At 62.0% G+C, this 54,892-nt stretch carries 59 protein-coding genes and 1 pseudogene (2 of these 60 running past the window's edge); 30 read left to right on the top strand and 30 right to left on the bottom strand.

Going from position 1 to position 54,892, the window contains the following annotated elements:
- The 9 genes and pseudogenes from FFM81_RS22380 to FFM81_RS22340 all read left to right on the top strand — a co-directional run.
- A protein-coding gene (locus FFM81_RS22380) for an SDR family oxidoreductase (protein WP_138384568.1) crosses the window boundary here: on the top strand, nt 1-432 show its 3' portion. The gene continues 333 nt to the left of window position 1, outside the view; 432 of the gene's 765 nt are visible here — the last part of the coding sequence; its start codon lies beyond the left edge, outside the window; its stop codon occupies nt 430-432.
- Nucleotides 433-445: 13 nt separating this feature from the next.
- The gene (locus FFM81_RS22375) at nt 446-1,000 is read left to right on the top strand and encodes a gluconokinase (protein ID WP_138384569.1); all 555 of its coding nucleotides are present in this window, start codon (nt 446-448) and stop codon (nt 998-1,000) included.
- A complete protein-coding gene (locus tag FFM81_RS22370; RefSeq protein ID WP_128397900.1) occupies nt 990-1,883 on the top strand; it encodes an NAD(P)-dependent oxidoreductase in 894 nt (297 codons plus the stop codon). Before FFM81_RS22375 ends, FFM81_RS22370 begins: the two co-directional genes overlap by 11 nt.
- A gap of 107 nt (nt 1,884-1,990) precedes the next feature.
- Complete coding sequence (locus FFM81_RS22365; protein ID WP_138384570.1) at nt 1,991-3,487, top strand: sugar ABC transporter ATP-binding protein; 1,497 nt, start codon at nt 1,991-1,993, stop codon at nt 3,485-3,487.
- 18 nt (nt 3,488-3,505) lie between these two features.
- Nucleotides 3,506-4,546, top strand: a complete 1,041-nt coding sequence (locus tag FFM81_RS22360; RefSeq protein ID WP_003572263.1) for an ABC transporter permease — start codon at nt 3,506-3,508, stop codon at nt 4,544-4,546.
- Nucleotides 4,547-4,597: 51 nt separating this feature from the next.
- Nucleotides 4,598-5,695, top strand: coding sequence for an ABC transporter substrate-binding protein (locus tag FFM81_RS22355; protein ID WP_003572262.1), 1,098 nt, complete (start codon nt 4,598-4,600; stop codon nt 5,693-5,695).
- A 95-nt stretch (nt 5,696-5,790) separates the two neighbouring features.
- Nucleotides 5,791-6,129 carry a hypothetical protein gene (locus tag FFM81_RS22350; protein ID WP_138384571.1) on the top strand — a complete coding sequence of 113 codons (339 nt, stop codon included), beginning with the start codon at nt 5,791-5,793 and terminating at the stop codon, nt 6,127-6,129.
- Between the two features lie 45 nt (nt 6,130-6,174).
- Nucleotides 6,175-6,520, top strand: a pseudogene (locus FFM81_RS22345) (hypothetical protein); the annotation flags it as partial.
- A 448-nt stretch (nt 6,521-6,968) separates the two neighbouring features.
- Entirely contained in the window at nt 6,969-8,933 is a 1,965-nt protein-coding gene (locus FFM81_RS22340; RefSeq protein WP_138384572.1) for a HAMP domain-containing methyl-accepting chemotaxis protein, read from the top strand.
- A 77-nt stretch (nt 8,934-9,010) separates the two neighbouring features.
- Here FFM81_RS22340 and mctP read toward each other — a convergent pair whose 3' ends face one another.
- The 6 genes from mctP to FFM81_RS22315 form a co-directional block, all read right to left on the bottom strand.
- A complete protein-coding gene (gene mctP, locus FFM81_RS22335; protein WP_025417886.1) occupies nt 9,011-10,486 on the bottom strand; it encodes a monocarboxylate uptake permease MctP in 1,476 nt (491 codons plus the stop codon).
- Entirely contained in the window at nt 10,476-10,673 is a 198-nt protein-coding gene (locus FFM81_RS22330) for a DUF3311 domain-containing protein (RefSeq protein WP_003572258.1), read from the bottom strand. Before FFM81_RS22330 ends, mctP begins: the two co-directional genes overlap by 11 nt.
- Nucleotides 10,674-10,686: 13 nt before the next feature.
- Nucleotides 10,687-10,818: a hypothetical protein gene (locus tag FFM81_RS33150; protein WP_280790762.1), complete on the bottom strand. Its 132-nt coding sequence runs from the start codon at nt 10,816-10,818 to the stop codon at nt 10,687-10,689.
- A gap of 101 nt (nt 10,819-10,919) precedes the next feature.
- Nucleotides 10,920-11,591, bottom strand: coding sequence for a two-component system response regulator MctR (gene mctR, locus FFM81_RS22325; protein ID WP_138384573.1), 672 nt, complete (start codon nt 11,589-11,591; stop codon nt 10,920-10,922).
- The gene (mctS, locus tag FFM81_RS22320; protein ID WP_138384574.1) at nt 11,588-12,973 is read right to left on the bottom strand and encodes a two-component system sensor histidine kinase MctS; all 1,386 of its coding nucleotides are present in this window, start codon (nt 12,971-12,973) and stop codon (nt 11,588-11,590) included. The genes mctR and mctS overlap by 4 nt, the downstream gene beginning before the upstream one ends.
- A 99-nt stretch (nt 12,974-13,072) precedes the next feature.
- Entirely contained in the window at nt 13,073-13,537 is a 465-nt protein-coding gene (locus tag FFM81_RS22315) for an Lrp/AsnC family transcriptional regulator (RefSeq protein ID WP_003572254.1), read from the bottom strand.
- Nucleotides 13,538-13,699: 162 nt separating this feature from the next.
- Between FFM81_RS22315 and FFM81_RS22310 the strand changes: the two genes are divergently transcribed.
- The 5 genes from FFM81_RS22310 to FFM81_RS22290 all read left to right on the top strand — a co-directional run bounded on the left by FFM81_RS22310 (nt 13,700) and on the right by FFM81_RS22290 (nt 17,767).
- Nucleotides 13,700-14,479, top strand: coding sequence for an ABC transporter ATP-binding protein (locus FFM81_RS22310; RefSeq protein WP_025417890.1), 780 nt, complete (start codon nt 13,700-13,702; stop codon nt 14,477-14,479).
- A gap of 47 nt (nt 14,480-14,526) precedes the next feature.
- Nucleotides 14,527-15,300, top strand: a complete 774-nt coding sequence (locus FFM81_RS22305) for a transporter substrate-binding domain-containing protein (protein WP_025417891.1) — start codon at nt 14,527-14,529, stop codon at nt 15,298-15,300.
- A gap of 12 nt (nt 15,301-15,312) precedes the next feature.
- Entirely contained in the window at nt 15,313-16,038 is a 726-nt protein-coding gene (locus FFM81_RS22300) for an ABC transporter permease (RefSeq protein WP_138384575.1), read from the top strand.
- Nucleotides 16,039-16,050: 12 nt separating this feature from the next.
- Nucleotides 16,051-16,740 (top strand): ABC transporter permease, encoded by a 690-nt coding sequence (locus tag FFM81_RS22295; RefSeq protein WP_138384576.1) that lies wholly within the window; start codon nt 16,051-16,053, stop codon nt 16,738-16,740.
- A 160-nt stretch (nt 16,741-16,900) separates the two neighbouring features.
- On the top strand, nt 16,901-17,767 hold the full coding sequence (locus FFM81_RS22290) for a homocysteine S-methyltransferase family protein (protein ID WP_425504987.1): 867 nt from the start codon (nt 16,901-16,903) through the stop codon (nt 17,765-17,767).
- Nucleotides 17,768-17,783: 16 nt separating this feature from the next.
- Here the strand turns inward: FFM81_RS22290 and FFM81_RS22285 are convergent, their stop codons facing one another.
- A complete protein-coding gene (locus FFM81_RS22285) occupies nt 17,784-18,200 on the bottom strand; it encodes a MarR family winged helix-turn-helix transcriptional regulator (protein ID WP_173883875.1) in 417 nt (138 codons plus the stop codon).
- A gap of 261 nt (nt 18,201-18,461) precedes the next feature.
- On the opposite strand from FFM81_RS22285, the gene FFM81_RS22280 reads away from it, so the two are divergent.
- From FFM81_RS22280 to FFM81_RS22270, 3 genes are all read left to right on the top strand, one after another.
- The gene (locus tag FFM81_RS22280; protein WP_138384578.1) at nt 18,462-20,273 is read left to right on the top strand and encodes a chloride channel protein; all 1,812 of its coding nucleotides are present in this window, start codon (nt 18,462-18,464) and stop codon (nt 20,271-20,273) included.
- Between the two features lie 143 nt (nt 20,274-20,416).
- Nucleotides 20,417-20,683, top strand: coding sequence for a type II toxin-antitoxin system Phd/YefM family antitoxin (locus tag FFM81_RS22275; protein WP_138384579.1), 267 nt, complete (start codon nt 20,417-20,419; stop codon nt 20,681-20,683).
- Nucleotides 20,680-21,102: a type II toxin-antitoxin system VapC family toxin gene (locus tag FFM81_RS22270; protein ID WP_128397892.1), complete on the top strand. Its 423-nt coding sequence runs from the start codon at nt 20,680-20,682 to the stop codon at nt 21,100-21,102. The genes FFM81_RS22275 and FFM81_RS22270 overlap by 4 nt, the downstream gene beginning before the upstream one ends.
- A gap of 31 nt (nt 21,103-21,133) precedes the next feature.
- On the opposite strand, the gene FFM81_RS22265 is transcribed toward FFM81_RS22270, so the two are convergent.
- From FFM81_RS22265 to FFM81_RS22245, 5 genes are all read right to left on the bottom strand, one after another.
- Entirely contained in the window at nt 21,134-21,904 is a 771-nt protein-coding gene (locus FFM81_RS22265) for an ABC transporter ATP-binding protein (RefSeq protein WP_025417898.1), read from the bottom strand.
- A gap of 9 nt (nt 21,905-21,913) precedes the next feature.
- On the bottom strand, nt 21,914-22,897 hold the full coding sequence (locus tag FFM81_RS22260; protein WP_025417899.1) for an ABC transporter substrate-binding protein: 984 nt from the start codon (nt 22,895-22,897) through the stop codon (nt 21,914-21,916).
- A 38-nt stretch (nt 22,898-22,935) separates the two neighbouring features.
- Nucleotides 22,936-23,787 (bottom strand): ABC transporter permease, encoded by an 852-nt coding sequence (locus FFM81_RS22255; protein WP_025417900.1) that lies wholly within the window; start codon nt 23,785-23,787, stop codon nt 22,936-22,938.
- A 10-nt stretch (nt 23,788-23,797) separates the two neighbouring features.
- Nucleotides 23,798-25,150 (bottom strand): LLM class flavin-dependent oxidoreductase, encoded by a 1,353-nt coding sequence (locus FFM81_RS22250; protein WP_138384580.1) that lies wholly within the window; start codon nt 25,148-25,150, stop codon nt 23,798-23,800.
- Nucleotides 25,151-25,524: 374 nt separating this feature from the next.
- Entirely contained in the window at nt 25,525-26,310 is a 786-nt protein-coding gene (locus FFM81_RS22245) for an IclR family transcriptional regulator (protein ID WP_003572238.1), read from the bottom strand.
- A 221-nt stretch (nt 26,311-26,531) separates the two neighbouring features.
- Here FFM81_RS22245 and FFM81_RS22240 point away from each other — a divergent pair, with 221 nt between their 5' ends.
- Genes FFM81_RS22240 through FFM81_RS22205 form a run of 8 tightly spaced genes read left to right on the top strand, consistent with a single transcriptional unit; the run spans nt 26,532 to nt 34,728 of the window.
- On the top strand, nt 26,532-27,602 hold the full coding sequence (locus tag FFM81_RS22240) for an ABC transporter substrate-binding protein (protein ID WP_003572236.1): 1,071 nt from the start codon (nt 26,532-26,534) through the stop codon (nt 27,600-27,602).
- A 34-nt stretch (nt 27,603-27,636) separates the two neighbouring features.
- Nucleotides 27,637-29,151 (top strand): sugar ABC transporter ATP-binding protein, encoded by a 1,515-nt coding sequence (locus FFM81_RS22235; RefSeq protein WP_138384581.1) that lies wholly within the window; start codon nt 27,637-27,639, stop codon nt 29,149-29,151.
- On the top strand, nt 29,148-30,110 hold the full coding sequence (locus FFM81_RS22230) for an ABC transporter permease (RefSeq protein ID WP_138384582.1): 963 nt from the start codon (nt 29,148-29,150) through the stop codon (nt 30,108-30,110). The genes FFM81_RS22235 and FFM81_RS22230 overlap by 4 nt, the downstream gene beginning before the upstream one ends.
- The gene (locus FFM81_RS22225) at nt 30,107-31,048 is read left to right on the top strand and encodes an ABC transporter permease (RefSeq protein ID WP_003572230.1); all 942 of its coding nucleotides are present in this window, start codon (nt 30,107-30,109) and stop codon (nt 31,046-31,048) included. The genes FFM81_RS22230 and FFM81_RS22225 overlap by 4 nt, the downstream gene beginning before the upstream one ends.
- Entirely contained in the window at nt 31,045-32,001 is a 957-nt protein-coding gene (locus tag FFM81_RS22220) for an amidohydrolase family protein (RefSeq protein WP_003572228.1), read from the top strand. The genes FFM81_RS22225 and FFM81_RS22220 overlap by 4 nt, the downstream gene beginning before the upstream one ends.
- A complete protein-coding gene (locus FFM81_RS22215; RefSeq protein WP_138384583.1) occupies nt 31,994-33,304 on the top strand; it encodes an alanine racemase in 1,311 nt (436 codons plus the stop codon). The genes FFM81_RS22220 and FFM81_RS22215 overlap by 8 nt, the downstream gene beginning before the upstream one ends.
- 34 nt (nt 33,305-33,338) lie before the next feature.
- Complete coding sequence (locus tag FFM81_RS22210; protein WP_003572224.1) at nt 33,339-33,683, top strand: RidA family protein; 345 nt, start codon at nt 33,339-33,341, stop codon at nt 33,681-33,683.
- Between the two features lie 31 nt (nt 33,684-33,714).
- A complete protein-coding gene (locus tag FFM81_RS22205) occupies nt 33,715-34,728 on the top strand; it encodes a succinylglutamate desuccinylase/aspartoacylase family protein (RefSeq protein ID WP_138384584.1) in 1,014 nt (337 codons plus the stop codon).
- Here the strand turns inward: FFM81_RS22205 and FFM81_RS22200 are convergent.
- From FFM81_RS22200 to FFM81_RS22170, 7 genes are all read right to left on the bottom strand, one after another.
- Complete coding sequence (locus tag FFM81_RS22200) at nt 34,725-35,909, bottom strand: hypothetical protein (RefSeq protein WP_025417907.1); 1,185 nt, start codon at nt 35,907-35,909, stop codon at nt 34,725-34,727. The genes FFM81_RS22205 and FFM81_RS22200 overlap by 4 nt on opposite strands.
- 154 nt (nt 35,910-36,063) lie before the next feature.
- Nucleotides 36,064-36,720 (bottom strand): 4-carboxy-4-hydroxy-2-oxoadipate aldolase/oxaloacetate decarboxylase, encoded by a 657-nt coding sequence (locus FFM81_RS22195; protein ID WP_173883874.1) that lies wholly within the window; start codon nt 36,718-36,720, stop codon nt 36,064-36,066.
- Nucleotides 36,721-36,821: 101 nt separating this feature from the next.
- Nucleotides 36,822-37,658, bottom strand: a complete 837-nt coding sequence (locus FFM81_RS22190; RefSeq protein ID WP_003572216.1) for an ABC transporter substrate-binding protein — start codon at nt 37,656-37,658, stop codon at nt 36,822-36,824.
- Between the two features lie 31 nt (nt 37,659-37,689).
- On the bottom strand, nt 37,690-38,454 hold the full coding sequence (locus FFM81_RS22185; RefSeq protein ID WP_003572214.1) for an amino acid ABC transporter ATP-binding protein: 765 nt from the start codon (nt 38,452-38,454) through the stop codon (nt 37,690-37,692).
- On the bottom strand, nt 38,451-39,209 hold the full coding sequence (locus FFM81_RS22180; protein WP_003572211.1) for an amino acid ABC transporter permease: 759 nt from the start codon (nt 39,207-39,209) through the stop codon (nt 38,451-38,453). The genes FFM81_RS22185 and FFM81_RS22180 overlap by 4 nt, the downstream gene beginning before the upstream one ends.
- Complete coding sequence (locus FFM81_RS22175; RefSeq protein ID WP_138384585.1) at nt 39,206-39,913, bottom strand: amino acid ABC transporter permease; 708 nt, start codon at nt 39,911-39,913, stop codon at nt 39,206-39,208. Before FFM81_RS22175 ends, FFM81_RS22180 begins: the two co-directional genes overlap by 4 nt.
- On the bottom strand, nt 39,910-40,683 hold the full coding sequence (locus FFM81_RS22170; protein WP_025417910.1) for an SDR family oxidoreductase: 774 nt from the start codon (nt 40,681-40,683) through the stop codon (nt 39,910-39,912). Before FFM81_RS22170 ends, FFM81_RS22175 begins: the two co-directional genes overlap by 4 nt.
- Before the next feature lie 233 nt (nt 40,684-40,916).
- On the opposite strand from FFM81_RS22170, the gene nac reads away from it, so the two are divergent.
- Nucleotides 40,917-41,822, top strand: a complete 906-nt coding sequence (gene nac, locus FFM81_RS22165; protein ID WP_003572206.1) for a nitrogen assimilation transcriptional regulator NAC — start codon at nt 40,917-40,919, stop codon at nt 41,820-41,822.
- A gap of 9 nt (nt 41,823-41,831) precedes the next feature.
- Here the strand turns inward: nac and FFM81_RS22160 are convergent, their stop codons facing one another.
- From FFM81_RS22160 to FFM81_RS22130, 7 genes are all read right to left on the bottom strand, one after another.
- Nucleotides 41,832-43,034 carry a pyridoxal phosphate-dependent aminotransferase gene (locus tag FFM81_RS22160; protein ID WP_138384586.1) on the bottom strand — a complete coding sequence of 401 codons (1,203 nt, stop codon included), beginning with the start codon at nt 43,032-43,034 and terminating at the stop codon, nt 41,832-41,834.
- 61 nt (nt 43,035-43,095) lie between these two features.
- Nucleotides 43,096-43,863 (bottom strand): 5-oxoprolinase subunit PxpA, encoded by a 768-nt coding sequence (locus tag FFM81_RS22155; RefSeq protein WP_138384587.1) that lies wholly within the window; start codon nt 43,861-43,863, stop codon nt 43,096-43,098.
- Nucleotides 43,864-43,884: 21 nt separating this feature from the next.
- Complete coding sequence (locus FFM81_RS22150) at nt 43,885-44,880, bottom strand: 5-oxoprolinase subunit C family protein (RefSeq protein WP_003572200.1); 996 nt, start codon at nt 44,878-44,880, stop codon at nt 43,885-43,887.
- Entirely contained in the window at nt 44,877-45,584 is a 708-nt protein-coding gene (pxpB, locus tag FFM81_RS22145) for a 5-oxoprolinase subunit PxpB (protein ID WP_003572198.1), read from the bottom strand. The genes FFM81_RS22150 and pxpB overlap by 4 nt, the downstream gene beginning before the upstream one ends.
- Complete coding sequence (locus FFM81_RS22140; protein WP_003572195.1) at nt 45,581-46,006, bottom strand: biotin/lipoyl attachment domain-containing protein; 426 nt, start codon at nt 46,004-46,006, stop codon at nt 45,581-45,583. The genes pxpB and FFM81_RS22140 overlap by 4 nt, the downstream gene beginning before the upstream one ends.
- The gene (gene accC, locus FFM81_RS22135) at nt 46,003-47,397 is read right to left on the bottom strand and encodes an acetyl-CoA carboxylase biotin carboxylase subunit (RefSeq protein WP_138384588.1); all 1,395 of its coding nucleotides are present in this window, start codon (nt 47,395-47,397) and stop codon (nt 46,003-46,005) included. Before accC ends, FFM81_RS22140 begins: the two co-directional genes overlap by 4 nt.
- Entirely contained in the window at nt 47,397-47,828 is a 432-nt protein-coding gene (locus FFM81_RS22130) for an acetyl-CoA carboxylase biotin carboxyl carrier protein (RefSeq protein ID WP_138384589.1), read from the bottom strand. Before FFM81_RS22130 ends, accC begins: the two co-directional genes overlap by 1 nt.
- 227 nt (nt 47,829-48,055) lie before the next feature.
- On the opposite strand from FFM81_RS22130, the gene tnpA reads away from it, so the two are divergent.
- The 4 genes from tnpA (at nt 48,056) to FFM81_RS22110 (ending at nt 50,795) form a co-directional block, all read left to right on the top strand.
- Nucleotides 48,056-48,469 (top strand): IS66-like element accessory protein TnpA, encoded by a 414-nt coding sequence (gene tnpA, locus FFM81_RS22125; protein ID WP_246401321.1) that lies wholly within the window; start codon nt 48,056-48,058, stop codon nt 48,467-48,469.
- Complete coding sequence (gene tnpB, locus FFM81_RS22120; RefSeq protein WP_138384590.1) at nt 48,466-48,813, top strand: IS66 family insertion sequence element accessory protein TnpB; 348 nt, start codon at nt 48,466-48,468, stop codon at nt 48,811-48,813. The genes tnpA and tnpB overlap by 4 nt, the downstream gene beginning before the upstream one ends.
- Before the next feature lie 63 nt (nt 48,814-48,876).
- Entirely contained in the window at nt 48,877-50,499 is a 1,623-nt protein-coding gene (gene tnpC / locus FFM81_RS22115) for an IS66 family transposase (RefSeq protein WP_138384591.1), read from the top strand.
- Nucleotides 50,499-50,795 (top strand): hypothetical protein, encoded by a 297-nt coding sequence (locus FFM81_RS22110; RefSeq protein WP_064697210.1) that lies wholly within the window; start codon nt 50,499-50,501, stop codon nt 50,793-50,795. The genes tnpC and FFM81_RS22110 overlap by 1 nt, the downstream gene beginning before the upstream one ends.
- A 224-nt stretch (nt 50,796-51,019) precedes the next feature.
- Here FFM81_RS22110 and FFM81_RS22105 read toward each other — a convergent pair whose 3' ends face one another.
- The 4 genes from FFM81_RS22105 to FFM81_RS22090 all read right to left on the bottom strand — a co-directional run.
- Nucleotides 51,020-51,346, bottom strand: coding sequence for a hypothetical protein (locus FFM81_RS22105; protein WP_003572183.1), 327 nt, complete (start codon nt 51,344-51,346; stop codon nt 51,020-51,022).
- A 32-nt stretch (nt 51,347-51,378) separates the two neighbouring features.
- A complete protein-coding gene (locus FFM81_RS22100) occupies nt 51,379-51,957 on the bottom strand; it encodes a hypothetical protein (RefSeq protein WP_037092678.1) in 579 nt (192 codons plus the stop codon).
- An 8-nt stretch (nt 51,958-51,965) separates the two neighbouring features.
- Nucleotides 51,966-53,297: a gluzincin family metallopeptidase gene (locus FFM81_RS22095; RefSeq protein WP_003572179.1), complete on the bottom strand. Its 1,332-nt coding sequence runs from the start codon at nt 53,295-53,297 to the stop codon at nt 51,966-51,968.
- A 116-nt stretch (nt 53,298-53,413) separates the two neighbouring features.
- On the bottom strand, nt 53,414-54,892 hold the 3' portion of the coding sequence (locus FFM81_RS22090) for an adenylate/guanylate cyclase domain-containing protein (RefSeq protein WP_003572178.1). 396 nt of this gene lie beyond the right edge of the window; only the last 1,479 of its 1,875 coding nucleotides appear in the window; the start codon falls outside the window, past its right edge; it ends in the stop codon at nt 53,414-53,416.

Below are 54,892 nucleotides of genomic sequence, written 5' to 3'. Positions count from 1 at the left end.
CTGCTGCTGACCACCAATATTTCGAGCGTGTTTTACGTCGGACAGGCGGCCGCTAAAGCCATGATCGCTCGCGGTCAGGGCAAGATCATCAACATCGCCTCGGTACAGAGTGAGCTCGCCCGTCCCGGCATCGCCCCCTACACGGCGACCAAGGGCGCAGTGCGCAATCTGACGCGCGGCATGTGCGCCGACTGGGCCAAACACGGCCTGCAGATCAACGCGATCGCGCCCGGCTACTTCAAGACGCCGCTCAACCAGGCGCTCGTCGACAATCCCGAATTCTCGTCCTGGCTCGAGAGGCGGACGCCGGCCGGCCGCTGGGGCAATGTCGAGGAACTGGTGGGAGCTGCCGTTTTCCTGGCGGGTCGCGGCTCGTCCTTCATCAACGGGCATACGCTTTATGTCGACGGCGGCATCACGACCTGCCTCTGATAGAGACGCGACGATGGGCTTCGAGCAAAAGACACCGCCTCTGGCCGTCGTCGTCATGGGCGTCAGCGGCTGCGGCAAATCCTCGGTTGGTGAGCGTATCGCCGCTCAAAACGGCCTGACGTTTTTGGAGGGCGACCAGCTCCACCCCGCTCGCAATGTCGAAAAAATGGCTAAGGGCATACCGCTGACCGATGACGACCGCCTGCCGTGGCTCGACAGGATCGGCGCGGAAATAAAGGCTGCGCAAAACCAGTCGCAAGGCGTGGTGATTTCGTGCTCGGCGCTCAAGAGAAACTATCGGGACAGGCTGAGACGCGCGGCAGGCGGGCGCCTGGCTTTTGTTTTCCTCGACGGATCGCGCGAGCTCCTGCTGTCGCGGATGCAGGCTCGCCAAGGCCATTTCATGCCGGCGTCGCTGCTCGACAGCCAGCTGCAGACGCTGGAACCGCCGACCGGTGAGCCTGGTGTTGTGACGGTCGCGATCGATGGTGTTTTGGATGATATGGTGGCGCTGGCTTGTGAGGAGCTGAGAGGCGTGGCCATCAAGGGAGGGTTTCATGCAGGATGATTCTAGGGCAAATGTCGCCGTCATCGGAGCCGGCATTATGGGAACGGCGATCGTCACCCGACTGATTGAAACCGGCCACACAGTATCGGTCTTCGATCTCGATGCCGAAAAGGTCGCCGCATTGGCAGCCAAGGGCGCCAAGACGGCGAGCTCGGTGGCGGATGCCGTCTCAGCCTCGGAATTCTGCGTGCTCAGCCTCAATCACGCAAATATCGTGCGCGCAGTCGTCTTCGGCGAGAAGGGTGTTGCGGCGGCGGCAAATGCCGGCAAGTTGCTGATCGATATGTCCTCGATCGACCCGGCAGAGACCGCCGACATGGCGAAGCGGCTGCGTGCGGAAACGGGCATGGCATGGGTGGATTGCCCGCTTTCGGGCGGCGTGCCCGGCGCGCTTTCCGGCAAACTGACGATCATGGCCGGTGGCAGCCCCGAGGATTTCGAGCGGGCGCGGGTGGTGATGCGGCATCTTGCCGCCAATTATACGCTGATGGGTGCCTCCGGCGCCGGGCAGACCACCAAGCTGATCAATCAGCTGTTCTGCGCTGTGCTGTTCCAGTCGGTCGCTGAAGCCGTCAAACTCGCGGAAGCCGGTGGTGTCGATCCCGCCGCAATACCGGCCGCCCTTGCCGGCGGCAGGGCGGACAGCCGGATAATGCAGGAATTCATGGCAAAATTCGCCGCCCGGGACTTCTCGCCGACAGGCAGGATCGACAACATGCTGAAGGACCTGGATTCGCTTCAGGCCTTCGCATTGAAGACGAAAACGCCGCTGCCGATGACGGGCGCAGTGGTCGAAATTCATCGCCTGCTTTGCGCAGCCGGCCTCGGCCCGAAAGACTCGGCGGAGATGATGCGTCTTCTCGACGGATTTCAGGCCGGCTGAAAATCTCTTGCGGGAATGCGAGATCGCTATCTTTCTGCTTGACCATTCACGAATGTTATCGATAACATACATTCAGGATAACAACTGCAGCTTTGGGAGGAGCCACGGTGGAAGCCAAGAGACTGCTGGAGTTCCAATCGATCACCAAGAGCTTCGGCGGCACGCAGGCACTGCGTGACGTATCGATCGATCTGCGCGAGGGGGAGATCCTTGCGCTGCTAGGGGAAAACGGAGCCGGGAAATCGACGCTCATCAAGACGCTGGCCGGTATCTACAAGCCCGATAACGGTGACATCCTTTTCCGCGGCCAGAGTTACCATCATCGTCCGCCGAAGCCGAACGAGCGGCAGCCGGTCGCATTCATCCATCAGGACCTCGGCTTGATCGAGTGGATGACGGTCGGCGAGAATATGGGCCTGTCGCAAGGCTTCTCCATGCGTCGCGGCCTGATCGACTGGAACAGGACGCAGGCGCGCGCCAAAGAAGCCTTGAAGCTGGTCGGCTGCGATTTCGATCCGACGACCCGGGTCTCGGCCCTGTCGCGCACCGAAAAATCGCTCGTCGCCATTGCCCGCGCGCTTGCCGTCGAAGCCGACGTTCTGGTGCTCGACGAACCCACGGCGAGCCTGCCCGCCGACGAAGTCGATCGGCTTTTCAATGCGATCCGCCCCCTGAAGGAGCGCGGCGTCGGCATGATCTACGTCTCCCACAGGCTGGACGAGATTTTCCGCATCGCCGATCGCGTCGCCGTGTTGCGCGACGGATGCATGGTCGGACAGAAGCCCGTCAGCGAGACCACGCCCGACGAACTGGTGACGATGATCATCGGCCGCAGCGGCGACAGTCTCTTTTCGAAGACCGAGATCAAGCCCGGCAAGGCGATCGTCAAGGTGCGCGATCTGGTCTGTGCCGGCACCAGCCCGATATCCTTCGATATAAGAGAGGGCGAACTTCTGGGCCTTGCCGGACTGCGCGGCGCCGGTCAGGAACGGATAGGCCGGGCGCTGTTTGGCTGCGAGCCGTTCAACGGCTCGGTTCTGCTGCATGACCAGGCGCCGGATCTTTCCAGCCCGCGACAGGCCATGGCGTCCGGCATCGGTCTGATTGCCCGTGACCGCACGGAGGAATCCGTCGCGCTCTCGCTCTCCATCCGGGAAAACACCTACCTCAATCCGGGCGCTGTCGGGCGCGGGCTGTTGTCCTTCCTGTCGCCGCGCGGCGAAGCCGATCTTGCCCATGCGATCGGCCATACCGTCGGCCTCAGGCCGAACGATCCGGATCTGCCGGTCGAGGCCCTGTCGGGCGGCAACCAGCAGAAGGTCGTCGTCGGCCGCTGGCTGGCGACCGGCCGCAAGCTGCTGATTGCCGAAGATCCGACCGCCGGCGTCGACATCGGCGCGCGGGCGGAGATCTACCGTCTGATCACCCAGGCGCTCGAAGCCGGTCTCGCGGTCGTCGTGGTGTCGACGGACTTCGAGGAAATCGCCCATATCTGCCACCGCGCGCTGGTTTTCTCGCGCGGCAAAATCGTCAGCGAACTGACTGGAAGCGCCCTGACGACGGAGGCAGTCATAACAGCTGCATCCGCATCGGAAGCGGCTTGAGCCATCGGGAGAACAGCCATGCAATCCATTGAATCCACCGCGCTGGAGCCGACCAAGAGCGAAATGGCCGGCCTGTCCGCCGGCCAGAAGATCGGACGCTTGATCCCGGTTTACGGGCTGGTGATCCTGACCCTCGGGCTGATCGTGCTCTTTTCGATCCTGCTGCCCGATACGTTTCCGACCGTCTTGAACGTTCGCTCGATCGTCTCCGACAAGGCGATTATCGCGCTTCTGTCGCTCGCCGCGATGATCCCGATGGCGTCGGGCCGCATCGACCTGACCGTCGGTTACGGCATCGTGCTCTGGCACATTCTCGCCATCAGCCTGCAGACGGCCTACGGCCTGCCCTGGCCGGTCGCGGTCCTGATCGTGCTTGCGCTCGGCGTTCTTACCGGCTGCATCAACGGCCTTTTGGTCGAAGTCGCCAAGATCGACAGTTTCATTGCGACGCTCGGCACCGGGACGGTCCTCTACGCGCTCGCCCTCTGGCATACCGGCGGGCGGCAGGTGGTCGGCGTCCTGCCTGAGGGCTTCTATGCGTTGAACGGCACCATGCTGTTTGGCCTGCCGATCACCGGCTTCTACGTGCTGCTGATCGCAATCTGCATGTGGATCGTGCTCGAATACCTGCCGATCGGCCGTTATCTCTATGCCATCGGCGCCAATCCCAAGGCTGCGGCCCTCAATGGCATTCCCGTCCGCAAATTCGTGATCGGCGCCTTCGTCACGTCAGGCCTGCTGGCGGCTTTGACCGGGGTCCTTCTCGCCTCGAAGCTGCGCATCGGCCAGGCGAGCGTCGGCCTCGAATATCTGCTGCCCGCGCTTGTCGGCGCATTCCTCGGGTCGACGACGATCAAGCCGGGCCGGGTGAACGTCTGGGGCACCTTGATCGGCGTCATCATCCTGGCGGTCGGCATTTCCGGAATTCAGCAATTCGGCGGGTCGTTCTTCGTCGAACCGCTGTTCAACGGTGTGACCCTGCTGATTGCCATCGGCATAGCAGGTTACGCCCAGCGCAAGCGCGGAGCTGTGAGGAGGATCACACCCGCATCCAAATGAAGATGCCGGCTCATCCCGGCATTTCATAACAAACAAAATGGAGGAGTGAACATGAAACGCAGAACGTTATTGCAGGCAACGGTCGCAACCGTCGCCGTTATGCTCAGCATGCCGGCATTGGCCGATTCCATGGCCGACGCCAAGGCGGTGGTCGAAAAGTATGCGTCCAAGGTGAGCGCTTGGGATGGCCCGACGAGCGGCCCCAAGGGCGCGAGCGGCAAGAACATCGTCATTCTTGCCGGCGATATGAAAAACGGCGGCATCCTCGGCGTGGTCAATGGCGTTCAGGAAGCAGCTGGCGCGCTCGGCTGGACGGTGAAGGCCCTTGACGGCGCCGGATCGATCGGCGGCCGCACGGCAGCTTTCGGCCAGGCCATGGCGTTGAAGCCGGATGGCATCATCATCAACGGCTTCGACGCCGTCGAGCAGAAGCCGGCGATGGAAGCGGCCAAGGCGGCCGGCATTCCGATGGTTTCCTGGCATGCCGCCTCGGCCGTTGGCCCGGTTCCCGAAGTCGGCGTTTTTGCCAACGTCACCACCGATGCGATGGAAGTATCGAAGTCCGCGGCCGATTGGGCCTTCGCCGATGCCGGCGGCAAGCCCGGCGTCATCATCTTCACCGACTCGACCTATGCGATCGCGATCGCCAAGGCCGACCGGATGAAGAAGGAGATCGAGGATCTCGGCGGCACGGTGCTGGAATATGTCGACACGCCGATCGCCGAAACCTCGCAGCGCATGCCCCAGCTGACCACCTCGCTGCTGCAGAAGTACGGCGCCAAGTGGACGCATTCGCTGGCGATCAACGACCTCTATTACGACTTCATGGGACCGTCGCTCGCCTCGGCCGGCATTGCCGGCGACGGAAAGCCGGTGAATGTCGCAGCCGGCGACGGTTCGGAAAGCGCCTATCAGCGCATCCGCGCCAAGCAGTATCAGGCCGTCACGGTCGCCGAGCCGCTCAACCTCCAGGGCTGGCAGCTCGTCGACGAATTGAACCGCGCCTTCGCGAAAGCTCCATGGTCCGGCTACGTGTCGCCGCTCCACGTGGTGACCAGCGCGAATGTCGAATTCGACGGCGGGCCGAAGAACAGCTTCGATCCCGATAACGGCTATCGCGATCAATACAAGAAAATCTGGGGCAAATAAGCCTTCCCAAGGGCGTATCGGTCGATACGCCCTTACTCCTCTTGACACCACGCCAACATCGATCCAGCTCCGGCGAGTTTTGGAAAAGAGAACCCATGATCATTCGTTATGCTTTGTTTGAAGGCGAAATCAATCCCGGCCGAGAAGAGGAATTCCGCGCCTTTGTCAGGCAGCGGCTCGTCCCTCTCTGGACGAAATTTCCAGGCGCCGAGGAAGTCCGGGTGCTTGATGGAATGGAGCGCGACGAAGGCGCCCCTGTCTATGCCATGGCTCTCGCCATTCGTTATCCCGATATGGACGCGGTCAGCGCAGCGCTTCGCTCCGATGTGCGCTTCGAGAGCCGCGAGGTCACCGGCGAACTCCTGCAACTCTTCACCGGCAAGGTGCATCATCACGTCTTCCAGGCCAACGAATACCCGCCAGCCATTGCCTGACCTCCGGGCGGCTTCCACGCCGACTCGAGCGACGGACGCTGCCCGGACAGGACCGAACGGGCTTCGTCCGACTCCGAGGCGAAGGTCGCCGAGATGGCGAAGAGCGAGGGCATCGGCTGGCACGATCACCAGCGCGCCTTTGCCGTCGGCCAGCAGCGGCTGCTTGCGCTTTACGACGCGCGGCGACGTCCTTGACGACAATCTCTATACCGCGCCGGGCAAGTTCGGTGGCGGTGGCGCCGGCACCACATGGCTGGTCGGGTGGGCGGCAGATGTCGCCCGCTCGCTGCGCAGATACCAGGATCTGGGGATCACGCATTTCGTGCTGTCCGACAGTCGTGCCACCTCTGCCCTATTCCTTTCCGCACCGCATAGCTGCGAGAACTTCTAACAATTCTCAAAGAGTTGCGTTTAACGGCGAACTTCATCGCTGACATCGATGCCGGCAAGTGGAAACAAACGGCCCGTTTGCAATAGGAAATGTATACCAATTCAAACCAACAACTTGGTGTACTCTTTCCAGGGTGGGCGCCGGGGCCATTGGGACGAAAAATGCGAAAAAATATACAAAAAGCGCAGCATAGTGGCGCCATTTCGGCTTCGTTTACACTCTCTAAAATATCTCCTCCTATTTTTAAGGGTATCGGAGCGACGTTCTGAGGATCGTCACCTACGCCATGATGGCCGGCCAGGTATCCCGAAATCTCGCATGAAATCGACGTTGTCACCTTGATGCTCGCCCGGCCTTCGACCGACGCGCAATGGTGCCCGGCGACGCATCGGGGACAGATCCTGGTCACAGACACCTTTAAACCTCGCCGACACGATGGAGAGCGCGAATGAACAGCATTAAGAGTTTCGGGATCGCGATGCGTCTCGCCCTTGGTTTCAGCTTTCTGATCCTGCTGATGGCAGGCCTGAGTATCTACTCGGCCGTGCAGGTCGCGGAAATCAACAGCAATCTCGGGACGATCAACGACGTCAACAGCGTCAAGCAGCGGTTTGCCATCAACTACCGCGGCAGCGTGCACGATCGGGCAATTGCCATTCGCGATGTGACCCTGGTGACATCAGCCGATGAACGCAAGGCGGCCGAGGCACTAATCGAAAAGCTGGCTGCTACCTATGCCGAGAATGAAAAGCGCATGGCGGAGATGGTTGCGTCTCCGGCCGGTGCGACGGATCAGGAAAAGACCATCCTCGGCGAAATCGCCGACATACAGGCGAAAACCAATCCCCTCGTCGCCCAGATCATTGCGCTGCAGGAAAAGGGTGACGGCGAGGCGGCTCGCAAGATCCTGCTCGAGCAGGCGAGGCCTGCCTTCGTTGCGTGGCTCGGCGCCATCAACAAATTCATCGACTATCAGGAAGCGCTGAACAAATCGATCGGCGGCGAGGTTCGCAGCACGGCAAGCGGCTTCAAGCCGATCGTGCTGACGGCATTGGGCATCGCAGCACTTCTTTCGATCGTCGCCGCCGCGATTACCGCGCGCACGATCGTCGGACCGCTGGCAAGGCTGCAGCTTTCGCTGAAAGCGATGGCGGAAGGCAATCTCGACGGTGACCGTCGTCTCGAAGCCCGCGGCGATGAAATCGGCAAGCTTGCGCGTGCCGTGGCTGGCCTGCGCGACGCCATCTCGGCAAAGGCCGAGCGGGAAGCTGACACGGAGGCCAAGAGGGCTGTCGCGGAACGGCATAGGCTCGAGCAGGATGCCGATGAACGCCGCACTCTTGCCGAGCAGACGGACCGGGCTGTCGGCCAGCTCGGCACCGCACTGCAGGCGCTGGCCGACGGCGATCTTACGCAGCAGATCGACACGCCGTTCATCCCGTCGCTGGAAAAACTCCGCGCCGACTTCAATACGGCAGTCGAAAAGCTCCGCGCCGCCATGCAGAAGGTTGCCCAGAACGCCAGCGCTATCGCCGCCGGGGCACAGGAGATCCGATCCTCCTCGGACGATCTTGCCAAGCGGACCGAACAGCAAGCTGCCTCCGTCGAGGAAACCGCCGCCGCTCTGGAGCAGATCACCACCACCGTCGCCGACTCGAGCAGCAAGGCTCAGGAAGCAGGACAGCTCGTTCGCAAGACGAAGGACAGCGCGGAACGCTCGGGCAACGTCGTTCAGGACGCGGTCGATGCGATGGGCAAGATCGAATCCTCCGCCACTGAAATCGGCAGCATTATCGGCGTCATCGATGAGATTGCCTTCCAGACCAACTTGCTGGCGCTGAATGCCGGCGTCGAAGCTGCCCGCGCCGGGGAAGCAGGCAAGGGTTTCGCCGTCGTTGCCCAGGAGGTGCGCGAATTGGCCCAACGTTCCGCCAAGGCCGCGAAGGAAATCAAGGAACTGATCAATGCTTCGAACGGCCATGTCAAAAGCGGCGTGGCCCTGGTCGGCGAAACAGGCAAAGCCCTGAAAGAGATCGTCGCACAGGTGCAGCAGGTCGATGGCAATGTCGGCGCCATCGTCGGCGCTTCGCAGGAGCAGGCAACGGGGCTGAAGGAAATCAACACTGCGGTCAACAGGATGGATCAGGGCACGCAGCAGAATGCCGCCATGGTCGAAGAAGCGACGGCCGCCGCCCATAACCTCGCCAAAGAAGCCGACGCGCTGTTCCAGCTCCTGGGCCAGTTCAGTATTGGCGGCGCTGTGGCAGCGCCCAGGCGCATATCGCAGCCGGCTGCCGCCGCACAACATGCCCAGCCGGTTTCCTCGCCTGCCCGGCAGATGATTGCCAAAGTCGGCAAGTCGTTCCAGGCGAACGGCAATGCGGCCGTGGCCGGCGATTGGGAAGAGTTTTAAATCGCGCTGATTTCTCTCCGGCTTCCGCCGGACGGCAATGGCGAAGGGCAGCGTTGGCTGCCCTTCGCATTTTCATCTTATGCCTGAACCGGAGCCTTGGCCGGAAGAAGGGCGTTGATCACGACGGCAACGCCGATGTTTGCCGCAAGCGCCAGCAGTCCGGTGTAGACGGTGAAGGGCTCACCGCCGAGGCTGATCAGGTGCAGCGGCTTCCAGCCGGCATCCCAGACGAGGAAGGTGCCGCCGCAGAAGCCGACGAACCAGCCGGCAAGCAGAGCGGGGGCACGGAACCAGCCGGTGTAGAGACCGAAGACCAGCGCCGGGAGCGTCTGCAGGATCCAGATGCCGCCAAGCAGCTGCAGGTCGAGTGCGAACTGCGTCGGCAGGAAGATAATGACGAGAAGCGCGCCAACCTTCACCACGAGTGAGGTGATCTTCGCGACCTTGGCCTCGCCCGCATCGCTGACCTTGGGATCGACATAGGCCTTCCAGAAGTTACGGGTGAAAAGATTGGCAGCGCCAATGCTCATCACCGCGGCCGGCACCAGCGCGCCGATGGCGATCGCCGCAAAGGCGAAGCCGGAGAACCAGCCCGAAAACAGCGTCTTGAACAGCGTGGGAACGACGTCATTGGCGCTGTCGAGCTTCAGGTTGGCGGCGTGGCCCATATAGCCGAGCAGCGCCAGAAGGCCGAGCAGCAGCGTATAGGCCGGCAGCATGATGGCGTTCTTGCGGATCGTCTTGCCGCTGTTGGAGGCGAAGATGCCGGTCAGCGTATGCGGATACATGAAGGCCGCAAGCGCTGAACCGAAAGCGAGCGTGGCATAGGCGACATACTGATTGCCGCCGAGCAGCAGGCTGCCGGAACCCTTGGCCTGGAAGGCCGCATCGGCCGAGGCGAAGACATTGGCATAGCCGCCGAGCTTCGACGGGATCAACGCGACGGCCGCGATCACCACGATATAGATCATGATGTCCTTGACGAAGGCGATCAGCGCCGGGGCGCGCAGGCCCGCCGAATAGGTGTAGAGCGCCAGCACGATGAAGGCGATCGCCAGCGGCAGTTCGCCATGCAGCCCGAGCGCCTTCAGAACCGCCGTCATGCCGACAAGCTGCAAGGCGATGTAAGGCATGGTGGCGATGACGCCCGTGGCCGCGACGGCGAGTTCGAGGCCGCGCGATCCGTATTGCCCATGCACGACGTCGGCCGCCGTCACATAGCCGAAATCCTTGGCGCGTTTCCACAGAACCGGCATGACCATGAAGACGAAGGGATAGACGACGATGGTGTAGGGCAACGCGAAGAAGCCGTAGGCGCCGACGGTATAGACCAGCGCCGGGACGGCGATCACGGTATAGGCGGTATAGAAATCGCCGCCGACGAGGAACCAGGTGATCCAGGTGCCGAAATTGCGGCCCCCGAGACCCCATTCATCGATATGGGCGAGTGTCTCGGGCTTGCGCCAGCGGCTGGCGACGAAGCCCATGACGGTGACGAGGGCGAAAAAGAAGATGAAGACGGCCAGCGCCGTGCCGTTGATATCAGTCGTCATGGCGGGTGCTCCGATAGGCGATCCAGGTCAGCGTCGCGGTAATCGGCACCCAGAGAAGCTGATACCAATAGAAAAAGGGGAAGCCGAAAAGCGACGGTTCGCGGAGATTGTAAAACGGCGGCCAGAGCAGACCGATATACGGAATGATCAGCAGCCAGAGCGCTGCCTTGCTACGTGGTTTTTCCATGTCGGGATCCCTTTCAGGCGCCGCGGGTCGCGGTCGCCATGTTCCAGTTGTCGGCGTGGAAGGCAGGCCTGTAGCCGGCGGCCGCAGCAGGCCCGGTTCGGGTCGCTCGAGCTTTTCCGGACGTTCGGAAGCTGATGTAACGCATGTGAATTCCTCCCAACGGCCAGCGCTCGGCCAGCCGTGGTTGGAGTCCTAGGGCGCTGGTTTCATCCCCACAAGATGGGCGCAAGGGTGAAACGCCGGGGCCTACCCAGAAGTGGGTAGGTGGAGATTTCCGCCGACTTTCGAGACGATGCCGTGGTCGAGCGCATAGCGGATAAGGCCCGCCGTCGTTGCGATGCCGAGCTTTTTCTTGAGGTTCTTGCGGTGCGTTTCCGCCGTAGCGGAGCTTATCCCGAGCGCCTCGGCGATCTCGCGATTGCTCCGGCCAGCAACGATCAGCCCTAGAGTGTCACGCTCGCGCGGCGTCAGGGGATCGCTCCCCTCCTCCGTCCGCTCGCCCATCAGCGCGTCGAAGACGCCCGACGAGAAATAGGTGCCTCCGCCGGCAACGATCTCGATGGCCGAGACGATCTCGTCGGTCGAGACGTCTTTGAGGATGTAACCGGCGGCGCCATGCATGACCGACGAGGAAATATACTCGCGGCTGTCATGCATGGAGAGCATCACGACGCGGGTCTGCGGAAGTTCGTTCCTGAACAGTTCGATCGCATCGATGCCGCTGAGCTTCGGCATGTTGATATCCATCAGCACCACCTGCGGCTGGGCCTGCCGAGCGATGTCGAGCCCGGTTTGCGCAAGCCCGGCGGTGCCTGCGACTTCGATATGGTCGAATGTTTCGAGCACGGCCTTCAGACCGTCGAGCACCAGCGGATGATTGTCGATCAAGAGCACCTTGATCTTGGGGCGTTCGGTCATGCCGCTTCCGCCTGCCGGTCGGAGGCACGATTGGCCGACTTCGGCAGCATCGCCGTCAGCGTCGTGCCGGCCTCGCTACTGTTGATCAGCAACAGGCCGCGGAAGTGCGCCATCCGCTCCTGCATGTTGCGCAGGCCGAGGCCTGATCTGCCCGATGCGCCGTCCTTGGCGCCATCGAAGCCGGCACCGTTGTCTGAAATCGTCATGCGGGCGCGGCCGCCATCGCTCCAGAGTTTGACCGCCAGCCGGGAGGCGCCCGAATGCCGCTCGACATTGTTGAAGGCCTCCTGCGCGACGCGATAAAGCGCGGTATTGGCTTCGGCCTTCAGCGTATCGCTGAAGCCTGAAGCATCGATATCAGTCTCGATCCCCGTCCGCTCGGCGAAATTGTAGCAGAGCGCCTCGATCGCCGCCGTCAGGCCGAGATCGTCGAGCACGCGCGGGCGCAGATCATGCGAGAGCCGCCGGATCTCCTTGATGGCGCCATTCAGCGCCTCGATACCGCGGTCGATGGTGACAGCCGCATCGTCGACATTGGTCCTGACTTTGCGGCCGGCGAGATCCATCGCGTAACGCACACCGACGAGATTCTGGGAAATGCCGTCGTGCAGTTCGCGAGCAAGACGGGCGCGCTCTTCTTCCTGGGTATCGATGACCCGCTGCGTCAGCGCCTTGAGTCGGCTATCGGCCATGCGGCGCTCATGGAAGGTCAGCAGCATGCAGGTGGTGAAGACGACGAGCACCGATGGAACGGCGATCAGGGCAACGATAACGAAGGTCCGCCGGATGTTGGCGCGCATCACCTTGTTGGCGGCGGCACTTTGGGCAAAGACGTCATCGAGGTAGACGCCGGTTCCCACGACCCAGTGCCATTTGTCGAGGCTGACGACAAAGGAAAGCTTGTCGGCGATCTGCCCGGTCGATGGTTTCTGCCATTTATACTGATGCAGGCCGCCGCCCGCTCTTGCCGTGGCGATCAGTTCGGCAATCACCTTGTCGCCATCCGGATCGGTGAGATCGAGCCAATTGTGCCCATGCCGGAAACTCTGGCGCGGGTGGACGATATTGTTGCCGTCGTAATCGTAGACGAAGAAATAGCCGTCCTTGCCGTAATCGAGCGAGGTCAGTATCTCAGCCACCTGCTGCTTGGCAGCTTCATCGTCGGCGCCGGCCCTGTCATAGATCGTCTGGATGGCGGAGAGGGCAAGATTGGTCAGATTAAGGATCTCGGCTTCCTTGGTCTTCAGCATGTTCTGCTCGAAGGTGTCGATGCTGTTTTTGGCGAGGTTTGCCGATTGCCAGGTGATAAAGGTGGTGATCGCAAGGATCGAAATGACGAGCGGGATGATCGCCAATGCGATGATCTGGTGTCGTAACGTCAAGGATCTCCCTCCCGAGGATTTGCGCCCGGAATTATGCCCTTTGCCGAATGCGAGTCCAGCGGCTTGTCCGGCGTGCGACGGTGGGCCGGCGCGTCAGCGCTATTCCAGGGGCACGAACAGGCCGAGCTTGACATCGCGCAGCACGACATTCGTATGCATGCGGCGGATCTGCGGATTGTCAGCCATGATCAGGGCGGCGATGTCGTCATAATGCTCGACGTCGCGGGCAGTGACGATCGCGATCAGATCGACCGCGCCGGTGACATAATAGACCTGCTGGATATGATCCTGCTTTTCCGCCCACAGGCGGAACTTCGCCAGAGCGTCGTAATTATCCCGCTCGATCTCCATCCCGACGATGAACACCATCGATGTCCCGGTCGCCTTCCGGTCGACGACGGCGACCTCCGCCTTGATGATCCCCTCCTCGCGCAGCCGCTTCAGCCGCCGCTGCACCGCCGAGACCGACAGCCCGACCTGTTCGGCGATGGTTTCGGCCTTCAGCTGGCAGTCGCGCTGAACGATATCGAGAATGTCGCGGTCAAAACGATCCAGTTGTTCCATTGTCCAGTCCCAATTCCTACCGCAGCTCTTCACGCATTCTGCCGCATTCGCCGCGTGAGGAAGATTATTTTGCACAAATTATGCAGAAGAGACAAAAATTGCGCGAAAAAACCGCGCATTTTTATCATTATCCTTCGCAAATTCAGTTCACCGGAACCATGCATGTCGGATCAACCCTTTCCTGCTCTTCGCGTCGAAGATCTTCATAAAAGCTTCGGCTCGCAACAGGTTCTCAAGGGTATCTCGGCCGAGGCCCATAAGTCGGATGTCATCTCCATTATCGGCTCGTCAGGTTCTGGCAAGAGCACATTCCTCAGATGCATCAATTTTCTGGAAATGCCGGATCGCGGTCGTATTGCCGTGAATGGCGAGGAGGTGGCGCTCAAAGCCGGCCGCGGCGGCCACCTGCAGCCGCAGAGCTGGCGGCAGATCGAACGGCTGCGGACCGGGCTCGGGATGGTGTTTCAGAGCTTCAATCTTTGGGCTCATCGCACGGTGCTCGAAAACGTCATCGAGGCGCCGGTGCATGTCATGGGCATTTCAAGGCGCGAGGCGATCGAAAAGGCGGAAGCCCTGCTCCACAAGGTCGGCCTCTTCGATAAGCGTGACGCCTACCCCGCCTTCCTTTCGGGCGGCCAGCAGCAGCGAGCGGCGATTGCCAGAGCGCTCTGCATCGACCCTGATGTCATGCTGTTCGACGAACCGACATCGGCGCTCGATCCGGAACTGGTCGGCGAGGTCCTCAAGGTCATCCGCGACCTCGCCGAAGAAGGTCGGACCATGCTGATCGTCACCCATGAAATGCGCTTCGCCCGGGATGTCTCGAGCCGCGTTCTTTTCCTGCATCAGGGACGGATCGAGGAAGAGGGCCCGCCCGAACAGATATTTGGCGCCCCCGTCAGCGCCCGCTGCCGGGAATTCACCCGTCTCAGCACCCATTGATGCGCACCAAACTGTCATCGCCAACACAAATCAGGAGAACCCTGCGAATGAAACTACTCCCCATGCTTTTTGCCGGCGCCGCACTTGCACTTTCGGCCGTCACGGCTCAGGCCGAAGTCCGCTTCGGTGTCATGAACGAATCCTATCCGCCCTTCTTCGCCAAGGACGCCTCGGGTGAGTGGCAGGGATGGGAGATCGATCTCATGAACGCCGTTTGCGCCGAGATGAAGGAGAAATGCTCGATCGTCGACATTTCCTGGGATGGTCTCATTCCGGCCCTGCAGAGCAAGAAGTTCGACGTGATCTGGTCGTCGATGTCGAACACGGCGGAGCGCTCGAAGGTGATCGACTTCACCGACAAATATTACAACACGCCGAGCACCCTGATCGGTCCCAAGGACCAGAAGCCGGGCGCCAGCGCCGAAGACGTGAAGGGCAAGACCATCGGCATCCAGGTGTCGACGATCCAGTCTGAATATTACAAGAAGTATTTTGCCAGCGCCGCCGAGGAGAAGACCTATCAGACGCTCGATGAGGCTTTCCAGGATCTCGCTTCCGGCCGGATCGACTACGTCTTCGGCGATTCGCTGGCGCTCGACGCGTTCCTGAAAAGCGATGGCGGCAAGGATTGCTGCGCCAAGATGGGAGATGTCGCCGACGACAAGGAAATCCTCGGAGCCGGTGTTTCCGGCGGTCTGCGCAAGGAAGATACAGAGCTGAAAGCCAAGCTGAATGCGGCGATCGCTGCGGTTCGCGCCAACGGCCAGTATGACACCATCACCAAGAAATACTTCGACTTCGACATCTACGGCGCGAAGTAAGCAATCGTAGAGATGGCGACCGCGCAACAAGGCATTCTGGATCTGCTGTCTCCCTATCCTCCGGGATGGGGCGGCGTTCTTCTGGCCGGTGCAGTCTCCACGGTCGCCATTTCGGCCTGCGCCTTCGCTGTCGGTCTTTTGCTCGGCACTGGCGGTGCGCTTGTAAAGCTTTCGGGCAATCGCCTGCTTCGCCTGCTGCTCGATTTCTATACCACTGTCATCCGCGCGGTTCCCGAGCTGATCCTGATCGTCGGGCTCTATTATGCCGGCACCGACGGCCTCAACCGGCTGCTGGCGGCATTCGACCTGCCGCCGGTCAATGTGAACGGTTTCGTTGCGGCCGTCGCCGTGCTCGGCTTCGTGCAGGGCGCTTATATGACGGAGGTGCTGCGCGGCGCGATCCTCGCCATTCCCGTCGGCCAGATCGAGGCGGCCAAGGCCTTCGGCATGGGGCCGGTGCTGCGCTTCCGCCGCGTCCTGCTGCCGGCGCTGTTGCCGAACGCCCTGCCGGGGCTTGCCAATCTGTGGATGTCGATCACCAAGGACAGCGCGCTGGTCGCTGTTGTCGGCTACCAGGAACTGGCGCTCGCCACACGGCTTGCCGGGGCAAGCACCAAACATTACTTCGTGTTTTTCCTGGCTTCGGCCCTTCTCTATCTTGCCATCACGCTCGCTTCCAACGTCGTCTTCAAACTGATCGAGGGGCGGGTACGGCGGGGGCAGCCACGCCTTGCCTGAGGAGCGCGCCCCATGAGTTTCACCTGGATTTCTTCCTATTGGCCGCTGCTTCTGACAGGCGCCTGGCAGACGGTGTCGCTGCTTGTCATCTCAGTGGTGTTCGGTTTCATCATCGCCATCGGTCTCGCCTTCGCGCAGGTCAGCGGCAGCAGGCTGACGCGGCTCGCCGCCCGCGGCTACTGCACATTCTTCCGCGGCACGCCGCTGCTGATACAGCTTTGGCTTCTCTATTACGGGGTCGGCTCGCTGCTGCCCATGATCCCCGGCATCCGCCAGAGCCTGTTCTGGCCGATCCTGCGCGAAGGCTTCTTCTTTGCCGCCGTCAGTTTCACGCTGAACTACGCAGCCTATGAAGCCGAGGTGTTGCGCGGCGCGCTGCTTGCGGTTCCCAAGGGCGAGCTCGAAGCCGGCCGGGCCTTCGGCCTGTCGCCCTGGAAGCTGATCCGCCGCATCTGGCTGCCGCGGGCCATTCGCATCGCCCTGCCGACCATTGCCGGAGAGATCGTCATGCAGCTGAAGGCGACGCCGCTCGCCTTCACCGTGACGGTGATGGATCTCTACGCGGTGGCCAACAAGGTTCGCCAGGACACGCTGCTGGTCTACGAACCGCTCATCGTCGTGACCGTCTTCTATCTTGCCCTGACCGCAGTGATCGCCCGCGTCTTTCGAGGTCTCGAAGCGCAGGTGCCGGTTCGCCGCTAGGCCTACGGAAAGGGATCGCCATGAACTTGCTGGCGCACGAACCACACGCACCTCACCCAGTTTGTTATGAAAAGCCCGCCGCCGGTATCGGCGCGGCAGCCCGAATGGAGACGTCTTCATGAGCACGACCCGAATTCTCGATGGCGGCATGAGCCGCGAACTGCTGCGGCTCGGCGCCGAATTGAAACAGCCGGAATGGTCGGCGCTCGCGCTGATCAATTCGCCGGATATCGTCCGCGAGGTGCACAAGGAGTTCATCGCCGCCGGCTCCGAGGTGATTACGACGAACAGCTATGCGCTGGTGCCCTTCCATATCGGCGAAGACCGGTTCCAGAAGGAGGGAGCTGAACTGATCCGCCTTGCCGGTCGCCTGGCGCGCGAGGCGGCCGATACCGTCACCGATCGCAAAGTGCTGGTCGCCGGTTCGCTGCCGCCGATCTTCGGCTCCTACGAGCCGCAGAATTTTCAGCCTTGGCGAGTGCAGGATTATCTCAAGGTGCTTGTCGAAAACCTCGGGCCTTTCGTCGATGTATGGCTCGGCGAGACGCTGAGCCTGATTGCCGAGGGCGAGGCCGTCCGCAAGGCGGTGGCGGTGTCAGGCAAGCCGTTCTGGATCTCCTTCACATTGGCGGACGACGCGGCGGCCATAGGGGGCGGCGAGCCAAAGCTTCGCTCCGGCGAAAGCGTCGAGGCGGCGGCAGCCTGGGCGGTGTCATCGGGCGCCACGGCCTTTCTGTTCAACTGCAGCAAGCCCGAAGTCATGCAGGCGGCCGTCGAAACGACGGCACGCGTATTCCGCAAGGCAGACGCTCGGATTGAAATCGGCGTCTATGCCAATGCCTTCGAAGGGGAAACAGGTAAAGCGGCCGCCAATGAAGGCCTGCACGATACTCGTGACGACCTGAACGACGATACTTATTCGCGTTATGCCTGCTCCTGGGCCGACGCTGGGGCTACGATCATCGGCGGCTGCTGCGGCATCGGCGCTGCCCATATCCACCGTCTCAGGCAGACGCTTTCGAGATGAGCCGCCACGGCTTCGTTCATCCCGCTTTCGACGCCGCCTTTTGAAGCTCAAGGAGAAGCTCGATCAACTTCGGCGCCATGACCCGGATTTCCGAAAGGTGGACGGCGCTCAATCTCGTCAGGAGGTCGTCGGCCTTCTCGGTCAGGAGCAGCGTCTGCCGGCGCCTGTCGGCCGGGTCGGCATGGCGTTCGACCAGTCCGGCATCCGACAGCCGCCCGACGAGTTCGGTGGCCGTATGGGGCGCGATGATCAGCCGCTCGGCCAGCATGCCGATGGTCACCGCTTCGCCGCCGCGTTGTCCCTTGATCGCCAGCAGCGCCTGATGCTGCTGCACGGGCAGTCCTTCCGACTGCGCAGCAGAGGCGCTGAAATCCATGAACTGGCGAAGCGCGAAGCGAAGGTCGGCGAGCGCCTCGTAGTCCTCCTGTCTCAGTGGCGGCGGGTTTTCTTCACACTCGTTCTCCTCTGCCGCTCGAGCGGAGCGACCGTGCTCGGCTGCGGCCCGGGTAACACGCGACCCCGGCTTCTGCGCGCAAACACTTCGCCATCTCGAATAGATGGGCAGCCGCTGGCCGGTCAAGTGAGGCATCTTCTGAGACATTTTCGCCTTGTTGCATTCGTCCATTGATTTATATCGTATCACGATATAATGACGCCACTCTAGCATACCCATTTCCGCGTAGCAGAGGCTTCCATGGCGCAGCATCAACCCAGCAACCGGCCGCATGATTTCACCGGCGGCCTTTCTCGGCGCGAGGCCGGGGATTTCACCACCGACAGGCGCGTGCTCGTCCTGATCGGCATGTCCGTCATCATCGGCACCGCCGGGGCCTTTGCGGCCTGGTGTCTCGTCAGCCTGATCGCGCTTGTGACAAATGGCATCTGGTTCAGGCAGATCGGCATTGAGCCTGCCTCTCTGGCTGCCGTGCCGCGTTCGCTATGGGTGGTGCTGGTGCCGCCGCTCGGCGGCTTCGTCATCGGACTGATGGCCCGCTTCGGATCGGAGAAGATCCGCGGCCACGGCATTCCCGAGGCGATCGAGGCGATCCTGATCGGCGGCAGCCGGATGTCGCCGAAGGTGGCGGTCCTCAAGCCGCTGTCCTCGGCAATCTCGATCGGCACCGGCGGGCCGTTCGGCGCCGAGGGGCCGATCATCATGACCGGCGGGGCGATCGGCTCGCTTTTTGCCCAATTCTTTCACATGAGCGCCGCCGAGCGGAAGACGCTGCTCGTCGCCGGTGCCGCCGCAGGCATGACGGCGATCTTCGGCTCGCCGATATCGGCGGTTATGCTGGCGGTCGAACTCTTGTTGTTCGAATGGAAGCCGCGCAGCTTCATTCCCGTCGCCGTTGCCGCCTGTGTTTCGATCTGCTGGCGCCCGCTGCTCTTCGGCACTGGCCCGCTGTTCCCGACCCATTTCCAGGTAGATTTGCCCTGGTGGGGAATTTTCGCCTGTGCGGCGATGGGCATCATCTCCGGCTTGCAATCGGGGCTGCTGACGACGCTGCTCTACAGGATCGAAGACCTGTTCGAGGCCTTGCCGATCCACTGGATGTGGTGGCCTGCGCTCGGCGGTCTCGTCATCGGCCTCGGCGGCCTGATCGAACCGCGGGCGATGGGCGTCGGCTACGACATCATCGATGGCCTGCTTAACAACCGGCTGCTCGCGCCGGCTGTACTGTCGATCCTGCTGGTAAAGACCATCATCTGGCTGTTTGCCCTGTCGTCGGGCACTTCGGGCGGCGTGCTGGCTCCGCTTCTGATTTTCGGCGGCGCTCTCGGATGGCTGGTCGGGCTTGTCATGCCGGGCAATGATCCAGGCTTCTGGGCGCTGCTCGGAATGGCGGCGATGATGGGTGGAACCATGCGTGCGCCGCTGACGGGAACCTTCTTCGCGATGGAGATCACCGGCGACGTCAGCACGCTGGTTCCCCTGCTCGCCGCAACTGTTGTGGCTTATGCCGTCACCGTCCTGCTGCTGCGCCGCTCGATCCTCACCGAGAAGATCGCGCGCCGCGGCCAGCACATCACCCGCGAATACGGCGTCGATCCGTTCGAACTGTCGCGCGCAAGGGAGATCATGATCGCCGATGTCGATACGCTTCCCGTCACCATGACGGTCGGAGAGGCCTGCGATTTCTTCGCCTCTCAAGAGAGGACCCATCGGATCTACCCGGTGGTCGATGCCGTCGGCAGACTGGCCGGCATCGTCTCGCGGGCCGACGCTCTGCTCTGGCAGAGTGAGGCGGAGCTTGCCGTCCAGACGCTCGGCGAAAACGTCACGGATGATTCCGTTCCCGTCGGGCATCCGGACGATACCGTCGCCTTCATCGCCGACCTGATGCTGTCGACGGGTGACGGACGCATTCCGATCGTCGATCCCGCCTCGGGCAAGCTGTGCGGCCTGATCGCCCGCAAGGATCTGCTGCGGCTGCGCAGTTCCTACCGGTCGGCGGAACTGGATCGGCGGCCTTATCTGACTGCCGGAGCAAAGAGCAAGGCTTGATAGCAGCCTCGGGGTGCCTTCAGGGCATGCAGGGGCCGAGTGTCGTCGGCCCCGCAAACCGAAGCATTCGATCCAGTGCAGCTTGCCACTTATCCAGTCACGGGTGTATGGTCATGATAGTCATTCTGGTCAGGAGGTGAGCAATGCGACCATCACGGCGGGGCGATGAAAGCTGGACTGTTGCCAGTGCAAAGGCGAAGCTTTCCGAGGTGATCGAACGTGCGCAATCCGCGCCACAGACAATCACGCGAAACGGCAAGCCGAGCGTCGTCGTCGTCTCGGCGGAGGAATGGCAGCGAAGGACGGCGCGCAAGGGGACGCTTGCCGAATTTTTGATGGAATCGCCGCTGCGCGGCGCCGATCTGGACCTTGAGCGTCAATACGACGAACCGCGTGATCCGGCGCTGTGAAGCTTCTGCTGGATACCGATGTCCTGTCCGAGGTGACCAAGCCGAACCCTGATGCGCGGGTCCTGGAATGGCTGGACAAGCTCGACGAGGATCGTTCTTTTATCAGCATCGTGTCGATCGCAGAGATCCGGCGCGGTGTTGCCCTGATGGACAGGGGACGCAAACGCGACGCGCTGGCCGAATGGCTTGCCCAGGATCTGACTCAACGCTTCGAGCACCGCATCATTCCGGTGGACGAACCGGTGGCCCTGGCCTGGGGAGACCTTATGGGCCATGCAAAGCGAAGTGGCCGCGGCCTGTCGTCGATGGACGGCCTGATCGCGGCGACCGCGGTTGCTCACGATCTCGGCCTTGCAACCCGCAACACGAGTGATTTCGAGGGCTTTGGGATCGAACTGATCGACCCCTGGGCCGGGTGAAGCGTCTCCGGTCTAATAGAGGCTGCAGCCTTCAATGCAATCCGAAGAGGTTCAGCAGTTCTTCGCGGTGCCGGACGAATTCCGGCGCGCTGCGGTCGCGGGGGCGCGGCAGATCGATGTCGATCAGGCGTGGCTCGCCTCCCTTTTCCCGCGGCAGGATCAGGATCCGGTCGGCGAGATAAATCGCCTCCTCGAGATCGTGGGTGACGAGAATGGTCGTCACATCCTCATCGCGCCAGATCCGGGCGAGTTCCTGCTGCATGCCGATCTTGGTCATGGCGTCGAGCGCGCCGAGCGGCTCGTCGAGCAGCAGGATTTCCGGCTGGACGGCAAGTGCCCGGGCGATGCCGACGCGCTGGGCCATGCCGCCGGAGAGCTGCCGGGGATAGGCCGTCTCGAATTGCTGCAGGCCGACGAGCTTGACATAGTGACGTGCCCGTCCCCTCGCCTGCTCGCGGGTGAGGCCTCTCGTTTCCAGCCCGAAGGCGACATTGTCGAGCACATCAAGCCAGGGCAGAAGACGCGGCTCCTGGAAAATGACGGCGCGCTCTGCGCCGACGCCCTGTATCGCCTCGCCGTCGACGAGCACGTCTCCGGCGTCGGAATCCTCAAGCCCGGCCAGAACCCGGAGCAGGGTCGTCTTGCCCGAACCGCTGGCGCCGACGATGGCGAGGCTTTCGCCGGAGCGGATATGGAGATTGATATCCTTCAGAACCTGCAGGGGTTTGCCGTTCAGTCTGTAGGATTTGGAAAGGTGACGGATCGTCACCTCTCCGCGGCGAATGTCCTCAGCGACGCTCATCACGCTTCCTCAGTTGCTTGCCGGCTTGGCGTCGGCGGTGAAGAGAATATCTTTGGCCGCCAGCTGGCCCTGCTTCAGCTTGCCTTCGCGAACCAGGACGTCGATCCAGAACTGGATGTCGCGCTCGACCGGCAGACCGCCGGCACGCACGCCGTAGCCGCGGAAATATTGTGCGAGATCAGCGTTCTCGCCACGCTCGCCGAGCGCCTTGGCCAGGATTTTCTTGGTTTCCTCGGGATGCTCGCGGGCATAGTCGAGGGCGCGGGCCGACTGCTCGACGAAAATCTTCGAGGCCTCCGGATGCTGCTGGATGAAATCGCGGCGCAGAACCACAAAGCCGCCGGCGATATCTCCCAGCACGTCGGTATCGTCGAAAACCGGACGCAGGCCGCCGTTCTTGAGTGCGGCCCCTTCGAAGGTCGTCTGCCAATAGCCGAAGGCGGCAATGTCGACCTGCTTGGAGCGCAGCACCTGCTCCAGCTGCGGTCCCGGAACGACGATCTGGTTGGCGGAGTCGCTCGGCAGGCCGACGGAATGCAGGGCTTCGCGGATCGTATAGTCGAGATGCGCGCCGAGCGTGTTGACCGCAATGCTCTTGCCGGCAATGTCCTTGATTGTTTTGATCGGGCTGTCTTCCAGCACGTAGAAGGTAGACTGCACCTCGTCATTGATGCCGTTCGACGGATAGACGGCGACGAAGTCGTTGCCGCCGATGATCGAATTCAAGACGGCTGAGGTGGCGGCGCTGCCGATCTCGACATCGCCGGATGCGAGCGCGATCAGAGAGGCCGGACCACCCTGGGCATAGCCGACATTTTCCAGCGTGATGCCCGTATCCTTGAAGTAACCGAGTTCTTCGGCAAGCTCATGGGCGGCAAGGCCGCCTTGGCTGGCGAGATAGCGCAGCTTCACCGTGTCGGTGGCGGCTGCCGGCGTCGCAAGACCGAGAGCGATTGCGGCCGGCAGGATAAGATTGCGGGGATGGAATGTCATGGGGTGTCCTTTCGGAAGAGGAAAATCGGTGGAAGCAATCAGCGGCTCGGCTGGGACCAGCGGCAGAGACGGCGCTGCAGGAGAACGAGCAAGGCATTGGCGGCAAGCCCAAGGAAGGCGAGCAGCAGGATCGCTGCAAACATCAGCGGGATCTGGAAATTGTACTGGGCGTTCATCACCTGGAAGCCGATGCCCTTGTTGGCGCCGATCATCTCGGCGGCAATCAACAGCAGAAGGGCGGTCGTCGCCGAAAGACGCAAGCCGACGAAGATCGCAGGGACGGACGCTGGCAGGATGACGCGGCGGAAGACGGTGAGCGGGCCGGCGCCATAGGTGCGCGCCATCTCGATGAGCTTCTGGTCCACCTCCTTGACGCCGCTGATCGTGGCGAGCAGGACCGGAAAGAGCGTCGCCCAGAAAATCACGAAGATCTTCGATGTTTCGCCGAGGCCGAGCAGCAGGATGAAGACCGGATAGAGCGCCAGCGCCGATGTCTGGCGGAAGAGCTGCAGGATGGGATCGAGCGCCTGCTCGACCAAGCGAAACTGGCCCATGAACAGGCCGAGCGGAATGCCGACCACGACGGCAAAGGCGAAGGCCGTTCCGGCTCGCTGCAGGCTGATGGCGATGTCATCGAGCAGCGCGCCATTGGCAAGGTTGGTCCAGAGAGCCGACAGGATCACGTTCAAGGGCGGGAAGACGGCGGGGTTGACCCAGCCCCTGGTGCTCGACACCTGCCAGAGTACCAGGAAGCTGATGAGCAGGCCGTAGCGTGGAAAAAGTGATGCGAGCACGCCGCGCAGCTGGGATGCGAGTGGGGAAGTCGTGCTTTCGCCGCTTTTCAGGCGGCCGAAGCTTGTCGGGAGAACCTGGTTGATTTCATAGGCCATGGTACGCTCCTCACTCCGCCGCCTGGAGAGTTGCGTGTCCTGCAACCCATCGATTGCTCGGGAAAGGCAGGCCGAGGTTTTCCCGCAGCGTCTTGCCCTCATAGGCCGTGCGGAACAGGCCGCGGCGCTGCAGTTCGGGGATGACCAGATCGACGAAATCGTTGAGCGCCGTCGGCAGCCAGGGCGGCAGAATGTTGAAGCCGTCGGCCGCTTCGTTCTCGAACCATGTCTGCAACGTATCGGCGATCTGCTCGGCCGTGCCGACGATGGTGTAGTGGCCGCGGGCCGATGCGATCCACTGATAGAGCTGGCGGATGGTGAAGTTGTTTTCGTCGGCAATCTGGCGGATGAGGGCCTGGCGGCTCTTCATGCCTTCGGTCGGCGGCGCCGGCGGAAGAGGCCCATCAAGATCATAGCCATGCAGGTCGAGCGTGCCGCCCGTCAGGCCGTTGAGCAGGCCGATCCCGTCTTCTTCGACGATCAGCGAGGTCAGGCGGTCGTATTTCTCGCGCGCCTCCGCTTCCGTCCTGCCGACGAAGGCCGAGACGCCGGGCATGACTAAAATGTGATCGGGGTTGCGGCCGCGGCCGCGGGCGCGCGCCTTGATATCCCGGTAGAATTCCTGGGCGGTTTCGATGTGCTGATGGGCGGTGAAGATGACTTCAGCTGTTGCCGCGGCGAGCCCGCGCCCGTCTTCCGACTGCCCGGCCTGGACGATGACGGGATGCCCCTGGGGCGAGCGTGAAACATTGAGGGGACCGCGCACGCTGAAATGCTCGCCGCGGTGGTCGGTGTCGTGCAGCTTCGCCGGATCGAAGAACACGCCCGTTTCCTTGTCGCGGATGAAGGCGTCGTCCTCGAAGCTTTCCCAGAGTTTGCGGACGACGTCGACATGCTCGGCGGCACGGCGATAACGATCGGCATGCGGCAGCTGGGTATCGCGGTTGAAGTTCTGTGCCGTGAGGTCGCCGGTGGTCGTCACGACATTCCAGCCGGCGCGGCCCTCTGAGATCAGGTCCAGCGAGGCGAACTTGCGGGCCGTTGTATAAGGCTCCTCATAGGTCGTCGAGGAGGTCGCGATAAAACCAAGATGGGTCGTGAAAGGCGCAAGCGCCGAGAACAAGGTCACCGGTTCGAAGCCGGCGACGCGGGCATTGCCGCCTTCGCGTGCTCCGCCGAAACCGACAGCCAGTCCATCGGCCAGGAAGTAAGCATCGAAGAGGCCGCGCTCTGCTGTCAGTGCCAGCTGCTTGTGAAACTCGAAACTGGTGGCGCCGTCGGCCGGTTGGTCGGGATGACGCCATGAGGCGACATGCTGTCCGCCACCAGGAAGAAATGCTCCAAGCCTGATTTTCCGTGTCATTTCGCGTCCTCTCCGTTTGCCCCGAACAGCCCCAGCTCCTCTGCGAGGGCAGGTATAAATCTGTCTATCGAGCCACTAGGATATGTTCTCCATAGATTTTATAGAGAAACTTAATTTCATAGTTTCGGGAGAAGAGTGAATAGATTTTCGGGATCGGGGGAAAATTGGAAATCAACGATTGGGGTCGCCAAACTGCTGGCAGCTGGTCTTGCGCTTGATCGTTGATGTCTTTGGTCGGGCCGGCAGATATGCAGGCATCCCAAACCCATCGCGAAGGCGGGCGAGCGTTGCACGATCAAGGAAGCATGCGGGGATGACCCGTTTAGTCACCACGTCCGTGACGCCGGATATAGCTCCCCACGTTTACCCGGGCATCAGCTCCGTTTTGGTCGGGCCGGGGCATGTTCGAGGCGGGCGGCGGCCTTCTTCAGGCAGTCGAGATAACGGTCCCTGTTCGCAATGCCGTCGTCGCGTGGCGTGACCAGGCAGAGCGTTGCGGCTGCATGGCCTTCCTCGCCGCGCACCGGCACGGCAAAACAATGGGTGAAACTATCGACGATGCTGTTGAAGGTGAAGAGACCTTCACGCTCGGCCTGGCGCACTTCGGCGATGAAGGTTTGCGGCTCGAGCCATTCGCCGCCCGGCAGGCGGAAATCCTGCGGCGGAATGAAGTTCAGTATCTCCTGATCCGACAGATGCGCAACGAGCAGGCGGCCTGACGCCGTCCACGGGATCGGCACCGACTGGCCGACATCCGTTGAAATGCGGAAGGGCCGCGCGCCTTCGCGCATGCGCACGACCGTGTACCTGTTTCCATCCAGCATGCAGAACTGTGCCGTCTCCCGCGTCTCGTCGGCAAGATGCTCCAGCGTCGTCTCGCATTCGCGGGTGAAATCGAAATGATTTTCATAGGCGGCGCCAAGGAAATAGAGCTTGCGACCGAGATAGACCCGCCCCTCGCCGCCGGTGAATTCGAGAATGCCGTTGCTCAGTAGCAGGTTGACGAGCTCGTAGACCGAGGAGCGCGGCGCACCGATCTGCGCGGCGATTTCGTTCGGCTTCAGGGCCTGCCGTTTCTGGCGCAGGAAATCGAGGATTTCGAAGGCGCGGTCGAGCCCGCGGGCGCGTTTGCCGGCTCCTTCGTCCTGAACTGCATCCATTGCTGTCGATCCCAATTTTTGTTCGGTCAAGCTTTTCAAATCCTGTGGCGCATCTGTCAACCGACGCCCGTCATTACTAGCAGACGAAAATTTTTTTCATCCCTCTTGCGAGGTGGAAAAATCGGCATAAGATCATCCCGTCCGTTATAAGGATCATATGTACATTATATTGGACATTGATGGCCAGCCGTCAAGGCTGCCGCACAAAAAAGGGGATCGACATGAAGAATTTAGAAAACAGCATTTCCGCTTCACTGCGCCGCCGCCTTCTCGCCGGCGCCGCTGCCGCCGCTGCCCTCCTCGTCTTTTCCACCGGTACGGCCTCGGCCGCTGCCAATTGCATCAAGGGCGACAGGAAAGCGCCCTACACGATCGGCTGGGCGAACATCTATTCGGTGCCGACCTGGATGAAGCAGACAGAAGGCACGATCACCGCCGAAGTGGAGGAACTGAAGAAGGCGGGCCTCGTGAAGGACCTGATGATCACGGATGCGCAGGGCAACGCCCAGACGCAGATCCAGCATATCCAGTCGATGATCGACGCCAATGTCGACGCCATCGTCGTTATCGCCGGCTCCTCCAACGCGCTCGACCGCGTCATCTCTGATGCCTGCGACAAGGGCATCGCCGTCGTCAACTTCGACAGCCTCGTCAACACCGACAAGGTGACGGCGAAGATCAACACCGATTCCAGCGAATGGGGTGCGACCGCGGCCAAGTGGATGGTCAGCCAGCTCGGCGGCAAGGGCAAGATCATCATCATGAACGGCCCGGCCGGCATTTCGGTCAGCGACGACCGTCGCAAGGGCGCCCAGCCGGTGCTCGACGCCAATCCGGGCCTCAAAGTGATCACCGAGACGAACACGGAATATAACGTTGCCCCGGCGCAGGAAGCGATGACCAGCCTGCTCTTTGCCAATCCCGAAATCGATGGCGTGCTGTCGCTCGGCGGCGCGCTGTCGGCCGGCTCCGTCATGGCCTTCGAGCGTCAGGGCCGCGACCAGGTGCCGACGACGGGCGAAAATGCAAGGCAGTTCCTGGAACTGTGGAAGGAGAAAGGTCTGAAGGGCTGGGCGACGATGCAGCCCAACTGGCTCGGCGCGCTTTCCGTCTATACCGCCGTACAGGCGCTGCAAGGCAAGGACGTGCCGGCCTTCGTCAAGGTGCCGCTGCCCGTCATCGACGACAGCACGATCGGCAGCTACCTCGCACGGGCCGACAAGTTCCCGGCTGACGGCTACATCTACTCGGATTACGACCAGGCGCTCTTCGACAAGCTGCTTGCCAAGTAATACGCCCAAGTAATCCTGAGCTGAGGACACCGTCATGACGGAAGAACGGCCCCTGCTGGAAGCCCGGCAGGTGTTCAAGGGATTTTTCGGCAATCCCGTTCTGAAGGGCGTCGATATCGCCCTTCTGCCGGGCAGGGTTCACGCCCTGCTCGGCGAAAACGGCGCCGGCAAGTCGACGCTGATCAATCTCCTGTCCGGCGCCCTTCTGCCGGACAGCGGGTCCATCCTTGTCGACGGCAGGCCTGTCGGGCGTTTCAGCCCGGCGGCGGCGCGGGCAGCGGGCATCGCCGTGGTGCAGCAGGAACTGAGCCTGACGGCCAATCTCTCGATTGCCGAAAACATCGGGACCGGCGCCTTCCCGCGCCGGTTCGGCCTCATCGATTACAGAGCGCTGCATCGCGGCGTGCAGGATGTCTGCGATATGGTCGGGCTCACCGAACCGCTCGACATGCCGGTCGCCGATCTCGCGCTCGGCCGCCGTCAGATGGTGGAGATCGCCAAGGCGCTGTTCCGCAAGCCGCGCGTACTGATCCTGGACGAGCCGACCTCGTCACTTTCCGCGCATGAAGCCGGCATCCTTGCCCGCCTCATCGAGACGCTCAAGGGACGGGGCACCGCGCTTCTTTATATTTCCCACCGCCTCAACGAGGTGCAGGCGCTCTGCTCGCATGTCACGGTGCTGAAGGACGGTGGCGTCACCGCCGACCAGTCGCTCTCCGGCATCGATGGCGAGGGGCTGGTCCGCCTGATGGTCGGCCGCGAAACCGGCGACCTGTTCCCGCCCCGCGCCGTCGCCAAGCCAGGCGCGATACGCATCGACGTCGAAGATTTTTCCGCCGGCATGGTACGCCATATCGGTTTTTCCGCCCGTGCCGGCGAGATCGTCGGCATTGGCGGGCTCGTGGGACAGGGTCAGGAAGACCTGCTGCTCGGTCTCTACGGCGCGATTCCCGCGTCCGCCGCCCGTGCTGATGCATCGGGCAAATCAGGCCTGCCCGCCGATGTCGGCGCGGCGAATGCGGCCGGTATCGTCTATGTGCCGGCCGACCGCAAGCATGAGGGATTGGTGCTGCCCCACTCCATCGCCGCCAATCTCATCCTGCCCTCGCTCGGACGGCTCGCCCGCAGGGGCTTACGCGACCGGCCGGCTGAAGGCGGCCTGGTCGCCGATCTCGCCCGTCGCCTGGCGATCAAGGGCGATACCGCCCGCCCGGTGCAGGCGCTTTCCGGCGGCAATCAGCAGAAGGTCGCGCTCGCCAAATGGCTGCCGCTCGATCCGTCGGTTCTACTCCTCAACGACCCGACGCGCGGCGTCGACATCGAGACCAAGCGTGAGATCTACCTGATGCTGCGCGCCTTCGCTGCGGAGGGGCGGCTCGTCATTCTCGCCAGTTCCGATACGCCGGAACTCGTGCATCTTTGCGACCGCGTCGTGGTTCTGCGCGAGGGGCGCGTTGCGGCAACACTGTCGCAGGATGAAATCAGCGAAGCGGCGATCGTCGGCGCGGCCATGGGCATTGCGGCCGCGACGCAGGGAGAGGCGGCATGAGCACGATTTCGTCATCCGGGCTTTACGGCGCAATCCAGCTCCACCGCAATCGCGGCCTCGCCGGCCTCTATCTGGTGGTCGCCACCTTTCTCATCCTTTATGCAGTGCTCTTTCCCGGTATCCTTTCGATCGGCGGCTTCTCGAAATTCACGCAGAACTGGTTCCCGCTTGCGCTCGTCACCATGGCGCAGGCGCTGCTCATGCTGAACGGCGGCATCACCCTGGCGATCGGTCCGCTGGTGAGCCTGGGAGCGGTGATCGCGGCGACGACGATGGAAGGGGCGCTCGGCGTGCCGGGTGGCATTCTCGCCGTCGCGCTCGCCGGTCTCGCGATCGGCGCCCTCATCGGCGCCATAGTCACGCATTTGAGGCTGCCGGCAATCATCGTCACGCTGGCCGGATCCTTCATCATCAGCGGCGTTGCGCTCATTCTGCTTCCGCGGCCGGGCGGGGTCGTTCCCGATTGGCTGTCGACCGCGCTTGCCGGCCACACGCCGGTTGCTTTCCTGCTGCTCGTCTTGATCCTTGTGCTCTGGAAAGCCTTTCTCGCAACGCCGCTCGGTCTCGGTATCTATGCGGCCGGCGACAACCCGGTCGGCGCATTCCGCTCCGGCGTTCCGGTCGAACGGGTGAAGGTTGCAGCCTTTGCGCTCTCCGGTCTTCTTGCGGCGCTGACCGGCCTTTTCGTCGCCGCGCAGACCGGCTCGGGCGATCCTGTGATCGGCACGCCCTTCACGCTGAACTCGATCGCTGCCGCCGTGCTCGGCGGGGTGGGTTTCCTCGGCGGCAAGGGCACGATGCGCGGGGCGATCTGCGGCAGCCTACTGCTCTCTGTGATGATCAACGTCATGTTCTTTCTCGGCTTCCCGCCGGTCGCGCAATATGTCGCGCAAGGTCTGATCATCGTCGGGGCGGTCGCCGTTCCGGAGCTTCTCGGTCAATGGAGGGCAAGGCGATGAACATCATCAGATCCGCATCCCGCAATCCGCCGCTTCTGACCTTGCTTCTGGTCGCGCTCGTCTGGATCGTCGCGAGCCTTGCGCTGCGCGGTTTCGGCGCCTATGGCCATCTGCGCTATCTGCTCGAACTCGCCGCCGTGATCGGCATCGTCGCTGCCGGGCAGACGCTCGTCATCCTGATGGGCGGCATCGATCTTTCCGTCGGGGCTGTCATCACCGTCACGGCGATCCTGCTGCCGCTGATTTCGCCGGCCTGGGATCCGACAGGCCTTGCCGGCATTGCGGCGGCGCTTGCCATCGCCACCGGCATCGGCCTGATGAACGGCGCGGGGGCTGCCTATCTTCGCGTGCCGCCGATCATCATGACGCTTGCCATGGCGACCTTCCTGCAGGGCCTGCTGGTCATCGTCGCCGGCGGCAGTGCGGTCACCGTCAGCAATCCCGCAGTCATTCTGCTCGGTCAGGCGCGGCCGCTCGGCATTCCCTCGGGCATCATTCTGTGGCTCGTTGTTGCGATCGCCGTGCTGCTGCTCGTCCACCGCATGCCGACCGGCGCCCGGTTTCTGGCGCTCGGGGCAAACCCGCTCGCTGCCCGGCTCTCCGGCGTCAGCATCACCCGCAACACGCTGATCGTCCACACCCTGTCCGGCTTCTTTGCCGGGCTGGCGGGCCTTCTCGTGCTCGGCATGAACCGGCAGGGCTATGTCGGCATCGGCGATCCCTATTTGCTGACGTCGATCGCCGCCGTCGTGCTCGGCGGCACCTCCATCCTCGGCGGCCGCGGCACCTATGCCGGGACCATCCCCGGGGCGATCCTGCTCGTCACCACGACGGCGCTGATCACCGTCGTCAACGCCTCGCCCGGCTGGCGGTCGATCATGTTCGGCACGCTGATCCTTGCCCTCCTGCTTGTTTCCGGCCGCGAGGCGCGCAGATGACGCAGCGCTACGATGGGCCGGTGATCGACCCGCACCACCATCTCTGGGACCTCGGCCTGCAGCGCCATCCCTGGCTGCAGAAGGCGCGGGCATCAGGCGAGGAAATGGTATTCGGCAGCCTGGCGCCGATCCTGCGCGACTATGGAATCGATGATTATCGCGCCGATGCTGCCCGCCAGGACGTGATCGCAACCGTGCATGTAGAGGCCGGTTGGTCCGTTGCCTATCCGCTGGAAGAGAGCCGCTGGCTGGATGGTCTCGACCGCAGCTCCGGTGTGGCCCGCCGCTATATCGCGCGCGTTCCCCTCGACGGGCCGGATGCCCAGCGCCTGCTCGAAGCCGAAGCGGAAAACTCCAACGTCGTCGGCATCCGCGATATCCTGAGCTGGCATCCCGATGCGGCGAAAAGTTTTGCGTCGCGTCCGGATCGCATGGGCGATCCCGCTTGGCGTGCGGGGCTTGCCCATGCCACGCGGCTCGGGCTGGTCTTCGACCTGATGCTCTATCCCTGGCAGATGGCTGAGGCGCTGGAACTGGTGCAGGCCTTTCCCGAAACGCTTTTCGTGCTCAACCACGGCGGCAGCCCTGCCGATCGCACGAAGGACGGCATGGCGCTCTGGCAAGGCGGCCTGTGGGCACTCGGCGGCGCACCCAACGTGCGCGTGAAGATTTCCGACCTCGTCGCCTATGACCATGCGTGGACGCTCGAAAGCCTGCGGCCGGTGATCGAACATTGCCTCGACTGTTTCGGCCCGGCGCGCGCGATGTTTGCCAGTGACTTTCCGGTCGCCGGCCTGCATGCCTCTTTCGACGAGGTCTATCAGACCTTCCGCACGGTCGCCGCCGAGCTCTCTCTCGACGAGCAGCGCGCCTTGTTCTTTGCCACCGCCAACGACACCTATCGCCTCGGTTTGGCCGATCCGGCCGAGATCGGAAGAGGCCGCCATGTCTGATCTTCATATTGCGGCGGAAAACGTCCTGATCGACGAGCGGGTGCGCGGCTTTCCGCCGGGTCATCCGCCGCTGCCGCCTGCCGCGATCGGAATGCAGGGATGGAAGCCCTATGATGGCAGGATGGGCCTGCCGCTGATCTCGCTCGACCGGCAGGCCTTCACCGGTAATGTCGATCTGATGATGGCCTATGTGAAAAGCCATGGCGCCGAAATCGCGCCGCACGCCAAGACGCCGATGTCCACGGCGCTGGCAGAGGCGCTTCTGGCCGCGGGCGCCTGGGGCACGACCGTCGCCGACATCCGTCAGGCGGCCGTCCTGCTCAAGGCCGGACAGCGCCGGCTGATTCTTGCCAACGAGATCGGCGGGATCGCCGCCGCCCGCCGGCTTGCAGCCCTGCTCGACCATTATCCCGATGCGGAGCTCCATGTCTTCGTGGATTCGACGGTGCTCGTCGAGGCGCTTCGATCCGCATGGCAGGAGCGTGCGGATCTGCCGCCTCTCGGCCTGCTGCTGGAATTCGGCGCCGGCCGCGCCGGTCTCCGCAGCGCCGAAGCCGCCGCCGCAATTCTCGACGCGATCCTGGCGGTGGAGACGCCCGCCTTCCAACTGACCGGCATTGCCGCTTACGAGGGGGCGGCCGCGACCGCAAATGCGGAAGAGACGATGCTTCGTATCGAGGCGCTGATGGCGATGACATCAGATTTCCTGCCGACGATCCGCGCCCGCATCGGCAAGGCCCGGCCGCTTCTCGTCTCCGCTGGTGGCTCGGTGTTTTTCGATGTCGTGGTGGCGCGGCTTTCAGCCGCCGTCGCCGTCGATCCCGCCAGCCGGCTCGTGCTGCGCAGCGGCGCGATCTTCTTCCACGATCACGGCGTCTACGAGCGCGGTCTTGCCGGCCTCGATGCACGTGGCGGCCTGCGCATCGGCGATAAGATGGTTTCGGCGGCGGCGGGTTTCCGTCCGGCGCTCAGGGTCTGGGCCGAGGTTCTTTCCCGGCCGGAGCCAAAGCTTGCGATCTCAGGCATGGGCATGCGCGATGTGGCGATGGATCAGGGCCTGCCGCGGCCCTTGGCGCTCTATCGCAATGGCGCGTATCTCGGCAATCTCGAAAGCGCCGAGGTTTTCCGTCTCAACGATCAGCATGCCTTCCTGGCCATTGCCGAGGATAGCGACGTCTCGATCGGCGACGTCATCGAGTTCGGCATCTCGCATCCCTGCACCTGCCTCGACCGGCATGCAATCCTCTATGGCCTCGACCCGGATCATTCGGTGGCGGCGGCCTATCTCACAAGCTTCGGCTGAATTCTCCTTCCAAGCTCAGAAAAGGAAAAGCTGCATGATCCAGCGTTATCAGAAGGGCTCGCGTATGAGCCAGGCCGTCAGCTATGGGGGTCTTGTCTATATTGCCGGCCAGGTGGCGGAAAACCGCAAGGCGGGCATCGAGGAGCAGACCCGCGACGTGCTCGCCAAGATCGACGCCCTTTTGAAGGAAGCCGGCACGGACCGTTCGCGCCTCCTCGCCGTCGACGTGTTTCTGCCGGCGATTACCGATTTCGAGGCGATGAACGGCGTCTACGACAGCTGGATCGACATCGAAAATCCGCCAGCCCGCGCCTGCACCGAAGCACGGCTCGCCGATCCCGATCTGCGCGTCGAAATGACCGCGGTCGCCGCACTCTGATCCAACGGCAACCGCCCGCACTGGAGACATCATGCACAGCGGCCTCGTCAATCCGATCGACTTTTCGCGCGAGGGCCGGCAGGCCGGTCATCTCGCTATTCCCTATTCGATCGACCGCTCGCCCTATTATCAGATCCGCATTCCGATCCTTCGCTTGCAGAATGGCAAGGGGCCGTCCTTGCTGCTGATGGCCGGCAACCATGGCGACGAATATGAGGGCGAACTCCAGCTCGGCCGGCTGATGCGCCTGCTTGACGTCGCCGAAATCCGCGGCGCCGTCACCATCCTGCCGATGGCGAACCTGCCGGCGGTGATGGCGGCCAAGCGCTGCTCGCCCTTCGACGGCGGCAACCTCAACCGAGCCTTTCCCGGCGATCCCACGGGCTCGCCGACGGCACGCCTCGCGCATTTCCTCGAACACGTCCTCTTTCCGCGCCATGACGCCGTGCTCGACCTGCATTCCGGCGGCACGTCGATGACCCACCTGCCCTGCACGCTGATCGAGCGGCAGGCCGATGCCGCCCGCTTCGAGCGGTCCGTCTCGCTAATGCGGGCGATGGGCGCGTCGCATGCCTTCATCGCAGATAACGGACCGGCGGCGCCGACATCGATGGGGGCTGCGGCACGGGCCGGCATCATCGGGCTTTCCGGCGAATTCGGCGGCGGCGGAACCGTGACGTCCGAGACGATGGCTTTTACGGCGGCGGCGATCGACCGGCTGCTCGTGACGCTCGGGATCGTCGGGCGCCCGGTTCTGTCGCGCGCGCCGCTCTCGAAGCCGGGGCCGCTGCAGCTGCTCTCGCTGTCACGGCACAGCCAGGGCATCTACGCCAACCGCAGAGGCTGGTTCGAGCCAGCCGCAGCCCTCGGGGCAACCGTTTCCGCCGGTGATCTCGCCGGATGGTACCATGACCTGGAACGCCTGGAGCAGCCGGAGGAAGAGCTGCGTTTTGCCGAGAGCGGCGTCGTCATTTCCCATCGGCTGCATTGCGACAGCCAGGCCGGCGACTGCCTGATCCAGGTTGCCGAGCCCATCACCGCTTAGGTAATGGCGCCGACCGCCGCCCGGACCCAGTCGAGCCGCTTAGCCGGGATGAGGCCATAATTGTAGAAGTTCACGCCGTCGGCGCCGGCATCGACGGCGGCCTTGGCGCGGGCGGTCAGCGCTGCGGCTTCGCAGACTTCGGGATAGAAGACACGCAGGCCGACGCCGAGAAACTTTTCCGGTCCAAGTGCTGCCCGGCCGGTGCGGATGACATCGCTGACGGCATTGGGCTCCATATCGTAGCAGCAGAGAATGGCGCCGTCGCAGAGCCGGCCGACCGCCGTGAGATCGACGCCGCCGAGCCAGCCGTCCTTCAGATCGATCAGCACGATGCGGGTCGCCGGATCGGCTGCCGCCTTGATCTCGCCGATCAGGCTGGTCACCGGTTCGCTGCGCCAGGCGAGATAGGCATGGAGATCGGGATGGCCGCGGAAGGCATCGATGCCGGCTGCCGGGAAATCCGGAAACTGCCGTTCCGGCACTGCCCGTTCGCAGAGTTCGGCGATGAAGCGAGCCACCGATTTACGCGCGCCTTCGACCGGAACGCCGGCATTTGCAGCTCGCGCCGCGCAATGGTCGCAGAAGCAGAGCGACAGCAGAAAATCGTCCTCGGCATTCAGGCCGACGCCGTCCTTTTCGTGATGGTATTCATGCGCGAAGCCCATGAAATTGGGGCTTTCGAGTTCCACCATGTCGGGCCGATAGTTGACCGTGATGTCGCGGACAAGGGTGACGGCATAGTCGCGCGCCCCCGGGCTGGAGGGGCAAAGATTGTAATAGTTAGGATTGCCGAAGGCGTTGCGCGTCACGTGGTCGGGATGCAGCATGCCGAGACGGCTATTGTGGAGGCAGACCGTCCAGCAGGAGACCTTGAGACCCGTCGTCTCTCGCTCCCTGACGAGCGCTTCGAGCATGTCGCCACGCTCGGTTACATTCCCCGCCATCAGCGGCCGGATCAGCTTGTCCTGCCAGAGGCTTTCGTCCGGCCGGAAATAGACCGTTCCGTCCTCGGGGAAATAGGCCTTCTGCTGCGGGCTGCGCGGCTGAAGGAACCGGCCCGCATGATAGGAGGTCGCCAGACTGACCGTCGTGAGGCCCGCCCGGCCGGTCAGCTCGGTAGCAAAGACGTCGAGCCCCTGGTCCTGGATATCCCATGGATAAGTCCACATGGAAAGATGCATGGCGCGCTCCCGTCGAATCTGTCCACTTTATAGAACATGTGTCCACAATAGTGTCCAGATCGATCTTGGAGCGCGGCGATGGCAGGTCGGTATCGCAGGGAGATTGGCAAGACACCCAGTGGCGTTGCTCGCCGCGCACGCATCAGGGAGTATCTCAGATATCGACGACAAGGCCCTTGGCTTGCAGCACCGGTGCCAGATTGCTGACCTCGATGACGGATCTGCCCGCCTTGTAGGCGGCGATATAGCCGGCTTCGGCATCTTCGCGAGCCTGCGACAGTCGGGCGGCTTCCTGGGCTTCCTGCCTGCGCACGACCACCAGCCCGTCGGCATCGCCGACGATGATGTCGCCGGGATTGATGGTTTCGCCGCCGACGATGATGGTGTCGTTCACCGCCGCAATGGTTTCCTTCACCGTGCCCTTGATGCAGACGCTGAGCGAGAAGACCGGGAAACCGAGCTCCCGCAGCTGCAGCGTGTCGCGCACACCGGTGTCGGTGACAAGACCGCCGATGCCCTTGGCAAGGCAGGCATTGGCAAGCACGTCGCCGAAGGAGCCGGCCTCTTCGTATTCGCCCGCCGATACGACGATGATGTCGCCTGGCTTCGCATAGTTGATGGCGAGCTGCAGCATGATGTTGTCGCGCGGCGCGCATTTGACCGTGAATGCCGGGCCGCACAGTTTCATGCGGTAGTCGACGGGCTTGAGCCGCGAGGAGAGTGCGCCGCGGCGCCCCTGGGCTTCGTGGATGGTCGCCGGCGAAAATTTGGAAACGGCCTCGATGTCAGCTTTGCTGGGCCGTTCAGCGATGTCTTTATATGGATCATGGGTGCCTCACATCGTTGGTAGACGGCGGGCATATCCCGCCGTCTTATCTCGGTTGTCATCGGGAAGTTCCGAGACCGGTCGGTCTACGGGATCGGGTCGAACTTCAGTTCGCTAAGCGGCACGACTTTGTCGGTGCGGGTCATCTTGTATTCGGTGTTCGGGCCGAGCCACTTGTCCCAGATCTTGTTGATCTCGCCGGATTCATCGAGCTTATGCAGGATCTCGTTGATCTTGGCGGTGAGCGCCGGCTGATCCTTGGCCATGCCGATGCCGATCGGCTGGTAGAGCATCGGCTCCTCGATCATCCGCATCGCCTTGCCCTTGCTCTTGGATTCATTGACGAACTTGGTCGTCGTCATGGTGTTTGCCACCATGCCGCGCGCCTTGCCCTGCTGAACGGCGAGATAGGCCGAGGCGGTATCCTGGAAGGTCAGCGGGTCGGATTTGTTGAGCTTGATCGACATTTCCGAGGTCGAGCCCTTGGTGGATGCGATGCGCTGGCCTGCGTAATCAGCCTTCGTCTTGCCGGCGTCATCGGCCGGCACGATCAGCATTTCCTTGGCGAGATAGTAGGGATCGCTGAACTGGATCTGTTCGGCGCGGCTCAGCGTATAGGCAAGGTTGGCAACGGTGATGTCAACCCGGCCGAGCTTGACCTCTGGCACGCGGGCCTCGACCGAAACCGGCTTGATCTCGGCCTTGACACCCAATTCCTTGGCGATGGCGCCGCAGAGATCGACGTCGAAGCCGGCCATTTCGCGGGTCTTCGGATCAGGAGAAGCGAATGGGGGAACGTCGGCAAACGTCGCGCAGCGCAACGTTTTCGCCGACATGATGGTGTCGAGCTGATCGGCTTTTGCGGGCACGGCGGCTGCCACGCCGGCAAAGGCGGCGGTGAGGGTCAGGTATTTCCAGTTCATTGCTGTTCTCCTTTGTTTTTGGTGGTTGGTATCAGTGCCTGAGATCAGCGAGGAAACGCTGAGCCCGGGGATGGCGCGGATTGTTGAAGAATTCCTCCGGGGTCGCCGTTTCGATGATCTGGCCGGCATCGATGAACCAGATCCGATCCGCGACGTCGCGCGCGAACCCCATTTCGTGGGTGACGCAGAGCATGGTCATACCTTCGGACGCCAAGCTCTTCATGACGGCGAGCACCTCGCCGACCATTTCGGGATCGAGCGCGCTCGTCGGTTCGTCAAACAGCATCACCGGCGGTTCCATGGCGAGGGCACGGGCGATCGCCACCCGCTGCTGCTGGCCGCCCGACAGCTGGCCGGGATAGGCCCGGGCCTTGTCGGCAAGCCCGACACGATCGAGGAGCTTGAGCGCCTTTTCGTGTGCGACATCGGGCGCCACGCCCTTCACCCGGATCGGCGACATCGATACGTTTTCGGCGACCGAAAGATGCGGAAACAGGTTGAAGTTCTGGAAGACGAAGCCGATCCGGCTGCGCATCGCGTTGAGTTGCCTCGCCCGCATCGAGGCGTGAATGTTTTGCCCGTCGAGCGCGATCGACCCGCTGTTGATCTCCTCGAGGCGATTGATCGTGCGGATCAGCGTCGATTTTCCCGAGCCGGACGGTCCGCAGATGACCACGACCTCGCCGCGCGCCACCTCAGCATCGATGTCCTTCAGGACCGGATAGTCGCCGTAGCTCTTGCAGACCTGCGAAAGCCGGATCGTCTGCGCATCCTGTGCTGGGACTGTCGTGGTCATAGCTGCTCCGATACAATTTTCGACGGCGTGACCAGGGAGGCGGCGGGAAGGCCGGACAGCCCGGCGCGCCGCCGCGTGATGCGCCGCTCGAGGCGATTTGCGAAGTAGGTCAGCGTCCAGCAGATGGCGAAGTAGACGATCGCCAGAATGAGGAAGACCTGGAAAGGCTGGGTGAGGAGCTGGTTGTTGACCTGGCTTGCAGCAAAAGTCAGGTCGGGAACGTTGATCACATAGCCGAGCGTCGTATCCTTGATCGTCGAGACGAAGGTGGAGAGAATGCTCGGGATCATGTTGTAGAGCGCCTGCGGCAGGATGATGAAGCGCATTGCGCCGATGTAACCGTGGCCTAGCGCCCGCGCTGCATCCATCTGGCCCGGCCCGAGCGCGACGATACCGGCTCGGACGACTTCGCTCAGAAATGCGCTCTGATAGATAACAAGTGTCGTCAGCATGGTGACGAAGCTCGGCACGTCGGCGCCGGTCAGGAGCGGAACCAGGAAATAGCTCCACAGAATGAGCATCAAGAGCGGTACGCCCCTGGTGAAATAGACAAGTGCGGTCACCGGCCAGCGCAGCAGCCTGGATTTGGAGAGCCGCGCCATGGCGAAGAGGATGCTGGCCGGAAAGGCGAGAATGATGCTGAGCGCCGAGAGGATCAGCGTGTTGGCGAGCCCGCCGAGCGGACCGTTCGGATATTGGCCGATCAACAGCAGCAGCCAGTAGTCGCGGACGATGGCGATCATGTCTTGGATCATGCACGCGCACTCCTGGCAGGATCGGCGCGCATCGACAGATAGGCGCCGATGCTCATGATCACGAGCGAGAAGAAGAGGTAGAGAACCGTGCCGATCAGGTAGATCTCGAAGGTACGGAAGCTGAGGTTTTCGATTTCCTTGACGGCATGCGTCAGTTCCGACGCGCCGATGACCACGGCGAGACTGCTGTTCTTGAACAGGGAGACGCTGTGATTGATGAGCGGCGGCAGCGCGTTGCGCACGCCCTGCGGCATGATGACGAAACGCATCGCCGAGACGTAACCATGGCCCAGCGCACGGGCTGCCTCCATCTGGCCGGGACCGACCGAGCGCACGCCGGAACGAAGATCTTCGCTGAAATAGGCTGCCTGGCAGAGCCCGAGACCGATCACCGCAAAGATCGCCTCGGCATTATGACTTGCGAGCCATGTCGCGACCCCGTTCGGCATCAGGGTGAAAATCCCGAAGTACCAGAGCATCAGCTGCACCAGCGTCGGGACGTTGCGGTGGTAGGATACGTAAGCGGCGACCAACGGATCGCCGAAGCGAAAGGGCGACAGGCGTATACCGAGCAGCAGAAGTGCGAGCGCCATCGCCAGCGACCAGGATCCGGCATAGATGATGAAGGTCGTCTCGATGCCATGCAGCAGCATGGCAGCATATTCGGGATTTCCGAGGATTGCCGAAAGGTCGAAGCCGCTCACCGCGTTGGCTCCCCGGACGGATCCGTATTCGACTGCGGCCGTGCGGTCTGCAGGCCGCCCATGACCTGCAGCGTCGGCGTGATCTCCATATGGCCGATATTGACGGCGACGGGAGCCGATATGGCGAAAGCGATCGCATCGGCGATATCGGTGGCCTGCGGCAGCTCGAACCCGTCGATGAACCGTTCCCGAATGCTCGGATCATCGCCGTGGACGTGGTTGAAAATGTCCGTGGCGACCCGGCCGGGGCAAATTTCCGTGACCCGCACCCGCTTGCCGAAAGCATCGATGCGCAGTTGGTTGGACAGCATGCTCACCGCAGCCTTGGTGGCGTGGTAGGACGAGTTGCCACCGAAATTATAGGCTCCGGCGATCGACGAGATGTTGATGACGTGGCCGCGGTCGCGCGCCACCATGCCCGGCACGACCAGACGGCAGATGTGCAGAACGGCCCGCAGATTGACGTCGACGATGAGATCGATATCGCCCTCGTCTGCTTCGAGAAATTTTTTCGGGCGGTCGACGCCGGCATTGTTGACGAGAATGTCGAATTCCACCCGGCGCGCGAGCTCAGCCATGGCCTGGCGGTCGGTCACATCGATCGCGTGGGCGACGCAGCCTGTGCGCGCCGCCAGATGCTGCAGCGCTTCGGCACTGCGGGCAACGGCGTGAACCTCGATGTTCTCCCGGCGGAGCCGCTCAACCACGGCTGCGCCGATACCGGAGGAGGCGCCGGTCACCAGTGCGGTCTTGTAGTCGGAGAATGGCATTGTCGTTCCCTTGTGGTTGATGGAGACAGTAGCGAAGCTTTAACCCCTTGCCTAAGACCGATTATCTCTGGAGCAATAAGCAACGGTTATGGAGCCGGGATCGGCTGGTGAAGAAGAGAAAGCAGTGATGCCGGTATTTCCCTTGCGGCCTCGCCCCAGGCCGCCTCGCGTTGCAAAAGCCATGCGCCTCTGCAAACATGCTATCCGCAGATCAGAATGGTACCCCGACCCTCATGGACATCAGACGCCTCAAATCCTTCATCGTGATCGTCGACAGCGGCAGCATCACGCGAGCGGCGGATCTTCTGCATATCGCCCAGCCGGCGCTCAGCCAGCAGCTTGCGGCGCTGGAGGAGCATTTCGGCCATAAGCTCTTGATCCGCAGCCAGCAGGGCGTCAGCATGACCGATGCCGGACATGCGGTATATCGCCATGCGCAGATTATCCTTCGACAGATGGAGCAGGCGCAAGCCGATGCGTCGGCCGCCGGCAATTCGCTGGCCGGGCGCGTGTCGGTCGGCCTGGTGCCCTTCAGCAGCGCCGCGACGCTGTCGGTCGATCTGCTGGCGGAAACCCGCAAACGCCATCCCGGTATTCTCTTGCATCTGACCGAAAGCGTCGGGCAGACCTATAGCCAGATGATCATGAACGGTCGGCTGGAGATGGCGCTTCTGCATGGAACCGGGCCGATCAAGGGCGTGCGGTTCGAGCCACTCCTCAGCGAAGAGTTTTTCCTGGTGGCGCATCGCGACTTTGCCATCGAAGCGGACGCGAAACCCGTCTCCGTCAATGCGCTCGACGGAATACCGCTGCTGTTGCCGCCGGCCTACAATTTCGTCCGCCGCGCCGTCGATACCGCCTTCACCCGCACCCGCACCAATTTGAAGGTCGTGGCAGAAGTCGAAATCGTCCGGACGCTGGCCCGTGCGGTCGGCAGCGGTCTCGGCGCGACGATCATGCCGAAAGCCATCGCCGATCGCATCGTCTCGGAATCGAGCGAGCCGCTGATCTGCCGGCTCGTCTCACCCAGGATCGAGGAAACGCTGTCGCTTTGCGTTTCCGACCAGAACCCGCTGTCGGAACCGGCGCTCGCCGTCCGGGACATCCTTCTCGAACTGACGGCGCGGCTGAAGGATTAACGCTGCCGGTCAGCGCATATCCTTGCAGAACTCAGCGATGCGTGCACAGCCTTCGCCGAGTTTTTCCATGCTCGTCGCATAGGAGATACGGAAGAAGGGGCTCATTCCGTAAGCCGCGCCTTGCACGGTCGCGACATGATGTTCGTCGACCAGCGCCATGACGAAGTCGACGTCGGTCTCGATCTTGCGGCCGCCCTTGCTGGTCTTGCCGATCAGCCCCGAAATGTTGGGATAGATATAGAAGGCGCCTTCCGGCCGATGGCAGCGCAGCCCTTCCACATCTGACAATTTATCGAGGACGAAATCGCGTCGCGTCTTATAGATCCCGGCACGCTCTTTCAGCAGGTCCTGAGGCCCGTCGAGCGCCGCGGTTGCCGCGGCCTGGGTGAGCGTCGCGATGCCGCCGCCATTTTGTCCATTGACGTTGCTGACGGCCGAGATCAAGTCCTTCGGCCCGGCGCAGAAACCGAGCCGCCAGCCGGTCATTGCGTAAGCCTTGGAGACGCCGTTCATCGTCAGGACACGATCATACAATCTCGGCTCCACTTCCGCGATCGTGCAGAACTGGAAGTCGTCATAGACAAGGTGTTCGTAGATATCGTCGGTCATGATCCAGACGTTGGGATGGCGCAGCATCACCTCGGCAATGGCGGCCATCTCCGCCCGGGAGCAGGCTGCCCCTGTCGGATTGTTCGGGAAATTCAGGAAGAGCCATTTGGTGCGCGGCGTGATCGCCGCCTCCAGATCCTCCGCCCGCAGTTTGAAGCCGGTCTGCTCGTGGCAGGGGACCGCGACGGGCACGCCGCCGGCGAATTTGACGATATCGGCATAGCTGACCCAGGAGGGCGTCGGAATGACGACCTCGTCACCCGGATTGCACGTTGCCAGCATGGCGTTGAAGATCACCTGCTTGCCGCCACCCGAAACAACGATCTGGCTGGCATCGTAATCGAGATTGTTGTCGCGCTTGAACTTCTTGATGATGGCCGCCTTGAGCGCCGGCGTACCGTCCATCGGCGGATATTTCGTATCGCCTGCCAGTGCCGCCGCATGAGCCGCCTCGATCGCGTGTACCGGTGTAGGGAAATCCGGCTCGCCGGAGGAGAGGCTGACGACCTTGATCCCCTTGGCGGCCAGTTCTCGGGCGCGTTGGGTCATGGCGGCGGATGCGGATATGGAGACGTTTTTCAGGCGGTCTGCGATGACGGACATCGGAGTGGTCCTTCGAGGTGAGATTGGGGTAACAGACCGCCGGCAGGCGATCAGGATTGCGTCAGTCGGCGAGTTCGGCGGCGGGAGCGAGCGTGGCGCCGGTGGCTTCGACCTCGCCGCGGACGATGCCGGCAAGCTCCAGGGCGCCGGGGGTGTCGCTGTGAACAAGAATGGAGCGCGCCGGCATGGCGATGACGGCTCCGTCGATGGTTTCGACGGTTCCTTCGAGCAGGAATTTTCGGACGCGGGCGCGCACGGCGGCTTCGTCCTTGACGAGGGCGCCGGCAAGCCCGCGGGCGACAAGTCTGCCCTCGGCGTCATAGGCCCGGTCGGCGAGGAAAAGCGCCAGCGTCTTCAGGCGCGCACGCTTGGCCGCCCGCTGGATCTCGCTGCCTGGCGTAACAAAGACGACGAGATTGGCGTCGACGGTGGCGATCGCATCCATCATCAGGTCGGCAAGCACAGGATCGCGATTGACCATATTGCCCATGGCCGCATGGAAGGAGATATGGGAGACGAAGACCCGCTCGGCTCTGGCGATCGCCATCAGGGCGCCGAGCTGGTAGAGCATCTGCTGGCGAAGCTCGTCCGCCGGGAAGGCTATTTCCCGCCGGCCGAAGCCCAGCCGGTCGGGCAGACCGGGATGGGCGCCGACGCCGACGCCGTTCAGTTTCGCCAGCCGCACCATGCGCCCCATCGTCTCGGGGTCGCCGCCGTGGAAACCGCAGGCGATATTGGCCGACGAGACGATTTTCATCATCGCCTCGTCGTCGCACAGCCGGTAGGGACCAAATCCTTCGCCCATGTCGGAATTCAGATCGATCTTCATCAGTTCCTCCTTTCGATGGCCTCAGGCCATCGCCTTCAGGGCGCGCTTGATCATTTGGGATGTTTGCCTGACATCCTCGACATAGCGGGCGACGGCCTGTTCCACCGCGCGCGCTTGCGCATGCGTCGAGCGCACGAATTTCAGGCGGGCGCCGATACGGGCCTGGCCGAGCCGCCAGAGGTCGCACTCGATCACACCGGCGATCTTCGGATAGCCGCCTGCCGTGTTGGCATCGCTCATCTGCACGATCGGTTCGCCGCCGGGCGGAACCTGAATCACGCCGGGCACGACGCCGTGCGAGCGCATCTCGATGGATGCGGTCGGCGTGATCGGCTCGCCGGAAAGACGGTAGCCCGTGCGGTCGCTTCGCGAGGAAATCCTCCAGGTTTGGCTCCAGAAGGCTTCGCCCTCATTAGCGAAAAGATCATGCTCGCCGGCAGGCAGGGCGCGGATCGGCAAGGCGCCGTCGACGGGAGCCGGGAAGACGTCGCGTAGCGCAACGGCCGGCTCGACGACCGCGAGACCCGCGGCCGGCAGCATAGCAATCTGCTGGTCCTCGCCGACCGCAATCCGATCGCCCTTCGCTAAGGGCCGGCCGGCATTGCCGCCGAAGCCGCCGCGCAGCGACGTGCTTCGCGACCCCATGACGACAGGAATATCAAGCCCGCCTCCGACCGAAATATAAGCGCGCGCCAGCCGCGGCGGCTGCTTGAGCTCGAGAACCTGTCCGGGCTCTGCCGTATGGGCGCACCAGGAAATGAGTTCCGATCCATCGAGACTGACGTGGCCGTCGGCGCCGGTCGCGGCAAAGACGGTACGCCGCTCGAAACGCAGGCTGAATGGGAAGGTCTGGACCTCGATTACCGCCGCATCCTCGTCATTGCCGACGAGAATATTGCCGATCCTGACCGCAAGCGGATCCATGGCGCCGCTCGCCGATACGCCGATGTCGCGATAGCCGGGGCGTCCGAGATCCTGCACCGTGTTGAAAGGGCCGCTTTCCCCAATCTCGATCATAGCTCGATCCTTTCCGGCAGGAACCGCACCGTATCTCCCGGCGCCATCATCGCGGGGGTCGGCGACGTCGGGTCGAACATCTCAAGTGACGCGAAGCCGATGGAATTCCAGCCGTTGGGGCCGGTCAGCATGGCGACGCCGGTCTGCATGCCGCCGATGGTCACGCAGCCCTTCGGCATCTTCAGCGATGGCACGGTCTTTCGCGGCATGTAGATGCGTGGATCGAGACCATGCAGATAGCCGAAGCCCGGCGCGCTTCCTAAGGCGAAGACACGATAGGTGGCTTCATGATGGATGCGCACGACCTCGCGGTCGTTTAAGCCCGAGAGATCGCAAAGGGCCGGAAGGTCAGTCGCATGTTCGCCGCCGTAATGGACGGGGATCTCGACGGTCTTGCCGTTGAGATCGATGCTCTCAGCGTTCTCCCATGCCTCCAGCAGCCGGGCGACCGCCGTATCGGGGTCTTCGGGCGTCTCCTTGAAGATCACCAGCAGGTTGGTCATGCCCGGAATATCTTCTGCAAGGTCCGCCCAGCCCTTCACGGTCTGGGACAAGGCCCAGATCCGCCGTTGCGCGACGAGATCGAAATCGCCTGGCGCCTCGAGCAGAAAGGATCTGGCGCCGATCGAGGAAACCCGCGCCCGGCTTCGGGTGGCCGGAACGATCTCGCGTTGCGAGGTATGTCTGTTCGTGGTGGCAATCATGATGGCAGCTCGATTTCGAACAGAGGGTCACCGAAACTGACCAGGGCGCCGGGTGCTGCGAGCAGCCTCATCAAAACGCCGGAACGGCCGGCGCGAAGGGGAAGCAGCACATGCCCTACCCTGACGAAGCCGATTATATCGGCGGCGGATACGGAGCGCGGCAGATTTCCGGGCACGGCCGGGGCGGCGGGATGTTCGGCGCAGAAATGCCCGGCCATCGTCGCCTTCACGACGACAGGTGCTGGACCTGGAGCGCGGAGCGTCGCTTCTTCTATGCCGATCCGGGCGCCCCCTTCCCCTGACATGACGATGCGAAGCTGCCCGCCCGGCAGGGAGATTTCGAGGCCTTCCACTCCGGCGGCCGTCAGCGCGTCGGTGAGGAATGCAACGGTTGCGGGATCGCTGAAATCGATGGCGCTCATGCGGCCGTCCTCCGCAGCTTCAGCCATTGCTCGAGATAATGGATATCGGTCTCACCGCGTGCGAATGCGTGATCCTCGAACAGGGCGCGGAGGAAGGGGATGTTGGTGGCGATGCCTTCGATTTCGATACCGGCAAGCGCCTCGCACATTCTTGCCATCGCTTTTGCCCGCGTCGGCGCGTGGACAATCAGCTTGGCGATCAGCGAGTCGTAATAAGGCGAGACCCGGTAGCCTGGATGAATGTGCGTATCGACGCGGATGCCCGGCCCCTGCGGCAAAGCCAGATGGGTGACGACACCGGCCGACGGCATGAAGGTGTCGGGATCCTCCGCGTTGATGCGGCATTCGAAAGAGTGGCCTTCGCAGGTCACCTCGTCCTGGATAAGGTTGAGAATCTCGCCCTGGGCCGCATTTATCTGCGCCTGGACGATATCGATCCCGCTCGTCAGCTCGGTGACGGGATGCTCGACCTGAAGGCGGGTGTTCATTTCGATGAAATAGAACGCACCGTTCTCATAGAGGAATTCGAAGGTGCCGACGCCGCGGTAGCCGATCTGGCGGCAAGCCTGGACGCAGGCCATGCCGACCGGCTGAATAATTTCGGGCGCGATCCTGGGCGCCGGCGCCTCCTCCACCACTTTTTGATGGCGGCGCTGCATCGAGCAATCCCGGTGTCCCAGCCACACGGCATTCCCGTGGTCGTCGCAAATGACCTGGACCTCGATATGGCGCGGAAACTCCAGGAATTTTTCCATGTAGAGCGAGGGCGAGCCGAAGGCCTTGCGCGCCTCTTCCCGTGTCAGCGCGATGGCTTCATGCAACTGGTCGGCTTTCGGCACGACGCGCATGCCGCGCCCGCCACCGCCGCCAGACGCCTTGACGATGATGGGATAGCCGATCTCCAACGCGATGCGCTCGATTGCGGCCGGCTCGTCGGGCAGCGCGGTGTCGGGACCGGGAACGCAGGGGACGCCGGCCGCCAGCATCGCCCGCTTCGCCGCGATCTTGTCGCCCATGGTGGCGATCGATGCAGCCGTCGGGCCGATGAAGACCAGCCCGGCCTTTTCAACGGCGTCGGCGAAGGCGGCGTTTTCCGACAGAAAACCGTAACCGGGATGGATGGCGCCCGCGCCGGTCAGGCGAGCGGCAAGAAGGATGGCATCCTGATTGAGATAGCTTTTGCCGGCGGCCGAGGGGCCGATGCAGAGAAAACTGTCAGCGGTCTCGATGTAGGGCGCTTGCCTGTCGGCCTCGGAGCAGATGGCGACCGTCTTCAGGCCGAGTTCGCGGCAGGCGCGCTGAATGCGGACGGCGATCTCGCCGCGATTGGCGATGAGGACGGTATCGAAACGGCGCCCTGAGACGGCGGATTGTTCTGGTGTTTCCGGCATCAGGCGATCTCCGCCAAGAGGTCGCCGGTTTCGACCTCGCCATTGTCGATATCGGTCAGCTGCGTAATGCGCCCGGATCGCGGCGCGGCGATCGTGTTGAAGACCTTCATCGCCTCGATGATGAAAAGCGTCTGCCCCGCTTCCACCGCGTCACCGATCGCGACGAATGGCGGCTCGCCGGGCGCCGGTGCCCGGTGCAGCACGCCGAAAACGGGCGCCTTCACCGCATGGGAGGTTTTCTCAGGCTTCGAAGGCGCATCGGAGACAGGATTGATCGCCGTTTCCGGCTTTGGTGAGGACTCGGCAACAGCTGCCTCTGCCAGTGACGGGCGGAAAATCCGAACCGTCACGTCCTTCTCCGTCACGGTCAGCTCGGTAATATTCGATCGTCCGACAAAGTCGATCAGCGTCTTGATCTTCGAGAGGTCCATATGCGTGCTCGGAATTTCTAAATTCCACCGCGCAGACCTGAAGTTTCACATCGCCCGGTGTCGTGATTTTCGTAGCACGACGCGCCGACTGATGGGGTCAGACGAAGTTTTGATGGAGCGCACTCCGCGCCTTATGGGGACATAACGCCAAACGCCCTTCGACGAAATAGAATGTAACCGCCCGATTGGCACCGCCTGCCGGATAAGGCCTTGATGGCCTAAGACACGTGTTTAACGACGTCGTTAACGACGTGTCTTATGCGGGGATTGCTATGCGCGTTGAAATTCTCGGGCAAGAGCGGCGTCGTCGATGGCGCGACGATGAGAAGCTCGCGATTGTCATGTCTGTTGGGGATGCTGGCGCAACCATCACAGAGATTGCCCATCGGCACGACATTACGCGCCAGCAGATTTACGCCTGGCGTAGCGAGCTGAAGAAGAAGGGTCTTCTCTCGGCGGCGTCGAATGCATTGTTCATCCCCGTCGACGTGAAAGCGGTGCAGATGGATGTCGCTGATGACCGGGAAAGGTCCTCCGGCATGGTCGAACTGCGATTGAGCTGCGGCCGCACGCTTCGCTTCGGCAGTTCGATCGATACGACCGCCCTGACGCAGCTCATCCGGGCGGTGGAAGCGGCATGATCGGGCCTGGGACCGGCGTACGGGTCTATCTTGCGTGCGGGATCACGGACATGCGTAAAGGAATAGAGGGACTTGCCGCGCTAGCGCAGGATGTCTTGCGTCAGAAGCCGACGGGCGGCGCGGTCTTTGCCTTTCGGGGCAAACGAGGCGATCGTTTGAAGCTACTGTATTTTGATGGCCAAGGCTTCTGCCTGTATTACAAGATTTTGCAGAAGGGTCGGTTCCCGTGGCCTGCGGCGTCCGACGGGACAGCGCGACTGACGTCGGCTCAACTGGCGATGTTGTGGGAGGGGATCGATTGGCGTCGTCCTGATTGGGGTGCTCCACCGGCCCGCGTCGGGTGATTTTATCCCTCTGAAACTACTCGTTTTTATGGCAATTTCTCCTGGCCTATGGTAGTCAGGATCATGTCAAACGCAACGACAAATCTTCCTGATGATCCAGCCTTTCTCAAGGCAATGATCACCGCGTTGCAGGCGGAAAACGCGAAGATGTCGGCGACGTTGCAAGCGCACGACCAGTTGATCCAAACCCTACGGCTGCGCATTGCCAAGCTGAAGAAACAGGTCTTCGGCAAGTCGTCTGAAAAGATCGAGCGTGAAATCGAGCAGTTGGAACTCGCGCTTGAGGATCTGTTGATCGCCGCCGCTGAAAGCAGTACTGCGCCAATCGATGAACCTGATGATGCGGCGCCTATTGTTGCCTTGGCGGATACGTCTGAAAAGATCATGCGCCGGCGCCCACGCATCTCGGACAAAGCAGTTCGCGAGCGCCGCGAACTCGATCCTGGCTCCTGCTGCCCGGAATGCGGAGGTGAGTTGCGTCTTGTCGGTGAGGACACAAGCGAAATCCTCGACATGATTGCAGCGCAGATGAAGGTGATCGAGGTCGCCCGATTGAAGAAGTCCTGCCGCTGCTGCGAGAAGATGGTGCAGGTGGCAGCGCCCAGCCGCCCGATCCCTGGCAGCATGGCCGGCGCTGGCCTCTTGGCGTATATTCTGGTCTCGAAGTTCGACGACCATTTGCCGCTGTACCGGCTGAACGAGATCTTCGCCCGCATGGGCGCCGACATTCCCGACAGCACGATGGTTGATTGGTGCGGTCGCGCCATGCAGGTGCTTCAGCCTCTCATCGAGCGGATCGAAACGGCGATTATGGCAAGTGACCTCCTTCATGCCGACGACACCCCGATCCGGGTGCTGGATCGCTCGCTGCGAGACAAGGGGCTGGGCAAGGGTGTGAAGAAGGGTAGGCTCTGGACGTATGTCCGCGATCAACGACCATGGGCGGGCGTTTCCCCGCCTGGTGCAGTCTACTATTTTGCTCCCGACTGGAAAGAAGAGCACGTCCACCGCCACCTCAAGCAATCAAGCGGCATCCTTCAGGCTGACGGCTACAAAGGATATGGCAAGCTGTACTCGCCTGGAGAAAAGGGAGAATCTCGCTTCAAGGAAGCCGCCTGCTGGGCCCACTGGCGACGCGACTTCCACGATATCTGGACATCGAACAAGTCCGAGATCGCGCGAGAGGCTCTCGATCGTATCGGAGCGCTTTACGACATCGAGCGGGGCATCAACGGCCAGCCTCCTGAGATCCGGCTTGCCGCGCGTCAGATGCAGAGCAAGCCCAAGGCTGAAGCATTCCGCCACTGGGCTGAAGCTCAACTAACGCGCATTCCGGGCAAAGGCGATCTGGCGGCAGCTTTCCGCTACGGATTGAGCCGATGGTCCTCGCTCTGCCTGTTCCTCGAAGACGGCCGTGTCGCGATCGACAACAATGCTGCCGAGCGGGCTCTGCGTCCGATAGGCGTTGGAAGACGCAACTGGCTATTCGCGGGAGCCGACACCGGGGCGGAGACCTTGGCGCGGGCCATGACGATCATCGAGACGGCCAAGATGAATGGTCTTGATCCGCAGGCATATTTGGCTGACGTGCTCGATCGCATCCACGATCACAAGATCAATCGACTCGACGAGCTGCTGCCGTGGAACTGGTCGCCCCTCGTCACAATCTCTGCCGAGGCAGCCTGATGGCAACAGTTACCTACGTCCGTACGATCAAATTTGTTGCCGAAATTCTCGAAGAGGACCCGGAGCTTCTTCAAGCAATCGTCTCCAACGATGATAATCTGAGCTACGGCAGCATCATCTCCGTCTACACCGGAGACGACGAATCCGTCACCGCACTGACGGACGACGGCATGGACGAACTGGAGCAGATGCTCAAAGACGCCCGCCGCTCACCCCAAGAATGGAACGACTTCCTCGACAGCTTTGTTGACGACGAACTCCTCGTCGCTCGCATCAGAGCAAAATCTACGCGGTAGCAATCGGGCGGTTACAATAGAATCCATCGAACAGCAAAACGCTTTTCGAAGCGTCGCTTCCTTCCGGAATGATTTACACTTATGGCCCTGCCTCCCACTCCTGTCGTTAGTCCCACCGTCCGGGCGCGATAGGCGTGGGTATATTGTATATCGAGACGCTAGCTCACAACGGCGACTGGCCAATTAGTAGACCGTCAACCCACTTTCGACTGATCGCTCGAAAGTCAAATGACCTTCAATCCTTCTTGGGCGTCTTGAAACATACCGTTCAGTTTTACGGCAACCCAGAAGACTTTCTCGGTATCGGCGCCAGGTTCCGCGTGGGCTATCACCGACAAATAATTATCGGTGCTCCTAGCATTAGGATCTATAGTTACCGTGATTTTCGGAACAACATCGTTGCCGTGCTCATTGGTACATACGAACGTATCTATCGTCTTTTTACTAAAGCCGCTACCTATGAGTTTAAAAGGCTTGTCGTCGCCCCAAGGAACAACCACTAGCGGTTCGCTAAAGCTTTCGATCTCAACTTCCGGCTCATCATTACACATATTAGCCTCCGGGATCCGTCGTTACATGTGGATTAGTCGTTGTCGCCTGATCTGCGAGGTATGAACCCGCCTGATCTCGACATAACGCCGCCGGAGCGGGACAAGGCGCCGCCCGATCTGGACATTCCGCCTCGGAGATCAGTCGAAACCTCGGCTGTGAGCAGGATTTGCTCAAAGGTTCCCGTTTCGGCATCGAGCCTCATCGAGAGATCGCCCTTATCATAGATCCAAACCCTCATATCCTTGGCGAGAGCACCAATCTGGGAACCGAGACCCGTTCTGGCACTCGAACCAGGGGATCGAGACAATCTCTCGTACCCGAGATCGCTCGGAGGGGGATCGTCGGGATCTGAACCGGCGCCGTGGACAACGAAAATTGCTGGCCGACCTAGTTCAATGAAAGTACCCTCGAAAGAGAATGCATAGATTCGCGCGAGTTTTGCGCCCTCCGCAGCAAGCTGGTTTCTCAGAAAGTTGTTCGTTCCCACTTTAGGGATGCCCAGAGGCTCGTAAACGCTGCCTCTAAGAATTACATCGTTAAGCGCGCGCCCGAACAGATACACTGCTGATATGCCTAGCAAGGTTTCATTGTCTGCCACTTCTCCCTCCATCTACCGGTCTATTGACTGCTCATTGATCTCGACAGCAAAACTTTCTCGCGAAAGGTCATCTTCGGAAGCTTCAGATTATCTCTGGGCAGTAACGTCCGCGCAGAGTGGACGTGACTGTGATGCTCGCCGCCTCTGAGGTGCGGGCCAGCGTGCAGCTCACCAATCGCGCGTCGACTGAAGTTTCTGCTGATGATCCGTGCGAACTGACCGCTTCTTTCGTCCTGATCAATGGCAAGCATCGTTCTCGCAACGTCGCCGTAGTCCAGGAAGTCTGGAGCAAGAGCCCACAAGGTTTCCGCCAGATACGTCCCGACGATATCTCGTGCATCGAGCAGTGCTTCGACAAACCCATCAGCGCTCTGCGCAAAAGCACGGTTGAAAGCATGCTGCACCGGCACCTCGGCTGCCGAATCGAACTCGGCAATATCTGCGAGATCTTCAACGGCATGCGAGATCAAGCGGCGCGCCACGAGGCTCTCATGAAAAATGTCGACGAGGATGTCGAATATCGCGCCGGTGAGCGGTTGCGAGAGTTCGTGCTCATCCTTCCATCCGTGCGCGAATTCGGCCATCGTCCGTTTGTTGTTTGCCGAGCGTATCTGGCGATGCGGCGAAAATTCTGAAAAGCGCGACAGACGGTTTGCGAGGTACAGGTTACCGCGCGTCTCCGCGAGAACATTGTCAATCACGGACGGAAAATGCATGGCCGCGATCAGCGACACGCAGTCGGAGAACGCCTCCTGAAAGCCAAGATATTCGGGATACTCGGTTCCCGGGCGCGGCACGCCCAAGATGCTGAAGATGACCGCGTGCCCCACCTCATGCGCGATGACGTCGAAATCCAGGCTGAAGGGAAGAACGCCCCCGTCGTTCTCGAACTGGCTCCCAACTTCGAGGAAACCATAGCCGTATTGTGCATTGTCCCATTGCGGCAGGATCGAGATTTCCAGGCGGTCATAGTGATCCCGAAAATGCCAGATGAGCGGCTGGCCGAGATAGCGCTCCCATACATCCAGTGTGAACCGCACGCATCCAAAGATATGCGCGGCTTCGAAGCCAGCCATCGAAGGTCGGAGATAGTCGAAATTGCCGCACTCGTCGGGGGTGGCGGGCTCGAGGATTTTTCCCGTCCAGGGCGGAAGAGACATGTACGGCGTGCCGAGCGGCCCGCGATTCACACCGTAAGGACCGGTCTTGCCGACCGGCTCTACAACGAACATGCGATCATCGGCCGGGCCAGCTGTCAGGCTACCCAACGGCGACGAAACTTCCACGATCTCGGGACGAGATCTAGCATCTTCAAATGGAGGCTGTACATAAAGTCTGAACCGGGCGCCCATCCGCTCCCCCTCAAAAGACTATTATGATTGCCAGTTTAAGTTGACCATCGGCGCTCGTGGGAATTTTAGCAAGTAATAAAATAGAATTACAAATAACCCGCCAAATGTAAGGGGCGTTATTCAGACAGCTCAAGCAATCCCGAATAGCGGGGGTGATCGCGAATGGAATCGAGGTCGGAATCATTCTTGAACCACAGCCGCATCTCTGCCCCGACCTGAGGCATCCAAGCCTCGAGCACGTCGATCGCTTGGTCAATTTCGCCAAGCAGCGCATATGTGCAGGCGGCGTTATATTGAATGTTTATGTCGCTGGGATCAGTCGCCAGGGAGCGGGCCAACCACTCCAATGCCCGATCTCGGATACCGAGAAAGGCCAGCACGGTCGCACCAAGACAGGCAACATTGGCATTCTCCGGATGTCGCCGTAGTTCGTCCTCAGCCTTTTTTATCGCGATTCGAGCATAGCTCTCGGCCCTGTCCAGCTGCCCGAGTGACCGAAAGACATTCACGAGCATGGTCGGCGCGCCATAGTCTGCAGGCTTGATTTCAGACGCGCGCACAAAGTACGTCGCCGCTTGCTCAAAATGGCCATCGGTAACGCAAAACTCTGCATAATATCGATTGGCCTCGTGGCAATCGGGGTCGAGCGATAAAGCTCGCTCGAACGAAGAAACCGCCTCGGCGCGATTGCCGGCGACCGCCAACGCAAACCCCTTGGCCGCATGGGCCTCTGCCAGATTGGGATCGATAGCGAGCGCCTTCGCTGTGTTCGCGAGAATGTCCTCTACCGGAATCCGCATACCAAACTGAGACCGAAGGCGGGAATCGCAGACCGCGATTCCCGCGTAGGCACGAGCATAGTCCGGATCCAATTCTATAGCTCTCGCGAAGCTCTGTCTGGCCATGAGATGGTTTGAGCGCGAGGCAATGTGATAGTACTCGCGCCCCCTCAGGAAGTGCGTATACGCTTCGACGCTCTCCGTCGGCGCCTGCTCGATTGCCTCCCTTTCCTCCGGGAGCAGCTTGACCTTTAGTTGCTCGACAATTGCCTTCGTGATCTCGTCTTGCACTTCGAAGATATCGGTCAGGTCGCGGTCGTAACGTGCGGCCCAGACGTGGCCGTCGCTGGCAGCGTCGATCAATTCAGCATTGATCCTGACGTGGTTTCCCGCCTTGCGGACGCTGCCCTCTACGATATAGGCAACCCCGAGCTCCCTGGCGATGCGCTGCAGGTTCTCGCTCCGGCCCTTCCATGTGAAGACAGTGTGGCGGCTCAGCACAAATAGGCCTGAAACATTCGATAGATCAGTGATGATGTCCTCGGTGATGCCGTCACTGAAAAACTCCTGGGCGGCGTCGTCGCTGATGTTGGCAAATGGCAGGATTGCAACGGATGGCTTGTTGACGGGTGCCCGCGTATGGCCGCTTGCGACAGAGGGCACCTCTGCACCGGAGGCGACGTTGCCCCAATCGGCAAAATAGACATGCACCGGACGGGAAATGTTCTTGACGGTCTTTTCGCCCTGGTCTGCGAAATCGAGGCCGAGTTTGTTTCCGACTTCGTGCCGCACAGCCGCCGAACAGGCAATGCCGCC

It is taken from the genome of Rhizobium hidalgonense (assembly GCF_005862185.2).
GTDB lineage: Bacteria > Pseudomonadota > Alphaproteobacteria > Rhizobiales > Rhizobiaceae > Rhizobium > Rhizobium hidalgonense.
This window is presented reverse-complemented; position numbering and strand designations above follow the sequence as displayed.

Excerpts from the sequence above, each read along its gene's own strand:
- FFM81_RS22375 (WP_138384569.1), top strand. The coding sequence starts at position 446 with ATGGGCTTCGAGCAAAAGACACCGCCTCTGGCCGTCGTCGTCATGGGC.
- FFM81_RS22370 (WP_128397900.1), top strand. The coding sequence starts at position 990 with ATGCAGGATGATTCTAGGGCAAATGTCGCCGTCATCGGAGCCGGCATT.
- FFM81_RS22360 (WP_003572263.1), top strand. The coding sequence starts at position 3,506 with ATGCAATCCATTGAATCCACCGCGCTGGAGCCGACCAAGAGCGAAATG.
- FFM81_RS22355 (WP_003572262.1), top strand. The coding sequence starts at position 4,598 with ATGAAACGCAGAACGTTATTGCAGGCAACGGTCGCAACCGTCGCCGTT.
- FFM81_RS22350 (WP_138384571.1), top strand. The coding sequence starts at position 5,791 with ATGATCATTCGTTATGCTTTGTTTGAAGGCGAAATCAATCCCGGCCGA.
- FFM81_RS22340 (WP_138384572.1), top strand. The coding sequence starts at position 6,969 with ATGAACAGCATTAAGAGTTTCGGGATCGCGATGCGTCTCGCCCTTGGT.
- mctP (WP_025417886.1), bottom strand. The coding sequence starts at position 10,486 with ATGACGACTGATATCAACGGCACGGCGCTGGCCGTCTTCATCTTCTTT.
- FFM81_RS22330 (WP_003572258.1), bottom strand. The coding sequence starts at position 10,673 with ATGGAAAAACCACGTAGCAAGGCAGCGCTCTGGCTGCTGATCATTCCG.
- FFM81_RS33150 (WP_280790762.1), bottom strand. The coding sequence starts at position 10,818 with ATGCGTTACATCAGCTTCCGAACGTCCGGAAAAGCTCGAGCGACCCGA.
- mctR (WP_138384573.1), bottom strand. The coding sequence starts at position 11,591 with ATGACCGAACGCCCCAAGATCAAGGTGCTCTTGATCGACAATCATCCG.
- FFM81_RS22315 (WP_003572254.1), bottom strand. The coding sequence starts at position 13,537 with ATGGAACAACTGGATCGTTTTGACCGCGACATTCTCGATATCGTTCAG.
- FFM81_RS22310 (WP_025417890.1), top strand. The coding sequence starts at position 13,700 with ATGTCGGATCAACCCTTTCCTGCTCTTCGCGTCGAAGATCTTCATAAA.
- FFM81_RS22305 (WP_025417891.1), top strand. The coding sequence starts at position 14,527 with ATGAAACTACTCCCCATGCTTTTTGCCGGCGCCGCACTTGCACTTTCG.
- FFM81_RS22300 (WP_138384575.1), top strand. The coding sequence starts at position 15,313 with ATGGCGACCGCGCAACAAGGCATTCTGGATCTGCTGTCTCCCTATCCT.
- FFM81_RS22295 (WP_138384576.1), top strand. The coding sequence starts at position 16,051 with ATGAGTTTCACCTGGATTTCTTCCTATTGGCCGCTGCTTCTGACAGGC.
- FFM81_RS22280 (WP_138384578.1), top strand. The coding sequence starts at position 18,462 with ATGGCGCAGCATCAACCCAGCAACCGGCCGCATGATTTCACCGGCGGC.
- FFM81_RS22275 (WP_138384579.1), top strand. The coding sequence starts at position 20,417 with ATGCGACCATCACGGCGGGGCGATGAAAGCTGGACTGTTGCCAGTGCA.
- FFM81_RS22265 (WP_025417898.1), bottom strand. The coding sequence starts at position 21,904 with ATGAGCGTCGCTGAGGACATTCGCCGCGGAGAGGTGACGATCCGTCAC.
- FFM81_RS22260 (WP_025417899.1), bottom strand. The coding sequence starts at position 22,897 with ATGACATTCCATCCCCGCAATCTTATCCTGCCGGCCGCAATCGCTCTC.
- FFM81_RS22255 (WP_025417900.1), bottom strand. The coding sequence starts at position 23,787 with ATGGCCTATGAAATCAACCAGGTTCTCCCGACAAGCTTCGGCCGCCTG.
- FFM81_RS22250 (WP_138384580.1), bottom strand. The coding sequence starts at position 25,150 with ATGACACGGAAAATCAGGCTTGGAGCATTTCTTCCTGGTGGCGGACAG.
- FFM81_RS22245 (WP_003572238.1), bottom strand. The coding sequence starts at position 26,310 with ATGGATGCAGTTCAGGACGAAGGAGCCGGCAAACGCGCCCGCGGGCTC.
- FFM81_RS22240 (WP_003572236.1), top strand. The coding sequence starts at position 26,532 with ATGAAGAATTTAGAAAACAGCATTTCCGCTTCACTGCGCCGCCGCCTT.
- FFM81_RS22235 (WP_138384581.1), top strand. The coding sequence starts at position 27,637 with ATGACGGAAGAACGGCCCCTGCTGGAAGCCCGGCAGGTGTTCAAGGGA.
- FFM81_RS22230 (WP_138384582.1), top strand. The coding sequence starts at position 29,148 with ATGAGCACGATTTCGTCATCCGGGCTTTACGGCGCAATCCAGCTCCAC.
- FFM81_RS22225 (WP_003572230.1), top strand. The coding sequence starts at position 30,107 with ATGAACATCATCAGATCCGCATCCCGCAATCCGCCGCTTCTGACCTTG.
- FFM81_RS22220 (WP_003572228.1), top strand. The coding sequence starts at position 31,045 with ATGACGCAGCGCTACGATGGGCCGGTGATCGACCCGCACCACCATCTC.
- FFM81_RS22215 (WP_138384583.1), top strand. The coding sequence starts at position 31,994 with ATGTCTGATCTTCATATTGCGGCGGAAAACGTCCTGATCGACGAGCGG.
- FFM81_RS22210 (WP_003572224.1), top strand. The coding sequence starts at position 33,339 with ATGATCCAGCGTTATCAGAAGGGCTCGCGTATGAGCCAGGCCGTCAGC.
- FFM81_RS22205 (WP_138384584.1), top strand. The coding sequence starts at position 33,715 with ATGCACAGCGGCCTCGTCAATCCGATCGACTTTTCGCGCGAGGGCCGG.
- FFM81_RS22200 (WP_025417907.1), bottom strand. The coding sequence starts at position 35,909 with ATGCATCTTTCCATGTGGACTTATCCATGGGATATCCAGGACCAGGGG.
- FFM81_RS22190 (WP_003572216.1), bottom strand. The coding sequence starts at position 37,658 with ATGAACTGGAAATACCTGACCCTCACCGCCGCCTTTGCCGGCGTGGCA.
- FFM81_RS22185 (WP_003572214.1), bottom strand. The coding sequence starts at position 38,454 with ATGACCACGACAGTCCCAGCACAGGATGCGCAGACGATCCGGCTTTCG.
- FFM81_RS22180 (WP_003572211.1), bottom strand. The coding sequence starts at position 39,209 with ATGATCCAAGACATGATCGCCATCGTCCGCGACTACTGGCTGCTGCTG.
- FFM81_RS22170 (WP_025417910.1), bottom strand. The coding sequence starts at position 40,683 with ATGCCATTCTCCGACTACAAGACCGCACTGGTGACCGGCGCCTCCTCC.
- nac (WP_003572206.1), top strand. The coding sequence starts at position 40,917 with ATGGACATCAGACGCCTCAAATCCTTCATCGTGATCGTCGACAGCGGC.
- FFM81_RS22160 (WP_138384586.1), bottom strand. The coding sequence starts at position 43,034 with ATGTCCGTCATCGCAGACCGCCTGAAAAACGTCTCCATATCCGCATCC.
- FFM81_RS22155 (WP_138384587.1), bottom strand. The coding sequence starts at position 43,863 with ATGAAGATCGATCTGAATTCCGACATGGGCGAAGGATTTGGTCCCTAC.
- FFM81_RS22150 (WP_003572200.1), bottom strand. The coding sequence starts at position 44,880 with ATGATCGAGATTGGGGAAAGCGGCCCTTTCAACACGGTGCAGGATCTC.
- pxpB (WP_003572198.1), bottom strand. The coding sequence starts at position 45,584 with ATGATTGCCACCACGAACAGACATACCTCGCAACGCGAGATCGTTCCG.
- FFM81_RS22140 (WP_003572195.1), bottom strand. The coding sequence starts at position 46,006 with ATGAGCGCCATCGATTTCAGCGATCCCGCAACCGTTGCATTCCTCACC.
- accC (WP_138384588.1), bottom strand. The coding sequence starts at position 47,397 with ATGCCGGAAACACCAGAACAATCCGCCGTCTCAGGGCGCCGTTTCGAT.
- FFM81_RS22130 (WP_138384589.1), bottom strand. The coding sequence starts at position 47,828 with ATGGACCTCTCGAAGATCAAGACGCTGATCGACTTTGTCGGACGATCG.
- tnpB (WP_138384590.1), top strand. The coding sequence starts at position 48,466 with ATGATCGGGCCTGGGACCGGCGTACGGGTCTATCTTGCGTGCGGGATC.
- tnpC (WP_138384591.1), top strand. The coding sequence starts at position 48,877 with ATGTCAAACGCAACGACAAATCTTCCTGATGATCCAGCCTTTCTCAAG.
- FFM81_RS22110 (WP_064697210.1), top strand. The coding sequence starts at position 50,499 with ATGGCAACAGTTACCTACGTCCGTACGATCAAATTTGTTGCCGAAATT.
- FFM81_RS22105 (WP_003572183.1), bottom strand. The coding sequence starts at position 51,346 with ATGTGTAATGATGAGCCGGAAGTTGAGATCGAAAGCTTTAGCGAACCG.
- FFM81_RS22100 (WP_037092678.1), bottom strand. The coding sequence starts at position 51,957 with ATGGAGGGAGAAGTGGCAGACAATGAAACCTTGCTAGGCATATCAGCA.
- FFM81_RS22095 (WP_003572179.1), bottom strand. The coding sequence starts at position 53,297 with ATGGGCGCCCGGTTCAGACTTTATGTACAGCCTCCATTTGAAGATGCT.